Origin of the sequence: Chryseobacterium antibioticum (genome assembly GCF_012927325.1) — a bacterium.
GTDB classification, from domain to species: Bacteria; Bacteroidota; Bacteroidia; order Flavobacteriales; family Weeksellaceae; genus Chryseobacterium; species Chryseobacterium antibioticum.
Genome location: NZ_JABBGI010000022.1, coordinates 1 through 57671, shown reverse-complemented (window position 1 = coordinate 57671; position 57671 = coordinate 1). Strand labels below are relative to the sequence as shown.

General features: G+C 37.0%; 50 protein-coding genes (1 of these 50 running past the window's edge). 32 read left to right on the top strand and 18 right to left on the bottom strand.

The window, feature by feature from the left end; genetic code table 11:
- The 4 genes from HHL23_RS16470 to HHL23_RS16455 all read right to left on the bottom strand — a co-directional run.
- Positions 1-1204 carry the 5' portion of an MFS transporter gene (locus HHL23_RS16470; RefSeq protein ID WP_169235882.1) on the bottom strand. It extends 83 nt beyond the left edge of the window, so 1204 of the gene's 1287 nt are visible here — the first part of the coding sequence; it begins with the start codon at positions 1202-1204; its stop codon lies off the left edge, out of view.
- Positions 1205-1389: 185 nt separating this feature from the next.
- On the bottom strand, positions 1390-3018 hold the full coding sequence (locus tag HHL23_RS16465; RefSeq protein WP_169235881.1) for a SusD/RagB family nutrient-binding outer membrane lipoprotein: 1629 nt from the start codon (positions 3016-3018) through the stop codon (positions 1390-1392).
- A 12-nt stretch (positions 3019-3030) separates the two neighbouring features.
- On the bottom strand, positions 3031-5928 hold the full coding sequence (locus HHL23_RS16460; RefSeq protein WP_185194885.1) for a SusC/RagA family TonB-linked outer membrane protein: 2898 nt from the start codon (positions 5926-5928) through the stop codon (positions 3031-3033).
- Between the two features lie 418 nt (positions 5929-6346).
- Positions 6347-7225 (bottom strand): AraC family transcriptional regulator, encoded by an 879-nt coding sequence (locus tag HHL23_RS16455; protein WP_169235880.1) that lies wholly within the window; start codon positions 7223-7225, stop codon positions 6347-6349.
- Positions 7226-7481: 256 nt separating this feature from the next.
- Between HHL23_RS16455 and HHL23_RS16450 the strand changes: the two genes are divergently transcribed.
- The 6 genes from HHL23_RS16450 to fabF all read left to right on the top strand — a co-directional run bounded on the left by HHL23_RS16450 (position 7482) and on the right by fabF (position 12679).
- Positions 7482-8348, top strand: coding sequence for a helix-turn-helix domain-containing protein (locus tag HHL23_RS16450; RefSeq protein ID WP_169235879.1), 867 nt, complete (start codon positions 7482-7484; stop codon positions 8346-8348).
- 87 nt (positions 8349-8435) lie between these two features.
- The gene (locus tag HHL23_RS16445) at positions 8436-8852 is read left to right on the top strand and encodes an OsmC family protein (protein WP_169235878.1); all 417 of its coding nucleotides are present in this window, start codon (positions 8436-8438) and stop codon (positions 8850-8852) included.
- 262 nt (positions 8853-9114) lie between these two features.
- Positions 9115-9720, top strand: a complete 606-nt coding sequence (locus HHL23_RS16440; RefSeq protein WP_169235877.1) for a TetR/AcrR family transcriptional regulator — start codon at positions 9115-9117, stop codon at positions 9718-9720.
- A 10-nt stretch (positions 9721-9730) separates the two neighbouring features.
- Positions 9731-10999 (top strand): acetyl-CoA C-acetyltransferase, encoded by a 1269-nt coding sequence (locus HHL23_RS16435; RefSeq protein ID WP_169235876.1) that lies wholly within the window; start codon positions 9731-9733, stop codon positions 10997-10999.
- A 10-nt stretch (positions 11000-11009) separates the two neighbouring features.
- Positions 11010-11435: a PaaI family thioesterase gene (locus HHL23_RS16430; RefSeq protein WP_169235875.1), complete on the top strand. Its 426-nt coding sequence runs from the start codon at positions 11010-11012 to the stop codon at positions 11433-11435.
- Between the two features lie 2 nt (positions 11436-11437).
- Entirely contained in the window at positions 11438-12679 is a 1242-nt protein-coding gene (gene fabF / locus HHL23_RS16425; RefSeq protein WP_169235874.1) for a beta-ketoacyl-ACP synthase II, read from the top strand.
- 226 nt (positions 12680-12905) lie between these two features.
- Here the strand turns inward: fabF and HHL23_RS16420 are convergent, their stop codons facing one another.
- The 3 genes from HHL23_RS16420 to msrB form a co-directional block, all read right to left on the bottom strand.
- Positions 12906-13286, bottom strand: coding sequence for a cupin domain-containing protein (locus tag HHL23_RS16420; protein ID WP_169235873.1), 381 nt, complete (start codon positions 13284-13286; stop codon positions 12906-12908).
- A gap of 35 nt (positions 13287-13321) precedes the next feature.
- Positions 13322-14077, bottom strand: coding sequence for a murein L,D-transpeptidase catalytic domain family protein (locus HHL23_RS16415; protein WP_169235872.1), 756 nt, complete (start codon positions 14075-14077; stop codon positions 13322-13324).
- 128 nt (positions 14078-14205) lie between these two features.
- The gene (gene msrB / locus HHL23_RS16410) at positions 14206-14652 is read right to left on the bottom strand and encodes a peptide-methionine (R)-S-oxide reductase MsrB (RefSeq protein ID WP_169235871.1); all 447 of its coding nucleotides are present in this window, start codon (positions 14650-14652) and stop codon (positions 14206-14208) included.
- Positions 14653-14967: 315 nt separating this feature from the next.
- Here msrB and HHL23_RS16405 point away from each other — a divergent pair, with 315 nt between their 5' ends.
- Together HHL23_RS16405 and HHL23_RS16400 are read left to right on the top strand one after the other, a co-directional pair.
- Positions 14968-16212: a DUF445 domain-containing protein gene (locus tag HHL23_RS16405; RefSeq protein ID WP_169235895.1), complete on the top strand. Its 1245-nt coding sequence runs from the start codon at positions 14968-14970 to the stop codon at positions 16210-16212.
- Between the two features lie 19 nt (positions 16213-16231).
- On the top strand, positions 16232-17119 hold the full coding sequence (locus HHL23_RS16400; protein WP_169235870.1) for a hypothetical protein: 888 nt from the start codon (positions 16232-16234) through the stop codon (positions 17117-17119).
- 30 nt (positions 17120-17149) lie between these two features.
- Here the strand turns inward: HHL23_RS16400 and HHL23_RS16395 are convergent, their stop codons facing one another.
- Both HHL23_RS16395 and HHL23_RS16390 read right to left on the bottom strand, forming a co-directional pair.
- Positions 17150-18187 (bottom strand): quinone-dependent dihydroorotate dehydrogenase, encoded by a 1038-nt coding sequence (locus HHL23_RS16395; protein ID WP_169235869.1) that lies wholly within the window; start codon positions 18185-18187, stop codon positions 17150-17152.
- A 226-nt stretch (positions 18188-18413) separates the two neighbouring features.
- A complete protein-coding gene (locus HHL23_RS16390; RefSeq protein ID WP_169235868.1) occupies positions 18414-19109 on the bottom strand; it encodes a pseudouridine synthase in 696 nt (231 codons plus the stop codon).
- A 229-nt stretch (positions 19110-19338) separates the two neighbouring features.
- Here HHL23_RS16390 and HHL23_RS16385 point away from each other — a divergent pair, with 229 nt between their 5' ends.
- The 3 genes from HHL23_RS16385 (at position 19339) to HHL23_RS16375 (ending at position 24124) form a co-directional block, all read left to right on the top strand.
- Positions 19339-20880 (top strand): glycine--tRNA ligase, encoded by a 1542-nt coding sequence (locus HHL23_RS16385; protein WP_169235867.1) that lies wholly within the window; start codon positions 19339-19341, stop codon positions 20878-20880.
- A gap of 170 nt (positions 20881-21050) precedes the next feature.
- Positions 21051-22547 carry a hypothetical protein gene (locus HHL23_RS16380; RefSeq protein WP_169235866.1) on the top strand — a complete coding sequence of 499 codons (1497 nt, stop codon included), beginning with the start codon at positions 21051-21053 and terminating at the stop codon, positions 22545-22547.
- 44 nt (positions 22548-22591) lie between these two features.
- Positions 22592-24124 (top strand): hypothetical protein, encoded by a 1533-nt coding sequence (locus tag HHL23_RS16375; RefSeq protein ID WP_169235865.1) that lies wholly within the window; start codon positions 22592-22594, stop codon positions 24122-24124.
- A gap of 24 nt (positions 24125-24148) precedes the next feature.
- Here HHL23_RS16375 and HHL23_RS16370 read toward each other — a convergent pair whose 3' ends face one another.
- Positions 24149-25474 (bottom strand): M48 family metalloprotease, encoded by a 1326-nt coding sequence (locus tag HHL23_RS16370; protein WP_228464809.1) that lies wholly within the window; start codon positions 25472-25474, stop codon positions 24149-24151.
- Positions 25475-25575: 101 nt separating this feature from the next.
- Here HHL23_RS16370 and HHL23_RS16365 point away from each other — a divergent pair, with 101 nt between their 5' ends.
- Genes HHL23_RS16365 through HHL23_RS16355 form a run of 3 tightly spaced genes read left to right on the top strand, consistent with a single transcriptional unit; the run spans position 25576 to position 28892 of the window.
- Positions 25576-26709 (top strand): serine hydrolase domain-containing protein, encoded by a 1134-nt coding sequence (locus HHL23_RS16365; protein WP_169235863.1) that lies wholly within the window; start codon positions 25576-25578, stop codon positions 26707-26709.
- Positions 26710-26714: 5 nt separating this feature from the next.
- Positions 26715-27326: a YdeI/OmpD-associated family protein gene (locus HHL23_RS16360; protein WP_169235862.1), complete on the top strand. Its 612-nt coding sequence runs from the start codon at positions 26715-26717 to the stop codon at positions 27324-27326.
- A 15-nt stretch (positions 27327-27341) separates the two neighbouring features.
- Positions 27342-28892 carry a tetratricopeptide repeat protein gene (locus HHL23_RS16355; protein ID WP_169235861.1) on the top strand — a complete coding sequence of 517 codons (1551 nt, stop codon included), beginning with the start codon at positions 27342-27344 and terminating at the stop codon, positions 28890-28892.
- Between the two features lie 214 nt (positions 28893-29106).
- Here HHL23_RS16355 and HHL23_RS16350 read toward each other — a convergent pair whose 3' ends face one another.
- The 4 genes from HHL23_RS16350 to HHL23_RS16335 form a co-directional block, all read right to left on the bottom strand.
- Entirely contained in the window at positions 29107-30015 is a 909-nt protein-coding gene (locus HHL23_RS16350; RefSeq protein ID WP_169235860.1) for a hypothetical protein, read from the bottom strand.
- A gap of 11 nt (positions 30016-30026) precedes the next feature.
- Positions 30027-30839: a hypothetical protein gene (locus HHL23_RS16345; RefSeq protein ID WP_169235859.1), complete on the bottom strand. Its 813-nt coding sequence runs from the start codon at positions 30837-30839 to the stop codon at positions 30027-30029.
- A gap of 10 nt (positions 30840-30849) precedes the next feature.
- Positions 30850-31710 carry a complement C1q domain-containing protein gene (locus tag HHL23_RS16340; protein WP_169235858.1) on the bottom strand — a complete coding sequence of 287 codons (861 nt, stop codon included), beginning with the start codon at positions 31708-31710 and terminating at the stop codon, positions 30850-30852.
- Positions 31711-32372: 662 nt separating this feature from the next.
- Positions 32373-33956, bottom strand: a complete 1584-nt coding sequence (locus tag HHL23_RS16335) for a Na+/H+ antiporter (protein ID WP_169235857.1) — start codon at positions 33954-33956, stop codon at positions 32373-32375.
- 344 nt (positions 33957-34300) lie between these two features.
- On the opposite strand from HHL23_RS16335, the gene HHL23_RS16330 reads away from it, so the two are divergent.
- The 15 genes from HHL23_RS16330 (at position 34301) to HHL23_RS16260 (ending at position 51048) form a co-directional block, all read left to right on the top strand.
- A complete protein-coding gene (locus HHL23_RS16330; RefSeq protein ID WP_169235856.1) occupies positions 34301-34801 on the top strand; it encodes a M15 family metallopeptidase in 501 nt (166 codons plus the stop codon).
- A gap of 190 nt (positions 34802-34991) precedes the next feature.
- A complete protein-coding gene (locus tag HHL23_RS16325; RefSeq protein ID WP_169235855.1) occupies positions 34992-36029 on the top strand; it encodes a patatin-like phospholipase family protein in 1038 nt (345 codons plus the stop codon).
- Positions 36030-36261: 232 nt separating this feature from the next.
- Positions 36262-36432: a hypothetical protein gene (locus HHL23_RS16320; protein ID WP_169235854.1), complete on the top strand. Its 171-nt coding sequence runs from the start codon at positions 36262-36264 to the stop codon at positions 36430-36432.
- Positions 36433-36727: 295 nt separating this feature from the next.
- Positions 36728-37360, top strand: a complete 633-nt coding sequence (locus tag HHL23_RS16315; RefSeq protein ID WP_169235853.1) for a leucine-rich repeat domain-containing protein — start codon at positions 36728-36730, stop codon at positions 37358-37360.
- A gap of 12 nt (positions 37361-37372) precedes the next feature.
- The gene (locus HHL23_RS16310; protein WP_169235852.1) at positions 37373-38014 is read left to right on the top strand and encodes a leucine-rich repeat domain-containing protein; all 642 of its coding nucleotides are present in this window, start codon (positions 37373-37375) and stop codon (positions 38012-38014) included.
- Between the two features lie 12 nt (positions 38015-38026).
- A complete protein-coding gene (locus HHL23_RS16305) occupies positions 38027-40210 on the top strand; it encodes a hypothetical protein (protein ID WP_169235851.1) in 2184 nt (727 codons plus the stop codon).
- Between the two features lie 22 nt (positions 40211-40232).
- Entirely contained in the window at positions 40233-44048 is a 3816-nt protein-coding gene (locus tag HHL23_RS16300; protein ID WP_169235850.1) for a hypothetical protein, read from the top strand.
- A 70-nt stretch (positions 44049-44118) separates the two neighbouring features.
- Complete coding sequence (locus HHL23_RS16295; protein WP_169235849.1) at positions 44119-46140, top strand: hypothetical protein; 2022 nt, start codon at positions 44119-44121, stop codon at positions 46138-46140.
- A 5-nt stretch (positions 46141-46145) separates the two neighbouring features.
- Positions 46146-47051: a hypothetical protein gene (locus HHL23_RS16290; RefSeq protein ID WP_169235848.1), complete on the top strand. Its 906-nt coding sequence runs from the start codon at positions 46146-46148 to the stop codon at positions 47049-47051.
- Between the two features lie 151 nt (positions 47052-47202).
- Positions 47203-47358, top strand: a complete 156-nt coding sequence (locus HHL23_RS16285) for a hypothetical protein (RefSeq protein WP_228426612.1) — start codon at positions 47203-47205, stop codon at positions 47356-47358.
- A gap of 151 nt (positions 47359-47509) precedes the next feature.
- Complete coding sequence (locus tag HHL23_RS16280; RefSeq protein ID WP_169235847.1) at positions 47510-48367, top strand: hypothetical protein; 858 nt, start codon at positions 47510-47512, stop codon at positions 48365-48367.
- Between the two features lie 240 nt (positions 48368-48607).
- On the top strand, positions 48608-48898 hold the full coding sequence (locus HHL23_RS16275; protein ID WP_169235846.1) for a toxin-antitoxin system YwqK family antitoxin: 291 nt from the start codon (positions 48608-48610) through the stop codon (positions 48896-48898).
- Positions 48899-49015: 117 nt separating this feature from the next.
- A complete protein-coding gene (locus HHL23_RS16270) occupies positions 49016-49936 on the top strand; it encodes a helix-turn-helix transcriptional regulator (protein ID WP_169235845.1) in 921 nt (306 codons plus the stop codon).
- Positions 49937-49989: 53 nt separating this feature from the next.
- Positions 49990-50616, top strand: coding sequence for a hypothetical protein (locus HHL23_RS16265; RefSeq protein WP_228464808.1), 627 nt, complete (start codon positions 49990-49992; stop codon positions 50614-50616).
- A complete protein-coding gene (locus HHL23_RS16260; RefSeq protein ID WP_169235844.1) occupies positions 50617-51048 on the top strand; it encodes a nucleoside deaminase in 432 nt (143 codons plus the stop codon).
- 1 nt (position 51049) lies between these two features.
- On the opposite strand, the gene HHL23_RS16255 is transcribed toward HHL23_RS16260, so the two are convergent.
- From HHL23_RS16255 to HHL23_RS16245, 3 genes are read right to left on the bottom strand one after another with little or no spacing between them, the layout of a single operon-like run.
- A complete protein-coding gene (locus tag HHL23_RS16255; RefSeq protein WP_169235843.1) occupies positions 51050-51244 on the bottom strand; it encodes a hypothetical protein in 195 nt (64 codons plus the stop codon).
- A gap of 44 nt (positions 51245-51288) precedes the next feature.
- The gene (locus HHL23_RS16250) at positions 51289-51831 is read right to left on the bottom strand and encodes a GNAT family N-acetyltransferase (RefSeq protein WP_169235842.1); all 543 of its coding nucleotides are present in this window, start codon (positions 51829-51831) and stop codon (positions 51289-51291) included.
- 55 nt (positions 51832-51886) lie between these two features.
- Entirely contained in the window at positions 51887-52645 is a 759-nt protein-coding gene (locus HHL23_RS16245; protein WP_169235841.1) for a type III pantothenate kinase, read from the bottom strand.
- A gap of 307 nt (positions 52646-52952) precedes the next feature.
- Here HHL23_RS16245 and HHL23_RS16240 point away from each other — a divergent pair, with 307 nt between their 5' ends.
- The 3 genes from HHL23_RS16240 to HHL23_RS16230 all read left to right on the top strand — a co-directional run bounded on the left by HHL23_RS16240 (position 52953) and on the right by HHL23_RS16230 (position 55078).
- Positions 52953-53384 (top strand): hypothetical protein, encoded by a 432-nt coding sequence (locus tag HHL23_RS16240; RefSeq protein ID WP_169235840.1) that lies wholly within the window; start codon positions 52953-52955, stop codon positions 53382-53384.
- A 125-nt stretch (positions 53385-53509) separates the two neighbouring features.
- Complete coding sequence (locus HHL23_RS22855) at positions 53510-54343, top strand: M23 family metallopeptidase (protein WP_169235839.1); 834 nt, start codon at positions 53510-53512, stop codon at positions 54341-54343.
- A gap of 132 nt (positions 54344-54475) precedes the next feature.
- Positions 54476-55078: a hypothetical protein gene (locus HHL23_RS16230; protein ID WP_169235838.1), complete on the top strand. Its 603-nt coding sequence runs from the start codon at positions 54476-54478 to the stop codon at positions 55076-55078.
- A gap of 212 nt (positions 55079-55290) precedes the next feature.
- Here the strand turns inward: HHL23_RS16230 and HHL23_RS16225 are convergent, their stop codons facing one another.
- Positions 55291-57132, bottom strand: coding sequence for a M1 family metallopeptidase (locus HHL23_RS16225; protein WP_169235837.1), 1842 nt, complete (start codon positions 57130-57132; stop codon positions 55291-55293).
- Positions 57133-57671 lie beyond the last annotated feature (539 nt).

Genomic DNA, 57671 nt, shown 5'->3' with positions numbered 1-57671 from the left:
AGATAAAGAACATTTTGTATCCTATCCAGTCGCTGATCATTCCACTGAACATTCCCGGAATCATTACTCCAAGATTCATTATACCTGTTGCAAAAGCATAATGAGCGGTTTTATGTTCACCCGGTGCAATCTGCTGCATGATGTAAAGCATCAACCCTACAAAACCGAATCCGTAGCCAAAATACTCTACGACCACGGCAACGCCTACCGGAAGCAGTTCTGTTGGTTGAAAATAAGCCAATAATGCATACACTATAAATGGAATATTAAAGGCTGAGCAAAGCCAGATCAGAGATTTTTTAAGTCCTCTGCCCGCAATGAAATATCCTGCCAGTACAGATCCTAAAATAAATGCTGCTGAACCGTAGGTCCCATAAATAAGTCCAATATCAGAGGTAGATAACCCTAATCCTCCTGAAGTTCGTGGAGCTTTGAAAAACAGGGGCGCAATCTTTATGGCAAATCCTTCTGCAAAACGGTACAGAATAATGAACAGTACCGCCCACATGATGTTTTTCTTTTTGAAGAAAGAAGTGATGACTTCCAGTAATTCTTTACGGACATTTCCTGCTTTTCTTGTCTCTTTTTTCTGTTTGTTTTCTTTCGGTAAAATCGCATAATGATAGATCGCTAAAGCAAAAAACAGAAGGCCATAAATTCCCATGATAATCATCCAGGCATTCACTACTCCTTTTGTTTTTTCCAAAACTCCGGCAAAATACACCAGAACTCCGCTGCTGATGATCTTGGCCAGATTATAGAAAGCTCCCTGCCAGCCAATGTATTTCGCCTGCTCTTTGTTCGTTAAAAAATTGATATACGTTCCGTCTGCAGCAATGTCGTGCGTTGCTCCACAAAATGCAACGACAGCAAAAAGGGCAATGCTGTATTTAAAAAAATCCGGCAGAGGCAGTATCAATGCAATGAGAGCGAACAAAATCCCTATCGAAAACTGAGTCGCAACAACAAAGAATTTTTTTGTTTTGTAAATCTCCAGAAAAGGGCTCCAAAGAGGTTTTAAGGTCCAGGAAAACATAATAAGCGCCGTCCAGAAGGTAATCTTGGAATCTGAAATACCCATATCCTTGTACATAATCCCCGAGACCGCATTAATGGTCACAAAGGGTATTCCCATTGCGAAATATAATGTGGAGATCCAGAGGATCGGTTTTACTGAACGGGTTTCAGAGCTGTTGTTTTCCATATTCAAATTAAAATAGTAAAGAAAAGAGGGCCTCTCAAAAGTGTCATTCCGGATTGAAACGAAACTAAAATTGAAGAATTATGAAACTAACGGTGTAAGATTTCTCCTTCCGGAATAAAAAAACCAAATTAAATCTGACTTTTGAGATGGCCTCTATATCTTTATCTTTGATCTGCTTAAAATTATTACTTTTTATCCCACCATAGTTTGGTTCCTCCGGTATCGGTTCCTCCAATATACTGTAAGGCCTGGGCATAATTCAGTGTATTATTTCGATATTTGGTTGGAATCGGGATTCTTCTGATCATGGCATCGGTACTGATCGTTCCCTGGCTGTCATTCAACACATTTTTAAATATGATAGGATAACCGGTTCTTCTCTGTTCTGCCCATGCTTCGGATCCGTCAGGATAAATAGCAATCCATTTTTGAGTCATGATCCTTTCTAATTTTCTTTCAAAAGAATCACCTTCATTCCATTTGATGGTAATGGTGCTAAGCATCGGGCTCCCTGTGAGAATACTGTTTGAAGCATTTTTAGTGTCAATATAGGGAGCTTCTTTGGAGACTGCATCAGCCACATAAGTTGCATAGGCTGAACTTTTGCCCCATTCTGCAAATGATATCTCTATTCCTTTGTTATAATTGGTTCCTGCATCTCCTGCTCCGGCATAGCCTCTGATGGCAGCTTCTGCTTTAAGAAACCATATTTCTGCGGCTGTAAAGACTTTATTTTTCCCATTGCTTACGGAGAAATAATCTCCACCTGCTGCAGCAGCTATAGGTTGGGAAAAGTCTCCATAACGATCCTTACTTCCACCCATATCAACACCCTGTCTCACTCCGATATACTGTCCTGCTACAGAAGCGTCAGTGGCAGGTTTAGCATAAGCGGATCTTCTCGGGTCATTAAAACCATTCATAAATGTCATTAATGGTGCACCTATCTTACAATCCCCCCAGGAATAGATAATATCGCTAAGAGGAGAGGCTCCTCCATAATTAATCAATGCATTTGTTGAGTTTTCATCAATAAACCCGACAGGAGAAGCTAAAGCCTGTTCCGCATAAAGTCTTGATTTAGCAGGATCAGCATAGCTAATTCTCATGGCAAATCTTAATTTTAAAGAATTAGCAAGCTTTGCCCAATTAGCCAGACTTCCACCATATATAAGATCTGATTTACTGATGACCGCTTTATCTTCTACACTAGGTGTTTGTTGCAGATCTGAAATAGCAGAAGTAAGATCTGTGATGAAATTGTTATAAGCTTCTTGCTGGGAATCAAAATCTGTTATCCCCGTTGCAGGATCTGGTGTTTCAAATTTGCTGTAAATAATGGGTCCGTGTGCATCTGAAACTTTGCTTGCCGAAATTACTCTCAGAATTTTTGCAAGAGCAAGTGATGCCTTAAAATTGATCCCCGGATAATTTTTTTGGATTACTATATTCATCGTTTTTGATTTATCAAAAACGTCTTCCAACTGCGTCATCATGATTCTTTCATTCCAGTTGTCCATGATGAAATAAGTGGTATTATTTCTTCCCCCATTGTAAGGAGTAGCCGTACTGAACAAACCACTGTACATGTCTGCGTTAAGATTGGTCTGCAGCTGATAAATCCAGTTGGTAGAACTCTGCTGATTTCTCTGCATCAATTTTAATGGGTTTACAATCTGGGTAAAATCTGCGTTGAAATTTTCAGGTCCGCCAATGTATTCCTGATTATAATTATCAAATTCATCCGTGCAACTTAGAGCAGAAAACAGCATAAATGCGCTGAATGATATCGTTTTAATAGATGATATTTTCATTGTTCTTAAAAATTAGAAGTTAGCTTTTAATGATAAACCGATAGATCTGGTAATTGGCATTCCAAACATATCAATTCCTACACCTCCGGGATTCACTCCGGACACCTGTTCCGGATCAAATGGAGCATTTTTATATAAGAAGAATAGATTGCTTCCTATTAAACTTACGGTAGCATTTTCCATATATTTTGACTTTATATCAAAGGTATATGAAATCGAAGCCTGCCTTAGACGTACTGCTGTTGCTTTATACATATATGGCTCATCAATAGATCCCGACACTTTTGAATAATATTTTTCCGCGTCGGTTAGTCCGTTATATGGAGTTCCATTTTCATACACTGCATTTGGAATGGATACTCCTCCATTATCACGGGCATCTGCACTAGCCTTACTTACACCATATTGGTCGTTCTTAGCCTGAGTATAGCCCAATACTTTTCCTCCGAATTTACCATCAATAAGGAAACTGATTCCTAATTTTCCAATATTGAATGAGTTGTTGAAACCAATAATAAATTTAGGATTCGGATTCCCGAGATATTGCACCTGGTTTTCATCTCTTAATGGAACGCCATCAGCATCCACAATAATTCTACCTTCGCCGTCTCTCTTGAATACTGATCCGTAGATATCTCCAAATGACCCTCCTACTTTTAATCTGTTGTATCCTCCGCCTGTAAGTACGAAAGTTTTATCACTTGACAGCTTTAAACTGGAAGGAAATAACTCTTTAATTATATTTTTATTTGCCGATGCATTGACAGTCGTTGTCCATCCAAATTTCTCTCCACCGAATACTTTATAGGATAAACTGGATTCGAAACCTTTGTTCTGAATCTTGCCCGCATTAATATCAAATCTTCCTGTTCCAAATCCTAAATTAGAAGAGATTTCAATGGCCTGCAATAGCTGGTTGGATACGATCGAGTTATAATAGGTAATATCAAAACTTAAACGATTATCGAAAAGCCTTAACTCTGTTCCTGCTTCAAAAGTTTCATTCAGTTCAGGTTTAGGGAAAAGTTCTGGAAAGGCTGGATTAGTAACAGGAGACGAAGCAGGATTGATAACAGTCCCTGCATTGACCTGATAGATTTGTGAGCCCGTCAGAAAAGCAGGAGGTAAACCCATACCCACTTTAGCATAGGAACCTCTTATTTTCCAGAAATTGATAGGCTTTGGAAGATTAAAAATTTCTGACAGGATGGCATTTACTCCAACGGATTCATAATCAAAAGAGTTCTGGCTTGCACTGGACAAACTGGAGTCCCAGTCATTTCTAAAGGTAAAATCAAGGTATAAGAGTTTTTTATATCCAATATTAGCACTTGCAAAAAAAGACTGAACCTGTTTTTTTGTACTGTACTGCAGATAGCTTATACCATTCCCGTTCTGCCCCGGCCACTGTAAATTATTCTGTGTAAATAGATTAGGCACTACTAAAAGATTATTTTCAATGCTGCTTGATGTGTATCTTTGTGTATTAATACTTCCCCCCACAGTAAAATCCAAAGAAATATCATCCGTAATTTTCGGACTTCCAATCAATAAGGCATCACCGTAAGTGGATGAGCTCTCTACAACATCTTTATAAAGCTTACCATTATCATTTCCACCCAGTAGTACAGGTAAAGAATAAACGGCAACATTACGTTGGCTATCTGATGTTGTATAGCTGTAATTACCTCTTACTCTTGCAGATAACCATGGATTGATCTGATAACTCAATGTTGCTGCACTGTAAAGGTTTTTATTCTTTGTTGTAACAGGGTTTTGATTAAGGATCCAATACGGGTTTTGAGATTCTACACTAAAACTTCCGTCCGGTTTTATGGCCCACCAGTTTTGAGCAGGAAGCAATCTGTTACTATTTAAATAAGAATAATTGGAACCACTGAATTGATCAAAATCAATCCCTCTTGGCAACCAGTATAAATTGACCAATGGTGAGTAGTAAGAACCCGGAGTCAGTCTGTTTTTACTGTTTTGTAAAGAGCCCATGAAGTTGGCATCTAAAGTCAGTTTATCATCCAGAAATTTACTTGAATTCCTGAAATTAATATTATACTGATCAAATACTGATGTCGGGATAATTCCCTTATTGGTTGTATTTCCTATAGAGATGAAATTGTTGGATTTTTCATTTCCTGACTGAAATGAAACGTTGTTAACCCATGTGGTTCCTGTCTGTAAGAAATCTTTAAGATAATCTTTTGAAGCTCCTTTTGTTCCCCAGCTCTGCTGAGAACCCGTTTGTCCTGCAGCCGGGTCATAAGGAATACTCTGCAGATAACTGTATTGCAGTTTAGGAAGACTATATGCCTTATCAAGAGTTAAACTGGTAGTATATGATAATTTACTTTTTCCTGCTTTTCCTTTTTTCGTCACAATCAAAACGGCTCCGTTTCCTCCTGCTGAACCATACAATGCTGCAGCTGAAGCACCTTTCAGAAAATTGATGCTTTCAATATCTTCCGGATTAATGGTACTCAACACATCACCTGTATCAGGCATCGATGCATAAAAGTCAACATTGGGCCCTTTCGTATTATTAATGATAGGAATACCGTCAATCACATATAATGGCTGGCTGTTCCTCGTTGATTTATCACCTCTCATAACAACCCTTACCGATCCTCCAACACCTCCATTGGTCTTATTGATCTGTACGTTGGAAACCTTTCCGTTGATTGAATTCAAAAGATTGGGGGTTTTTACTTCTGTAAGCTCATCCCCGCCGATCTGTTGGCTGGAAAATGTCAAAGATCGTACCTGCCTTTTTATTCCCAAGGAAGTAACAACCACCTCTTCTATTTTGGTTGTTTTAGCAGTATCTGCCTTTTTAGTCTCCTGTGCGTAGACAGATAAAGAAATAGCTAATAAAACCGGTATAACAGTTTTTCTCATAAGGTTTAGTTTTATTAAGATTTATTTGAGAATCATGCACATCACTCTAAATGATATTTACCCTATAAAACATTATTTATCTTCTTTTTTCTTCAACATTATGTTCTAATTGTGCTAAATAATTAAAGTTTTGTTAAGATTTAATTCATATTAGCAAATCTAAATTTTGTTTATAGCCAGATATAATGCTATTTTATCATAAAACGATATTATTTTTTCAGGCGTTTTTCAAGAACAGCATTTACACGCTGATTTGCAGCACTGTACCTCGATTTCAAACTTTAAGTTTTTCATTAATTCAGGTAACATTTTTTTAACACTTTTTGACGAAAACATATCGAATTTCATCAAAAAAAGATCCGGATAAAGCTATCCGGATCTTGAGAATATAAAATGTATTTCCTTAATTTAAAATGGGTTACTCTATTTTTTTTACCCCTTTAAAAAGTTCTTTAAATTCAGTAGGTGTAGTTTTTTTGATGGATTTAAAAACTTTGTTGAAATTGGCGATATTGTTAAATCCAGCTTCAAAAGCAGTCTCAAAAACGGTCAGATTTTTTTCCATCAACCACCGGGCAGCATAGCTGATCCTTATTTCATTCAGATAATTCACAAAAGTTTTACCCGTTCTTTTCTTGATGAATCTGTTGAAGGTCACACTGCTCATATTGATAAGCGAAGCCGCGTCATGGAGTGTTATTTTGTTTTCAAAATTCTTATGGACAAAATCATGGACGATCTTCATTCTGTCATTATCTGCAAAGGTTTCAAGCTCTATACTGTAGGATGATAAAAGCGTTTTATTTTCGGCAATGGCCAATTCATTAAGAATCTTCATGATCTCGATGAAAGATTCAAAGCTGTTCATTTTTGATAGGTTGAGAAAGGAGTCTTTCACTTTTTCAGCGGTTTCCTGCGAAAATAAAATGCCCCGAATCGAGTCCTTCATCAGGTTGCTAATGGGTTTCAGAATATTTTTATCCATCATAGACTGGTTAAAAAAATCCTGATTGAACTGCACCGTTATCTCATGGGTCTTTCGGTTTTTGCATTTATAATTTGCCCAGCAGTGTGGCAAATTCGGACCTACCAACACCAATTCGATGTCACCTATCTCTCCTGTGTGGTCGCCGATCATGCGCCGGTATCCCTTTCCCTTAATGATAAAATTGATCTCGATCTCCGGATGATAATGATAGGGGAAATCGAAGGATGCTTTTATCCTGTCAAATACAAGAAAACTGTCCTCGGGAGATAATGGAGTTATTTCTCTCAAAATATTTTCTAGCTTGCTCATTTAATCTTTGAAGAAGTTAAAGTTATCATTCAATACGGTACTTTTTGCAAAATTGATAAAAAACCAATCAACTAATATATAATTTTTATTTTTTCTCTGTTTTCAATTAAAAAAGTGAAACGAAAATTGAAAATCACCCCTACAATGGATAATAGAAACCTTATGGATCCTCTAAAATCATATGTATAAGAAACAGGTTTTATTTATTAATACTCCCCAAACCTTCTTTTTTGTATCTTTAGACTAAAGTAATTGTATGCAGAAGCAGCTTATTTTTGAAGATCACTATAAAAAACTTGGCCTTGAAATGTTCTCCGAAGACAATCTGGGGGTAATCAACGGAAATCAATTCAGATATGACATTAAAATCCTTTTCATTCCGGAAGGCTATGCACTTACCGTAGATTTTAATCATTATAAAGTCTCAAAACCCTCCCTGTTCTTTCTTACCAGCCAGCACCTAAAGATAGAAAAAGCAAAAGAGGAAGCTACACTGCTCTATTATAACCGTGATTTCTACTGCATCCAGATTCATGATAAAGAAGTTGCATGCGACGGACTTCTTTTTCACAATGTTTTTGAAATTCCTTTTGTAGAACTTAATGATACAGAAAGTGCTGACATTAAAAATTTATTTCAACATATAAAAAATGAACTGGAATGGAAAGATTCTTCTGCTGAAGAAATGATCAGAACCTATGTAAAACAGATCATCATCCGCGCTACCAGAAACTGGAAAAAGCAGCATCTGAATAATGACACCATCAAAATTCCCGGCAGCGAGCTGGATGTTTTCAGGGACTTCAGCAGGTATCTGGAAATTCATTTCAGAGAAAAACACAATGTGGCAGATTATGCGGAGCTTCTTCATATCGCCCCGAAAACACTAACACATAAGTTTAAAAGTCTAAATATAGACTCTCCGAATCAGTTGATTATAAACAGAATTCTGCTTGAAGCCAAAAGACTGCTTTTTTATACAGATAAACCCGTTAAAGAAATCGCCTACGATCTTGGCTATGAAGATCCTGCCTATTTCAATCGGCTTTTCACCAACAAAACAGGAAACACACCATCAAATTTTAAGAAAAACTACTCGTCGGGAAAAAAGTACAATATTTAAGTCTTTTTATCTATTGAATCCGGCAGACAACCACTATATCTTTGTATCATCAAAATCAATATATTAAAACAACAAAAAGCAAACATTATGAGACGTAACGCAACAGCCGTTTGGAACGGTAACATCAAAGAAGGTAACGGACATTTAACAACACAAAGTACTACTTTAAACGAAACTCAGTATTCTTTCAACAGCCGATTTGCTGATGGAGTGGGAACCAACCCAGAAGAATTGCTGGCAGCAGCACACGCAGGATGCTTCACCATGAAACTAAGCGCAGAACTTTCCCAGGCAGGGTTCACTCCTGAAGAATTAAAAACAACATCTGTGATCACCCTTGATCCAAGTATTGGAAAAATCACAAAATCTGAACTGACTTTAACCGCAAAAGTTCCGGGACTTTCAGAAGAAGAATTCCAGAAATTTGCTAAAATAGCTGAAGAAGGGTGCCCTGTAAGCGCAGCTTTCAATTTTGAAATTACTTTGAATGCTACTTTAGCTTAATGATATTCAAATTTATTTACTGAACCATTAAGGCTTTTTAAAGAATTAAGGAAAGTTAAGAGAATATCAAATGATATTTTAAAGCAGAATGTCTTATGACCGCCTGCAGATTCTTAATTATTCTTCTCCACTAAAAAACCTTAATGGTTTAATATTTTATACCAGGCAGATTTCCACTGTGAAATGAGGAAAGTGAATGTCCTTAAAATAAAATATACCAATCGGTATATTTTTGTATATTTGTATTGAAATTAACCCATACATGTCAAAAGCAGAAAAGACCAAACAATTCATTATTGAGAAGACGGCTTCTTTGTTTAATACCAAAGGGTATATGTCTACCTCTTTATCTGATATCACAGAGGCAACAGGCCTTACCAAAGGCAGCATCTACGGAAATTTCGAAAACAAAGATGAAGTGGCGCTTGAGGTATACAAATACAACTCCAGCCTATTATCTAAAAACATGGCCCGGTCTTTAGGTGAAGAATTCCCCACTACGATAGATAAATTAAACGCTTTTGTCAATTTTTACCGGAAAAACTGGAAAGCCGTGTTTAAAAACGGAGGATGTCCCCTAATGAATGCAGCTACTGAATCTGATGATACGTTCCCCAGTCTAAAAAAACAGGTTACCCAATCTTTTGAAGGTTGGATCAAAAAGATAGCATCGGTAATTACAGATGGACAGGAAAACGGAGAAATACACTCCAATATAGATGCTGATGAATATGGATCTCTGTTCATTATGCTTATTGAAGGCGGAATACTACTTTCCAAAACAACGGAGGACGAAAAGTATCTACACCTGGCCCTAGACAGAATAATATTCATGATCGATAAAGAATTAAACATACTTTCCTCATAAATTTTTCAATATGGAAACAAAAAAAGTGGCTATTGTAGGATACAGCAGAATTCCTTTCGCAAGAATCAATACAGCTTATGCAGACCTAGATAATCAGGAACTTTTGGAAGCTGCACTCAACGGATTGATCAGCAAATACCGTTTACAGGGGAAACTTCTGGGTGAAGTAGCCGGCGGGGCTGTTATCAAACACATTTCTGAGAGCAACCTCATCAGGGAATCTGTGATGAACACCTCTCTTGACCCGGCTACGCCTGCATGCGATCTTCAGCAGGCTTGTGATACCGGAATTGAAGCAGCGGTTTATATTGGAAATAAAATTGCCCTGGGACAAATTGAAAGTGGCATTGCCTGTGGGGTGGAAGCTATGAGTAATATCCCTTTTGAATCTGCGCCAAGATTAAGAAAAGCGCTACTAAAAGCCAATAAAGAAAAATCAGCCTTCGGAAAACTGAAACAGCTCTTAACCCCAAAACTGAAAGACTGGATGCCGATTCCTTATAAAGGACAGGAGCCGAAAACAGGCTTGGTGATGGGCGGACATACAGAAATTACCGCAAAATACTACGAAATCTCCCGTGAGGAACAGGATGAATTAACCTTAAAAAGCCACCAGAATATGGCCAAAGCTTATGATGAAGGATTTTTTGATGATATGATCATTCCAGCTTTCGGCTTAGATAAAGACAATAATCTACGAAGAGATACCAGCATTGAAAAGCTTTCCCAGCTGAAACCTGCTTTTGATAAAGAGAACGGAACTTTGACAGCCGGAAATTCAACACCTTTTACAGACGGCGCCTCAGCGGTCTTAATGGGAAGTGAAGAATGGGCGAATGCTAATGGGCTTCCTATTTTAGCCTATGTTACCTTTTCAGAAGTAGCAGGAATCGAGTATGTAGAAAATAAGCACAATTTACTTCTTGCACCCGTTTTCGCAGCAGACAGAATGCTTAGAAAAGCAGGCATGAGCCTGGAAGACTTTGATTATTATGAAATTCATGAAGCGTTTGCCGCCCAAGTTCTTGCTACCATCAAAATCTGGGAAAATGATGATCTGGCGAAAAAATTCGGTCTGGAAAAAGCATTGGGCAAAATTGACAGAGATAAACTGAATGTAAAAGGCGGAAGTCTCGCAGTAGCCCACCCTTTTGCCGCAACAGGTGGTAGAATTATTGGTACACTGGCAAAACTGCTCCATGAAAAAAGAAGCGGAAAAGGTTTCATCTCTATTTGTGCCGCACGCGGACAGGGTGTAACGATGATTTTAGAAAAATAAAACAGAAAATATGAACAGATTAGCACAACTTCAGCAATTCATCGGAAAGGAATTTGACCAGTCACCATCACCTTTTATGAAATGGCTCAACCCTATTGTTCTTTCTGTAGAAGAAGGACATCTGGAGTTTCAGTATACCGTAAGACCGGAATGGCTTAATCCCATTGGAAATCTTCATGGCGGTGTAACAGCAGCCATTGTTGACGACATCATTGGGGCCACTATGTTCTCTCTGAACGAAAATTCTTTCATAACTACCATTAATAATGTGATCGATTATTTTTCAACTGCAAAAGAAAATGATAATATTGTAGCCGAAACGAAAATTTTAAAAAGAGGGCGGCAGTTTGTCAATGCGCAATGCGAAATATGGAACGCAGACAAAACAAGACTGATTGCCAGGGGAACCTCCAATCTATTCAAAATTAATAACTAGATATGAAAAGAGTTGTCATTACAGGACTGGGCGCGGTGACGCCTTTGGGGAACAATGTCGAAGATTTTTGGCAAAATTGTATTAACGGTGTCAGCGGAGCAGATTTAATTACCCATTTTGATTCAGAAAAATTTAAAGTACACTTCGCCTGTGAAGTGAAAAATTTTGATCCGAAAGTTCATCTGACCCACAATGAAATAAAAAGAAGCGATCTGTTTTCACAATATGCAATGTATGCTTCCACCGAAGCAATTCAGGATTCAGGACTGGAATTTGAAAAAATGGATCCGTTTGATACCGGCGTGATCTGGGGAACCGGACAGGGCGGCATGATCACATTTGAAACTGAGGTCATGAATTTTTCAGAAGGTGACGGAACACCGAAATTCAACCCTTTTTTTGTTCCTAAGTTTATTGCCAATATGGCGTCAGGAATGATCTCTATGAAGTTTGGCCTTAAGGGCATCAATTATACAACCATTTCGGCGTGTGCAACAGGAAATACCGCTTTGATGGACGCCTTTAATTATATCCGTCTTGGAAAAGCAAAGGTAATTATCAGCGGAGGTTCTGAAGCAGCAATCACACCCGCTTCTGTCGGTGGTTTCTCCATTATGAAAGCCATGTCTACCAGAAATGATGATTTCGCCACAGCAAGCCGTCCTTATGACGCAGACAGAGACGGTTTTGTGATGGGTGAAGGGGCAGGCGCTTTGGTTCTTGAAGAATATGAGCACGCCAAAGCAAGAGGGGCAAAAATTTATGCTGAACTTGGAGGCGCTGCAATGACTGCTGATGCCTACCACATGACTGCACCACATCCGGACGGAATCAGTGCCATTAAAGCCATGCAGCTGGCCATGAAAGAAGCAGGAGCTAATATGGAAGACATTGATTATCTAAATCCACACGCTACTTCTACTCCGCTTGGAGATCTGGTAGAATTAAAAGCCATCAGTAATATCTTTAGGGGAAGTAAAAACCTTGACATCAGTGCTACAAAGTCTATGACCGGGCATTTATTGGGTGCTGCAGGAGCTGCTGAAGCCATCCTTTCTATCAAAGCGATAGAAAAAGGAATTATTCCTCCCACGATCAATCTTCACAGTATAGATGAAAATATTCCGAAAGATGTGAATATCATTTTTGGAGAAGCTAAAGAAAAGGAAATCAACTTTGCGTTAAGCAATGCTTTCGGGTTCGGAGGCCATAATGCGACTTTGGTTTTCAAGAAGTTTAAATAATCTTCAATGATTCAATCCCTGTGGCTGTCTGGTGCAGGGATTTTCTATTTTTCTCTTGCAGATTGCACTAATCCGGCAGTCTTTGATGTTATTTTTTAATCTATAGGAATAAAATCAATGATGATTCATGTTTTTTGTGGTTAAAAAAAAGCAGCCAAAAATTGACTGCTTTCATATTGTAACCTCTTTGTAAGACGCTTTTTACTTTCTTTACAATAGCAATTCTCTATTCTGAATCCTGTATAAAAAAATCATCAGCACCATCTGCAATTGGAATATATAACCTTTCCCATTCCTGGCCTTTTATAATTTCCCAGGAATGTCCCTCTCCTTCCACATCTTCTGCCAAAAGAATGATTCCCGGTTCGATCTGAAATGTAGAGCCATTGCTTACTTTAAACAGGATATTCCCTTTTAAGGTTACCACATATTGTCTTCGCGGCGCAGTGTGCTTCTTTTTCTCCCATTCTTCAGTGACCGTACTTGCCCAAAAAGTTGTTGTATTCATAGGCTTCAAAGTCGGGATTTTTCCCGTCTCGAAGGTACTTGTCCCATCAGGGTGACTGAACAATCTTATGGCAGAAATAAACGCACTCGTATTTTTCAAACTAGCATTATTTTTTTATACAATTATTAATCAAATTAAGATCTTAACCATTCTGAGGAAGAAAGATACTTCTGATCGGGATAATAGATGAAAAGGCAGTTTCGTCCTTTTATGGTATTAATGATCGGCTGTGTCAATGCTTTCGGTACTGCGGGACATCCCCAGCTTCTTCCGATTCTTTTGTGCATTGATGCAAATTCATCGCTTACATAATCTGCTCCGTGCATCACGATCGCTCTTCTGTACGCTGCATCATTAAAACCTTTATCCATACCCAACAATTTCAAAGAATATCCGTTGTCTCCCTGGTAAGTGGCATCCGTGATATAAAATCCCAAACTGCTCTGCAGCGAACTTTCCGTGTTAGAAAAATTCGCAGCAAATTCTTCGCCTGTATTTTTTCCGTGTGCTACCAGTGAATTGAACAGTACCTTTTTCTCATTGGTATCAATCACCCAAAGTCTTTTGGTGTTTGAGGACATAGAAAAATCGCAGATAGTTAATAAATGCGAATCTTGGTTCAGCAATCCTGCTTTTTTTAAATTTTCAAATCCTGTCAATGCTTTTGAGAAAACCTCATAATTCAATTCATGTTCAGGATCAAAGGGAATTGATTTGTACAATTCTTCTGATGAAGATGCTTTTCCAGCGGTCTTCTCAGATTTCGTGTCTGCTACTTTTTCAATTTTTGATGTGTTGACATTCTCACTCTTTACTGCCTTTGCCGGCGAAAGATAGAATGAAGTCGTGACCATGTAAACCAGGCCTAATACACTATAAATTCCTCTCATTCAATAATATTAAATTCCAAATTAGTGAGGCAAAATTATAAAAACATAACTGTCAGACAGTTATAACTCTACAAAGTTTAACGCTATTTAAGAAACTTTAACGTCTTGATTATGTGAATTAAAGAGGCTTATTTTTCAGAATCTCCAACAAATTCCAGGCTCACGGAATTCATACAATAGCGTAGTCCGGTAGGCTTTGGACCGTCATCAAAAACATGCCCCAGATGAGAATCACATCGTTTACAGAGCACTTCTACTCTTTCCATTCCATACGCAGTATCTTTTTTGTAATAAACCCCTTCTTTATCTGCTTCAAAAAAGCTTGGCCATCCGCAACTACTGGAAAATTTTGAGGTAGATCGAAATAAGTGATTACCACAAACGGCACAGTAATAGTCCCCGATTTCATCAAATTCATTATATTTTCCTGTAAACGCTCTTTCTGTAGCCGCTTCTCTGGATATAGCATATAAGTCGGGAGCCAGGATCTTTTTCCACTCATCATTGGAGATGTCAAGTTTTGTGGTGTCGGTTCTTGAATAGTATGGATTGTTTTTTGCTTCTTTATTTTCCATAGGAACAGTTTTAATAGGCTACAACTTCTGCGGACGGGCCTGCAGAATGATTAATAATAATGAAAGTTAAAAATTTCATGATGAGTTTTACTTTTAATTAAACCACAAAAGGAGCAAAAATTTTTAAACACTTCAGTTGATATAAAGTTTAAAATCATAATGTTGAAAAAGACCACATTAGTTAGCTGAAAATCTTCGATTTACGTTGTAATAATCTTTTAAAAGTATTTTTTGAACTAAACCTTAATCTCCCTTCTCTTTTGTTGTTTAATTTTTAAAACAAATCTCATGATCAAATTTAGTAAATTTGAGAATATGAATGATGAAGCAAAAAGAAAACAGCTGAGAAAATATAAAGCATTTGCCACGGGATTATTTGTCCTGATGGCCATTATCTTTATAGCCACCACCTTACTTCAAAAATCTAATCCCTCCCATTGGGTCGGATATGTACGGGCTTTTTCCGAGGCAGCCATGATAGGTGCTTTGGCAGACTGGTTCGCGGTAACGGCCCTGTTCCGGCATCCGCTTGGACTTCCGATTCCGCATACCAATCTGATTGAAAACAGTAAACAGAGGCTGGGAGACAATCTTGGTAGTTTTGTGGTAAGTAATTTTCTTTCTCCACAAAATATCCGTCCTTACATCCAAAAGATTAAAATTTCAAACTTCGTTGGAGAATGGCTCGCCAAAGAAAAGAGCCAGGAAATTCTGATCAGAAACCTGTCAGACATTGTTCTCGACATTCTCAATAAGCTGGATGACACTTCTGTAAGCCAGTTTATCAGCAAAAAAGTGTCTGAAATGACAGATGACATCAAGCTCAATAAAGTCGTTGGAAACGGCATCAGTTATATCCTTGAAAAAAATGATCATCAGAGGATTGTTACCAATCTTTCCAAACAGATCAAAGAATATATCATCGAAAATGATGAAATGATCAAAGAGCGGGTAGAAAAAGGAAGCTATTCTTTTATTCCTTCTTTTGTTGACCATAAGATTGCCAATAAAATTACCAGCGGACTTGCCGACTTTTTTAAAGAAATTGAGGAAGATTCGCAGCATGAAATCCGAAACCTCATTACCCAAAAGATCTATGAATTTTCTACGGACCTGAAAGAAGATCCGAAATGGGATGATGAATTTAAAACCATTAAAAACGGCCTTCTTAAAAATGATAAACTGGATGAGTATTCCAGCGATATCTGGACCTCCATCAAGAAAACATTGATGAAAGAACTTCAGGATGACCAGTCTTCTTTAAAAGGCTATCTTACTAAAAACCTGAATGAATTTTCACAAAATTTAAAAACAGACGAAAACCTTCAGAATAAGATCGATCACTGGGTAAGAGTGACCGCTTACAAATATATCCTTAAAAACACCCACCAGTTTGGAAACCTCATCAGTTCTACCGTAGGAAACTGGCAGGGTAAAGAGCTGAGCGAAAAAATGGAACTGGAAGTAGGGAAAGATCTTCAGTTTATCCGGGTGAACGGAACCCTGGTAGGTGGACTCGTCGGGCTGATTATCTACACCATCGCCAATTTCTTCCTCTAAAAGCTACTCACAACCAACCATGAAAAAACTATTAATTGTCTTATTTCTCTCTCTTTTTACGTTCTGTTATTGTCAGAAAGTTGACCTAAAAGAAGTGACAGATTCCTCGCAAATCTTCAAGGGTGAAATTGCAGGAATACCGATCACCATGCAACTGTATTATGCAGGAATTGCCGACTGTAGCTTGTATCAATATTTTGTAGACGGGTGGTATTATTACGATAAATATCAGAAAAAAATACCATTGACCGGCATTTATGATTACGGAAAACTGTCTCTATATTATTTTGGAAACAAACAGAAGCAAAGCTCTAAACTGTTTAAAACCCAGATTACTTCACCTCAACAAGTAGAAAAAACTGCTGAAATTGCGGAAGCATTGGCGCCCAAAGAATATATCATTTTTGAACCGAGTGATCTTAAAGGAAATTCTATTACAGGAAATTTTTACTTAAATAAAAAAGCTCAACCTGCTCAGCTGTTTACCGGCAATGATATGATTTATCGTTTTAATAATTATCTTACATTACCCAACAATAAAAAGATCAATACTTTTGATTTCATTAATAAACATGGAGGGAACCAACTAATTTCTTACGCTTCAGGAGAAAATGGGAACCGCATTCTGTTATATTTTGAACATTCATCCAACTTTAATGCCTGTGGCAGATGTGGTGCCAGTGAAGGGGAAAAGGGCTATAGGGTCTTATATTTTACCAAAGACTGGAATTATAAAAATTACGAAGAATTTCTCACGGAAAGCTGTCTTGAAAACATTTACGATACTGTAGAGTCAAAATCTAAAGACCGAAAAACATTACAATTTAAAGTGGGTAAGACAGCATCTTCCCCAGCTTACACTTTTACCGTTGACACTAAAAATGCCTCTGTTGTGAAATCCAAATAAAAAAGAGAGCCTTACGCTCTCTTTCATTTTTTATCTTGGAAGCCTGCTGGCTCTCTTTAACAGTTCTTTATTGATCTCATTGATCAGTTCCGGACCTTCATAGATAAATCCGGTGTAAAGCTGTACCAGACTTGCTCCTGCATCCAGTTTCTCGATAGCATCTTTTGCAGAATGTATTCCGCCCACCCCAATAATCGGGAAAGCTCTGTTGCTTTTATCGGATAGGTATTTGATCATTTTTGTACTTCTTTCGCGGATAGGTTTTCCACTCAACCCGCCATTTCCTATCTGTTCTAAAACTTCAGGAGAGGTTTTCAGTCCTTTCCGGTTGACAGAGGTATTAGAAACAATTACTCCGTCAATTTTTGTCTCTGCAATCAGTTCAACAATTTCGTCTAACTGACTGTTGTTAAGATCCGGAGCAATTTTGAGTAATATGGGTTTCTGTACAGATTTTAATTGGTTGATTTTCTTTACTTCTGTAATCAGCTCACGCAGATAGTCTACATCTTCCAGCTTGGCGTGGCTTCCCACATTCGGGCAGCTGACATTCAGTACAAAGTAATCTACATGAGGATGAAGACCTTCAAAACAATCCAGATAATCCTGAGTATAATTTTCCGGGGTTGTATCGGTGTTTTTTCCGATGTTTCCTCCAATGATTATTTTTCCTTTATTGCCCTTCAGTTTTTCTATGGCAGCTTCAAGACCATCGTTGTTGAAGCCCATTCTGTTGATGATTCCTCCATCTTCAATTAAACGGAACAGTCTTTTCTTAGGATTTCCGACCTGTGCTTTTGGAGTTACAGTTCCAATTTCTACAAATCCGAAACCAAGATCTCCCAACTCGTTGAACAAGACGGCATTTTTATCAAAACCGGCAGCCAACCCTACAGGATTTTTAAATTTCAATCCGAAAACTTCTCTTTCCAGACGTTTATCTTCAATAGGTTTAGGGAAAAATAATTGAGTAAGAAATCCAAAATTCTTTAGCACCGAAAAAGTAAAGTGATGAACATCTTCGGGATCAAATTTGAAAAGAATAGGTCGAATGATACTTTTGTACATTGAAAAAAAGTTTTACAAAAATACTTAATTTAAAATTAATGGTCGGTTAACCTATGATATATTATTAAAAAATGTTTTATAAACACTATCTATAAAACACAACGATATGTAAAATCAGAGATATTTTTTAACGCAAAAGATTTATCTGAGTGCGGGTATATACTACTCATATCCTTGTCAAGGTTTGAAACCTTGACAAGGATATTTCTTAGACTTTGCGTTTAAATTAAGAATACAATTTCAAATCGAAATTCAGAATATCTCCTACTCTTTTGAACTCGTCATCTATAGTAGCATTTACCGTAATTCTTTCGTTAGAAATAGGATGATTAAAAATCAATTGATGGGCGTGAAGCGTCATTTTGTTGATGCCAAATGTTTGAAGCCACAATTTATTCTGTTTATTGCAACCGTGCTTACGACAGCCTAAAATCGGATGTAAAATATGCTTAAAATGCTTTCTCAACTGATGAAATCTACCTGTTTCAGGAATGGCTTCTACTAAACAATATCTTGAAGTCTGATGTTTTAAAAATGGTAAATCTATTTCCGAAGTCTGCAAACGACGATAGTAAGTAACTGCATTTTGCTTGACTTCATTTTCATTAATCAAGTCGTAATCGATTGTTTCTTCTTCCTTTGTCCAACCACGAAGAATGGCTATGTATTTCTTTTCGACTTCTCGTGATGCAAAACGGTCGCTCATAATTCTAAGCGTTTCTTTATCTAGAGTGAACAACAAAACACCAGAAGTTTTTCGGTCTAACCGATGTACAGGATAAACTTTTCGCCCAATTTGGTTTCTTAATTCCTGAATAGCATAAGTATCTGCTTCTCCTGCATAAAAAGATTTATGAACCAGTAATCCGCTGGGTTTGTTGATGGCAATAAGATGCTCGTCACGATAAAGAATTTCTAACATGGGGCAAAAGTAGAAATTTTCCGATGATTTAGCCCTGATTGAACGGCATGTTTGAGCTCATTTTATTGGATTAGGCGCGGCGGCTCCGCCGCCGCGCCTAATCCAATAAAATAGCGAGTAGAGAAAGCAGGTTCCTGGCTTCTAATTTTCTACATTATAAAAACTTCCATCTTCCCGCTTCCATCTTCCTACATTTTCACTATTTTTGCACATCAGACGTAAAAAAATTATGGCAAAGCAAGAAGATGTTTTCAAGAAAGTGATTTCTCACGCTAAAGAATATGGTTTTATTTTTCCTTCCAGTGAGATCTATGACGGTTTATCCGCTGTTTATGATTATGGACAGAATGGTGCCGAATTAAAAAACAATATCAAACAGTATTGGTGGAAAGCCATGGTACAGCTTAACGAAAATATTGTGGGTATTGACTCGGCGATCCTTATGCACCCTACCACATGGAAGGCATCAGGCCACGTAGACGCTTTCAACGATCCATTGATTGACAATAAAGATTCTAAAAAACGTTTCAGAGCAGATGTTTTAGTGGAAGATTACTGTTTGAAAATTGAAGATAAAGAGAATAAAGAAATCGAAAAGGCAGCGAAAAGATTTGGTGATTCTTTTGACAAAGCTCAATTTGTAGCGACGAATCCAAAAATTCTGGAATACCGTGCCAAAAGAGAGGCTATTCTTTCAAGACTGGCAAAATCTCTGGAAAATGAGGATCTTGCTGATGTAAAAGCATTAATCGAAGAATTAGAAATTGCTGATCCTGATACAGGTTCTAAAAACTGGACGGAGGTAAGACAGTTCAACCTGATGTTCGGAACTAAGCTTGGAGCTTCTGCAGACAGTGCGATGGATCTTTATTTAAGACCAGAAACGGCTCAGGGTATCTTTGTTAACTTCCTGAATGTTCAGAAAACGTCACGTCACAGACTTCCTTTCGGTATTGCACAAATCGGTAAGGCATTCAGAAATGAGATCGTTGCAAGACAGTTTATCTTCAGAATGCGTGAATTTGAACAAATGGAAATGCAGTTTTTTGTAGCTCCGGGAACTGAACTTGAGTTCTACGAGCAGTGGAAAACAAAACGTCTGAACTGGCACCTTGCTTTAGGTTTAGGGAATGACAACTACAGATTCCATGATCATGAGAAATTAGCTCACTATGCGAATGCAGCGGCTGATATTGAATTTAACTTCCCATTTGGTTTCAAAGAACTGGAAGGAATTCACTCGAGAACGGATTTCGATTTAAAAGCTCATGAAGAATTCTCAGGAAGAAAACTTCAGTTCTTCGATCCGGAAAGAAACGAAAACTACGTACCTTATGTAGTGGAAACTTCTGTAGGTTTAGACAGATTGTTCCTTTCGATCTTCTCACACTGTCTTAAAGACGAAGTACTGGAAGACGGTTCAGAAAGAACAGTTTTATCTCTACCACCAGCATTGGCGCCAATTAAAGCTGCTATTCTTCCTTTAATGAAAAAAGACGGTCTGGCTGAATACGCAGAAAAGATCTTCAACGACCTGAAATATGATTTCAACTTATTCTACGAAGAAAAAGATGCCATCGGAAAACGTTACAGAAGACAGGATGCCATCGGTACGCCTTACTGTATCACGATCGACCACGATTCTCTAACGGATCATACGGTAACGATAAGAGACAGAGATACAATGCAGCAGGAAAGAGTTCCTGTTTCTGAATTAAGAAGAATCATCGACGAGAAAACGAACTTCAGAAATTTACTTTCTAAACTATAGATTAAAGCCCCAATATTGGGGCTTTTTTATTCCTTACCTACAGCATAAACATCTACATTATCTGTTAAATCTATGGGAAATTTTAAAGTTCGCTGATTTAGCGGATACTCTTTTTTTTGAAACTTTTCCGACGTATTCTCTAATTCATTATTTTTGCTCAAATACACATAATGAAAAAATTATCCTTATTACTGTTTGGGCTATTCCAAACTTTACTCTTTTCCCAAACCCAGGATCTTGCTGCTTTAGCTGCCGGAAAATATTTAGGTCTTAAATCTATATCTGACAGCAATAAAAATCTTTTTGGTTATTTTGCACTTTATAATTTAGGAAAAACAGAAAGCAATAAAAAAAAGAACAAATTAGAATACATCATTTTTGATAAGAACCTCAATTCCCTTTCCACCGGAAATTTTGAAAGTGATGAAACAGCCATTGAGTACTACCCTTATATCAATTCAGAAAAAGATTTAATTATAACTCCTTCTTATAGCGCATACGATTTTGCTTATGATGCATCATTTTATACTCCAGCAGATTTCATTATTAATCTCACTGATTACAAGATTAAAAAGAAAGACAGTTTTGAATATGATGGCACCGATCTCACCCCTACATCTGCTTACAAAACTAATGGGGAACTTAAAGATGATAACAGAAATTTAAAGAAAACTGCCGGATATAAATTAACGTCTCAAATTGTTGAACTTAACAACAATCAAACACTTATTTTTGAATATAAACATGAGAGGCCTTTTCATAAGGATATTTCTTTGAAGCTTTTCAATGAAAAATATCAAAAAATTTGGGATTATAAGTTTTTTAACGGAGATCATAAAAACAATTTCGTTCATTTTAAAATTGTAAACTACGATAATGATATCCTGATTACCAAAGTAATAAAATACCAAAAGGATTCACCAGAATACAATTTTATGGTATTTGATCTGAAAACAGGAAAGGTCCTTTCTATAGTACCTTTTCCTTATGAAAGAAACCTTTATATCACTTTAAATTCTGTAGACGGAGCCATAAACAACAAATATAATACAGATGATAAATTAACATCCCTAATAAGGTATTCCGGAAATCCGCTCAATTTTTATAATGAAGGGTTTGTCAAGCTTATTTATGATAAAAACAACAATCAGCTTTCATTTAATGATGTCCATCTTTTTGATGATGTCTACAGTAATCATAAAGACATAGAAGAGCTTAAGGATCCTTTCGACTCTAAAGATCTTGATATAAAATCAGTAAGTTTCTTGAAAAACAAAGACATTGTTGCCGTTTTTCAGAAAATAAGCAGGAGAAACAATACAGTTTCAGATATTATAATGATGAACCTAGATCCAACGATGAAACTGAAAAATATCAAAGTTTATCCCACTCAAAAAAACAGCACCTATCTTTTTTCACAGTATCTGAATGATAAAAACGATATGGTATTTTTCTATGCCAATACCGAAAGAAAAAATAAAGAGAAAAAATGGAACCTCTTTATCAATACATTTATCAACGAACAGTGGAAACAGGAAGTATTACCAATGTCTTCGGAAAGTAATATTACAATTCCTTACATGGCAAAAGAGGGGTATATTCTCCTTCAGGAATTCAATGAAAAGGAAAAATTCAACAAAATACGTTTAGAAAGGTTGAATTATTAACATTATTCGAATTAATTTATTATTTTCAGAAAAAAAATTAATTCATGAAAAAAATATATTTTGTGCTCTTTGGACTATTCCAAACCTTTTCCTATTCCCAGACCCAAGACCTTACAACACTTACCGCCGGCGACCATGTGGGAATGAATGCCCTGTTTGATGATAAAGATAATCTTTATGGCTATGTCTCTCTTTATTCTTACGGAAAGGCAGGCGACAAGACCAAAAAATTCGAATATGTAATCCTGGATAAAAACCTTAACCCTGTTGCCAATAAAGAGTTTGAAGGAGATATTACTGCCGGTTCTTACCGTGGTTATGTTGACTTTAAAGGGCAGATCATCTTAAGGCCTTCCATGATGGATTATTCTCTGGTCAAAACAAGAGAGATCTTTACCCCGGTTTCTATGGTAATTGATCCGAAAACCAATACCATCAAAAGAAAGGTTTACTACGATTATCTCGAGGATGGTACTTTCAAGGAGATCAATGAGCCTAAAAACTGGAAAGCTCAACGTAAGGAAAACCGCGAAGAGAAAAAGGAAAAAGGCTACAACTATGTTTCTGCCGTAGGAGAAGTAAAGGAAGGTGGCTATTTTGCCGTAGAGTATAAAGACTACGGAAAGTATGTGAACAACAACAGCATCATTAAATTTGACGATAATAAAAAGGAACTTTGGCGCTATAAATATAATACTGACGGTTCTAAAAAAGTCTTCTCCACCCTATCTGTTCTGGAAAGGGATGAGAAATACATGTACTGTATCATGAAAAAGGCGGATGACGACAAAAAGTCTTTCAGCTTGGTTGTAATCGACATGAAAACCGGAAAAGAAGCCGCCAACAAACCTATCACAGGCCTTTCCGATACTACTATCGACCTCATAGACAGTTTTTCTTTAGGCTATGACAGCAGCCTTGATAATGATAAAACATTTGACGACAAAATCGTTCTGCTGGGAAGAAATTTCGCAAAGTATGATTTCATAGGTTACGCCAGAATGATGGTGAACAAATCTGATTTTACGGTAGATACCAAAGAGATCAATTTCAAACCGGATTTTGCATCCTATCTTCCAAAGATCAATGCCAACGGCATGGTAGAAAGCGGGTATATGCTTCAAACCAAAGATATGTTCTTTATGAATGACGGAAGTGTGGGAATCCTTTCTGAAAAGTACAAACCGGCCGGTCAATACAATGCCCCTAAAACCACCGACCTTGTGTATGTATATACGGATAAAGATTTCAAAATCAAAAATGTTAAGGTTTTTGAGAAAGAAAAAACAAAATGGGTGAACAGTGATTATCTTTTCTCCCAATACCTCAACGGAGGAAAAGATGTTGTTTTCTTCTATCGCGACTATCAGAAAGATGAAGTAACGAAGCAGAAAAAATGGAACCTTTTCATCAATACGGTTATCGATGGAAAATTCAAGCAGGAAATCATTCCTATCTCTGAAAAAGACAATTATGCCGTAACGCCATACGTTGGAAAAGAAGGGTATATTCTTCTCCGCGAGTACAACGAAAAAGAAAAATTCAATAAGATTCGTTTAGAAAAACTGAACTATTAGAAAGAGAAGAATCCTGATGTATTATCAGGATTCTTTTATTTGGTAACTGCTTTGGTAAAAGTCTGCTATATTTTTAATATCGTCCAGACTCAGATTCCACATGAAATTCAGGAACTGCTGGTAACTTTCACTCTGATTTTTAGGCTCTATTCTATCGAGATAACGGTTTAGATTGTAGTTTTTACGGGCTTCATATATTTTCAAAAAACATTTTCCCAGCCAGCCTTTGTAGTACTTCTCCTCTTCCCCATCCTGCAAAAACTGCATTGATGCATAAATGCCCAGTCCATAATCTTCGGAGTGAAAATAATTGGGAAGAATCTCCATTCGGGCCATTTTCTTTAATGTGGTAAATGGATCAGAAGGTTTTTCAGATTCCACCGAAGTTTTAAGTTCCGGGAATGTTTTTTTCAATTTTTCAATTCTTCTGGACATCTCAGGATGTGAGGCAAGGGAATCTTTATCCAGCTTTTCCTTGTAAAAATTATAATTGTACAGCGAAAAATCTTCTTTTTTCATCCACTTTTCATTGAAGGCCTGTTTGGGAAGATCAAAAAGTTTTTTATAAGTTTCCATCTTCAGTTCGCGGGGTGAGATCGTATCAAAATCCTGCAGCCGCTGAAGTGCGTTTATATATTCATTTTTCTTGAAATCACTGTTCTTAAAGATCATATAGCCTAGTGAATCGGCCTTCATTTCCTGCTGTCTTCTTTCAACTCCTTTTTTATAAGCACGGTTTTTAAGAATGTCGAATGCTTTCTTATTTTGAGTCTGGCTACGGCTCGCAGTCGTTTCCTTCAGATTCTGAACAGCAATTTTATCCAGCTGATTCTGTTCGATAATACTTAAAAATGTTTTCAGTGAATGTTCATCGATTTTATGTCCCAATTCGTGAGTGATGACTGCGGCAATCTGATCTTCACTGTTAAACCAGTTGTATAATCCCATATTGATCACGAAAGTACCGTCAGCAAGACAGTATGCATTGGGCGTATTATCTCTTGCTACCAAAATTTTCAGGTCCTGTGGGACTTTAGGATTGTTTTTTCTAAGACGCTGGATGAGTGTTTTTATTTCGGTTTCAAATTCAGATTTAAAAATAAAATCTTTGTTTTTTACCTGTTTTTCAAAATCAGTTCCGAATTCCTTATAAATTTTAGACAGTTCTGAACCTGTCTTCCCGGAATACTGCGATCTTAATTTTTTTATAAAACCTTCGTTATTTCCGGCAAAACTTTTTAAAAATTCTTTTCTCTGCAAATAGTCTGCGGTGTCTATCATTTTATAGGTCTGGGCGGTTCCCATCACTGAAAAAATGAAAAACACGAATACAATGAGTTTTCTGGTCATATTTTTCATCAATAATCACAAAAATAGTTTATTTACTGTTGCTTTCTCCTTTTCTTATCAAAATTACTTTAAATTTGTTTGAGACTGATACTCATGATCATATGAAGGCATTAAAATACGTAATAGGCGGAGCAGCCATAGGAGTAGCCGCTGTTTATCTTTTGGGATACGACTATTTATTCAGTGGGATTTCCAAAACCTATCTCAAAGGAAAGTCAAGCGCTTATATCGACGATGGGAAGCTCTTTCCCGGAAACCTCATCGCTACCGAGGAACCTGAACTGTGGGCGGAAGATTCCGACTACAACAAAAAGGAACTGCCTGAAAATGTGATTGAAGATTTAAAACATTCCAAAACAGCAGCTTTTGTCGTTATAAAAAACAGGAAAATTCTTCATGAGCAGTATTGGGATAGCTATAATCAGCTTTCACAAAGCAATTCTTTTTCTATGGCTAAAGCTGTAACGGTAATGCTTTTGGGGAAAGCTTTGGAAGAAGGTATCATTAACAATATTGATGAAAAGCTCTCCGACTTTTACCCTGAATTTAAAGAAAAACAATTCGGAAATGAGGTGACGCTCAAAAATTTAGCCCAAATGGAAGGCGGACTGGACTGGGATGAAGATTACAATAATCCTTTTCTTCCGAATGCGAAAGCCTATTACGGCAGAAATCTCATAAAAGTCGTGTTTTCAAGAAGATTTAAAGAAGAACCCGGCACCCGGTATGAATACCAGAGCGGATCTACACAGCTTCTCGGATTTGCTTTAAAAAAGGCTTTGAACCAAACATTAGCAAGCTATTTATCCGAAAAATTCTGGATTCCAATGGGCATGGAACAGAACGCCTCATGGAGCACCGACAATCATGGAATGGAGAAAACGTATTGCTGCATCCACTCCAATGCGAGAGATTATGCGAAACTTGGACAGCTGTTTCTAGATGACGGAAAGATGGGAGAACAGCAAATTCTCAATCTTGATTTTATTGAACAGATGAGAACACCTACTGAAAAATCTAAAGAGATTTACGGAATGGGCCTTTGGATTAATCATGACAATCCCATCAAACATTATTATTTCCTCGGATTACAGGGTCAGTACATCATTATGGTTCCTGAGCATCAGATGGTGATTGTAAGAACAGGAAGCTACAGCAATAATCCTAAAAACGACCGAGGAAGACCGGATCAGGTAAAATTCCTTGTTAACGAAACCGTTAAATTATTCCAGTAAAACGTATGGAAAAATACAGCCCGAAAATAGACACCTATATTGAGAAATCGCAGGATTTTGCCAAGCCTGTTTTACATTATATCCGTGAAATTATCCACGAATTCTGTCCGGATGCTGAGGAAACCATGAAGTGGAGTTTTCCACACTTTATGTACCAGGGAAAAATCCTCTGTGCGATGGCTTCCTTCAAACAGCACTGTACCTTCGGATTCTGGCTGGAAAAGGAAATGAAGACGATGCAGGAAATCACCAGTGGCATTGAAAAAAACGCTATGTTCAGCTTAGGAAAGATTACAAAAATTGAAGATCTTCCACCCAGGATTCAACTAAAAAAAGCAATTAAAGAAGCGATGGAACTTATTGATATGGGAGTTACCATGAAAAAAGCTCCGCCAACTAAGACAGAAACCGAGATTCCGGATTACTTTCAAAATGCTTTGAATAAAAATAAAAAAGCTTTGGAAATTTTTGGCAAAGGATCACCGTCTTTCAGGAAAGAGTATATTAACTGGATCACTGAAGCTAAAACCGAAGCGACCAGAAATAAAAGAATGGAACAATCTTTGGAATGGATAGCCGAAGGAAAATCCAGAAACTGGAAGTACGAAAAAAAATAAACACAATACACACAAATGGAGAAAAAAATCTCATTCTTTCTCTTCCTTATCTTCTCAGGTCTTATATTCTCTCAAAACTATGATTTTGAGGGGCAATACAAATATGCGCGGTCACTGGCTTCCAAAAATCCGGATAGTTCGGAAATTGTCCTGAACAGCATTATAGATTCTGCTCAGAGAAAGAATCAGCCCAATTATCTGGCGAAAGCCTATTATCTGAAATCATTCAACAGCTATTTGAAATCAGATGCTAAAGGCACCCTCGATTTTGCAGAAAAGGCACTGAAGATTTCTACGGATAACCATTACGCACCGGGAAAAGCACTGGCTTACAGAATGCAGGGAACGCAATATGCAAAACTGGGACTTTTAAAGGAAGCTTCGGAAAGCCTGAACAAAGGTTTATCTGAAATAAAAAATGAAAATACCGATGAAGGACATGAGTTGAAAGGAATGATCTACAACTCTTTTTTAATTCTTTTCAATCAGAATGAATATAAAAAAAAGGAATCCTATTCTAAAAATGCAGTCCGGGAATTTCAACAGATCAAAAATATTTCGAGACGGAATGAGCTGTTGGTTTCTGCATACACCAACCTGGGCTATAATTTGTCTGAATTAAAGAAATTTGATGAAGCCAAGTCTTTTTTTGTGAAAGCACTTGCACTAGTTGGGAATGATAATCATTATCTGAGATCCAATATTCTTCATGATATAGGCTTCTCGTATTCGCAGCAGAATAAACCGGACAGTGCGGTCTTATATTATCAGAAATCTTTAAAAATCGCAGATCAATATGGTTTTAATGAAAAGAAAATAGAAATTACCAAAAGCCTTGAGGAAGCTTATAAAAAATTGGGAGACCCTACAAATGTCCGGAAATACAAACTGGAAAACCTTGAATTAAAGGACAGTATCGCCTATAATCAGAAAATGGCTGTTAATAAAACCCTTAACCAAAAAGAGGAAAATTTTGACCAGCAACTCATCAAAAGCCATAGCCTTTCAAAAGGACTGATTGCCACCTGTATGATTCTGCTTCTTGTTTTGGGAGTAGTTGTATATAACATCATCAACCTAAGAAAAAAACATAAAAAAACGGTAGCCCAGATTTACCAGCAAGGGATCACTCCGGCTGCCTATGAAGAAGATCCACAGGAAACTGAGGCCCCATCTGGGAACAACATTCCTGCAGATATTAAAATTTCCCCTGAAGCAGAAGAACATATTTTGACAGGCTTAAAAGCTTTTGAAGAACATCTCGAGTTTAATAATAAAAATATTTCACGGTACAATTTATCCAACACATTGAATGTGAATACCAAGTACCTATCTGCGGTAATCAGGAAGCATAAAAATTTCAATTTCAACCAATACATCAATCATCTGAGAATCAACCACATCGTTGATCAACTGAAAAAAGAGCCCCAATACCGTAAATACAAGATCAATCACCTTGCAGAAATCACAGGATACTCTTCCCACAGCGCTTTCTCCCTTGAATTTAAAAAAATTACAGGAATGCATCCTTCTGCTTTCATCAAAGCACTTGAGGAAATTTCTTAATTAATTTAAGTTCAGGTTAAGAAAATTGAGGGCCTGAAAGCTGGAAGAGAGAAGTTATTATTGGATTTATTGTAAAGTTTGATGGTGTTGTATTAAAAAAATCAATAAAATGATTTATAGTTGTCTTTAGCGTCTCAATAACTTCTCTCTTCCAGCCTCAAGCTTCCTTACCTATTAAAAAAACTGAAATATCTTATCCCAAACTCAGCTTACTTTATTGTTCTGCTATCGTCAGGTTATTATATCCTCCGGTATTGTTTAGTGAAAACCCTGCTGTATTTAAACCATTCAGATTGAACCAGATATAAGGCATTAAACGCTGCCCGGTCGTCATATAAAAAGAAGCTGTACAGTTGCTTCCGGCATCAATATTTCCGTTGCTGTTTGAAGACATGGTATTCACACATTTTACGGTGTTGACAATATTAGTGGCAAAAACGCCTGTTGTGTTGTCATATAGCTGCCAGATCGCTTCTATCTGAATCGGATTTAATGGATCTACCGTATAATTGATGGCAAGAGGAGCCAGGTCTGTCGTGAAAGAGGCCACGTACACTCCATTTCGAGGGGCTGTAAAAATTCCTGTCGAAGCATTAAAGGTATTTCCCGAATTGCTTTCAAAAGCTTTTGTCCAACCTACCAGATAATTACTCGCCCTGTTTTGTAATCCTGTAGTGACCAATGCAGAAGGATTCAACAGTTTTACGGTGTTGTCTGTTTTGGCAGCGATGACAATGACTTTATTGACGGTTGGCTGGGCAGTAAGAAGGGGAAGCCACTCATTTCCATTAGAATATTCCATCCCGGTATTGTAGCGGACCGCACCTTCATCGGCTGTTGAAGCTGTCAGGGAAGAAGTTCCAAAACCTATGGCTCCGTTTCCGGAATTTCTGGCATCTACTTTTACTGCAGGATTAATAGTTCCTACTCCTATTCTTCCGGTACTGGTTATCAGAACGTCATTCATCTGCTGGGCCGGAGTAAATGAAGATCCTGATGTGGGATTATCTTTTTGCCCGTCCGTGTGAAGAATTCCTCTTGGATTCGGGGTATTGATTCCGACTTGCGAAAATGCAACGTTGAAACTTAAGGCTAAGATAATTAATACAAAATTTTTTTTCATCATTGCTGTTTTTATAATCCGAAAATACTTAAAGAAGTCAGTGTGGCATCCGCATCCAGTGTTTTTGATGTACCTAAAGCCTGATTCAGGTTTACGGTAATATTATCACCCTGAGTCAGGTTAAAAATTCCGGAACAGTTTCCGGCAACACGATTGGAAAGTCCATTCGTTCCCGGGTAACTTCCTACACATTTGAAAACCTTATTGGTTGCTGAGGATGCGGAATTGGTTTGGATCAGGGTTTCGTAACGAGAATCGTTGGCAATAGTACCTGAAGCCAAAGAAAATGTGAAAGAAACGATATAGACACCGGTTTTTGATGCCACAAAAATTCCCGTTGCAGCATTAAAGCTTCCATTAACGTCTGTTTTTTTCGTCCAGTTTGTCACTATAGTCTGTGTTCCGCTGGTGAAGCTCTGTTTCGAAGGGTTTTCAGCATCCACAAAATCGTTGGGCGCTTTGTGTGCCAGTGCAGTCCATACAGTCCCGTTGGAGTAGCTCAGGTCCTGAGTTCCTGAGTTGTACCTCAACGCCCCGGCTTTTGCTGCAGAGGCCGTCTGCGCTGTTCCACCGATACCTATAGCATTCTGACGGTCATCAGACCTCATATCCAGTCTTGTTTTGGGTGATTTTGTCCCAACCCCCATATTTCCTAAAGAAGTCACAACCACGTCATCATAATAGCTGGCAGGAACTGCTGGAGCTGTGTTTTTCTGTCCATCTACATGGAGAATTGCTTGAGGAGCGGACATATTGATTCCGACCTGTGCTTTAATCAACAGACCTGCGCCGATCATTAAAGCAATTGCTAATCTTTTTTTCATATCAAGTGTGTTATTGTTCTACAATGGAAAGATTCACAAAACCGTACTCATTACTTGCAGGTGTTGTATCGGTACGGAGACTTAAGCTTCCGTTGTATACCGACTGGTAAATATGGGGCTGAAAAGTATCTCCTTTATTGAGCTGAACTCCTGCAACGCATGAACCCGCAACCTGTGCCTGTTTTGAGGTATTCGAAAAAGATTTTACGCATTTTTTAACAATGCTGCTTCCATTCACAACGTATCTGGCTTCGGAAAAATATCCTGAAACAATAGGAATTCTAACAAAATCGTAGGTAAAGGAAACTAAGTAAACACCGGTTCTAGGGGCTGTAAAGATTCCTGTTCCGGGGGTAAAGTTGGCGGTAGGATCAGAAATTTCCGTCCATCCAGCGATTCCGGTAGAGACCTGATAAGGGATTTTAACGGCAAAATTAGCAGCCTGGATATTAGCGACTACGACCGCTTTTGTGGGGGAAGAAATCAGATCCTGCCATACAACGCCGTCTGAATACTGCATTTTTCCTCCATTCAGCGGATTGTACCTCATCGCTCCTGATCCCGCTACAGCTGCCGTCTGAGTAGTCTCACCTACTCCAATAGAATTGTCTGAATTATTAGCAGAGCGTGCGTCTATTTTTACTGCGGGGGTAAGCGTTCCCACTCCTATTTCTCCGTTAGCGGTGAACACTGCATCATTGGCTGCCTGAGCGGCAGTTGGAATTCCGGCGGCGGGATTATCCTTAGCACCATCGGCATGCAGGACAGCTTGAGGATTTGATGTATTAATGCCAACTTGTGCGTTTGCGAAATTCATCAAAAAGCATCCTCCAGCCACTACACTCTTCATCAATGTGTTTATTTTTTTCATTTCATTTGTGGTTTTTAGAACTTAAAATTCTCCCACAAAGATAGACTGAAGTGAATCACCTGTACAATACACAAAAAGACGAAATAATGCTAAATCCCTGAAAATGTTTGCTTTATAATAATTTAAACCATATCAAAATTCGGAATTTTAATAAATACTGACCACAAACTGCAAAAAACAATGCATTTTTTTAACCAAAAAACAGATTTATCAGAAATATTTAAATACTAAGAAATCTAAATCTGGCTTCAGCTTAAGTCATATTTTCTAAGAAAGCTTCCTATTCAGAAGATAACTCTGCTTAACTGAACTTTTTCCTACTCATTTTCTATATTCAACTTTACCTTTCCATTATTTTTTGTTTCAGTATTTGACAGCCATTTCCCATACCGGTTTATCATAACTCCTGAAGGAATCTATGCCTGCCGTTTTAGATACTGTTCTTGAAAAGGTAAAAAAATGAACAATTTGATTGTAACAGTTAAAGAAATATTCATTGTTATATAGTACTCCTATTCCGTCAAAGCTCTTTTAAGGAGTCAAAACAAAAACAAGACTATAAATAAAATTATCCCTGAAATTTCATCATTTTTTCTACCCAAAAGGTATAACGGTCAACATTCTTTCAATTGATTATCGACAGGCCCTGAATTCAAATTAAGTTAGATCATTTTCAGACGCTCTTCCTCCAGATCGATCTGGTATAACTGCTGGCGAATGACTTCTTCATTAATCGTAATATCTTTATTGAGCTCTGAAAGGTATTGTCTCTGGCTTTCGAGGATTTCAACAAAAATAATTTTGTTTTTTTCATTCATCCAGTCGTCATCATTGGCTTTTGTTTTTTCCTCCCAATGTTTTAACATCATTTCTATTCCGACATGGCCCTGAAGTTCGTTTTCATGTTTTGCCTTAAGGAAATGATAGACATGCTGCTTCAGTTCGTGCTTTATTTTCAGCCTTGTTGCCTCCTCTTCTTCTTCATTCATAAAATCCTGGAATGCACGTCCTTTATTGATAATATAGGGCAGCGTAAGTCCCTGAACCAGCAATGTAAGGAGAATGACAACAAAAGTAATAAACAGGATCAGATTTCTGTTAGGGAAAGGCTCACCGTTTTCAAGGGTTATCGGAATAGCCAATGCTGCGGCAAGAGATACTACGCCTCTCATGCCTGTCCATCCCAAAAAAAGAGGTATAAGCATCTGCCTTTTTCTGGAAGACGCCCTGGGAGCAACGCTTGGCCGAAAGACATAAGTAGCCAGCATAGCGGCATATGAACTTATGATCCTGGCTAAAATAAGGATAACGGTTACCAGTATTCCATATTGAACAGCTGTGCCCAAAGGAATTCCTTCGGAACGAAGACCGCCTACAATTTCAGGAAGTTCGAGACCTATCAGTAAAAAAACGATACCGTTCAGGATAAATACAAAACTTTCCCACACACTGTGTCCTTTTATTCTGCTCGCACTATTCAAAAATATTAAGCGTCTTGTCGACATAAACAGGCCTCCGCATACTACGGCAAGCACTCCGGAGCTGTGAAACTGTTCTGCGACCCAGTACATGATATAGGGCTCTATTAGGGTCAAAGCAATATCCGAAGATGCATCTGTGGGCAAACGTTTGTGGGCCTGTACAAAGATCCATGCGAGCAGCAGACCTATTCCAGCTCCGCCAATAACCATCCATAAAAAGCTAAGAGAGGCTTCCTGCCATACAAATTGTCCGGTACCCACGGCTATGAGTGCGAAGCGGAAAATAATAAGGGAAGAGGCGTCATTGAGCAAACTTTCTCCTTCGAGAACTGCAGAAGTAGTTTTAGGGATTTTTACAAATTTCATGATAGCTCCGGTACTTACAGCATCAGGTGGTGAGACAATTCCTCCCAGCAAAAATCCTAAAGCGATCGTAAATCCGGGAATAAAATAGTTAGCAGCCACAGCTACAGACAACGCCGTAAAAAATACAACCAAAAAGGCGAAACTCCCAATAATACGCCACCATCTCCTCATCTCCTTAAATGAAATCGCCCAGGAGGCTTCAAATAGCAGTGGCGGCAAAAATATAAAGAAAATAAGATCAGGATCTACCTTTACAACCGGAAGTCCGGGTATAAAACTTACGAGCAGGCCGAATACAACCAATAGAATCGGGTAAGCGATTTTCAGTTTAGTCGCCCACATATTCAGCAATACGATGGCGGCTATCATAGCCAGGAAAAAAGGTAAAATAGTATGCATTGGAATATTGTGTTTTTTGATCAGTACTCATTCAATTTTCCAATCATAATGAGCGAGTTTTTTACAAATATACAGTCAATTGTCTTTTGTTGCATTCAATTTTCTGATCCTATATGAACTTAAACTGAAATAACCATTAAAGCCTATAAATCAATACATTTAATATTTTCCAATCGATATATTATGTTAAATCGCGTGTCCTTTTTTATCTCTCATTAAGCATTTCCATAAAGAGCATGAACAGTAATACCTTTACAAAAAAGGTCTTTTTTATTTAAAAATTTAATTAAACACGTCAAGTTTCGTCGCTATTAACCTATACTTTTGTTCTATAACAATACATCATGGATAAAGTAACGAAACAAAGAATAGACAAACTTCACCCTTCTGTAAGAGATGAAGTAAGGCAGATTATCAAAGAATGTGATGAAGCCCTCACCGGGAGAGCAAAAGTCAGAATTACCCAGGGATTGAGATCTTTTGAGGAACAGGAAAAGCTGTATGCCATCGGAAGAATCACTTCAGGAAAAAAGGTAACGAATGCCAAGGCTGGACAGAGTATTCACAATTACGGCCTTGCTGTGGACATCTGCCTGATGATCGATGGAAAGATCGCAAGCTGGGATACAGTAAAAGACTGGGATAACGATAAGATAGCTGATTGGTATGAATGTGTGAAAATTTTCGCAAGACACGGCTGGGACTGGGGCGGAAACTGGAAGACTTTCAAGGATCTCCCCCACTTTGAAAAAAAGAATATGCAGACTAAAAAAGGTCTGGTGAAAACGAGTTGGCGAACGCTGTCCAAGATGCCAAGGGATAAGGATAATTATATTCTGTTTTAATTCCCTTTCATTTGAAAATAATTATAATACGACAAGTTCTGTCGCTTCCCAGTCCTACCTTTGTTTTGTAAGAAAATGTTAGTTAACTGAGATCTCAATACTAAAACCAGCATCCGCTTTCAAGAGCAGAACGTTGGTTTTAGTTGTCTCAGGACCTATTTTTATCTTTTAAAAACCAACAAAACATCACATGAAAAAGACAACCATTCTTTCTTTGGACGGGGGCGGAATAAGAGGTATTATTACCTGTATTATTCTCCGCTACATAGAAGAACAGCTTCAGTATCATGATAATCCGGGGGCCAAACTCGGTGATTATTTTGATCTGGTAGCCGGAAGCAGCACAGGAGGACTGATCGCTTCTATTATTCTATGTCCCGATGAACACCGAAAAGCTAAATATTCTATCCAGAAAGGATTGGAATTATATGCTGAAAAGGGCGGCGACATATTCCAGGTTTCTTTCTGGGAAAAACTGGTCAATCCGTTTGGCCTGCTTAATGAAAAAATTTCTCAGGAATCACTTGAAAAAAATTTGAATGACTTTTTTGGACACTTAGAACTTAAAGAATTTATAAAACCCTGTTTAATTACCAGTTATGATATTGAAAACAGAAGAGCTAAGCTTTTTAATTCCTGGGAGGCCAATCTGAGTACTGATAATTTTTATGTAAAAGACATTTGCAGAGCCACATCAGCGGCGCCTACTTATTTCAGTCCCGTACAGATCAAGTCAATGTACGGACAGATCTTCAGCCTGATTGACGGCGGTATGTTTGCCAATAATCCTGCTCTTTGTGCCTATGCGGAAGCAAGAAAAATTCCTTTTGCCGAAGTATTGAAGAATCATCAGAAAGCCAATCATCCGGGTGTGAATGATATGATCATCGTTTCTATCGGAACAGGTATCGAGGCAAGACCTTATTCTTTTAAAAAGCTTCAAAAGTCAGGAAAAATAGGCTGGGTAAACCCCATTATTGATATATTGATGTCTGCCAACGCAGAAACCGTAGATTATCAGCTTTGTCAAATGTTTCAGACTTTGGGCCAGCGGAATCAGAAAAATTATTACCGCCTGAATCCATCATTAAAAAATGCATCTCCAGGGATGGACAATGTCAGAAGATCAAATATTGAAAATCTGATCCAGGCAGGGCTAAGCTATATTGATGATAACAGGGAAACACTGAATCAGATTGTACAGAAACTGATCAGAAATAAAATATAAGCCTTTTACCTTATAACGACTCAATATAAGCTTAAAAGATAATATTTAAAATTTATCAAAAGTTTTTAAAACACGTCAAGTTTTGTCGTCTTCCCTCACTACTTTTGAAGTATAAACAAAGACACAAAAAAGCAATCCTTAAAATTTTAAAAAGCCTTTGAATTCAACATTTATCAATGCTGGACAGCCAGAAATATGTTTAAAACATAACCTCAACTTTAAAACACAAAACATGGAAACACCAGATCACAACCCAGATGTACTTTTTGATGAAGATCTCTATACTATTGAATGGAGTGACATTGAACATGCAGAGATGGATTATGAGAATTACCTCAATGACATTGAAAATTTTTTCAGGGAAGATTTCGAAGATGGTAGTCCTGAAGAAAATATATACTAAATACATTATAACACGACGAGTTCTGACGCTGTCCGGAACTACCTTTGAAATACCAAATCAAGAGACCAGACATCATCCTATAATCATTCAAAAACACCTTTGAATCCATCATTCACAAAATGCCGGACAGCCAGAACTATGTCTAAAATCTATAAAAAATATGGAAATGTATCCGTAAGGTGGAAATACAGTCAGTAACCACTATAAAAATTAGACTAAAACCTGAAGAGGTTTGAATAAAAGACTCTTCAATCATAACCTATTAATTAATCAACAAAATCACACACAATTTATTATGAAAACAAAAGAAGAATTAAGGCTCTTATTCGAAAACGGAGACAAACCTACACAGGAAGATTTCTGGGCTCTACTGGACTCTTACTGGCATAAGAGTGAAAAGCTAGGCAACAATGCCCTGGATCTAATTACTTACGAAGAGTTCATTTACTCCCCAACAGATAATATGGAAATCATTGGCATTGATTCCGTTACAGTTTTCCCTGAAGGCATAAAAATCATTGGAGGTCTAAAGTTTGCAATAGCCGCAAAAAATCGTATTTCGAAAATTCAGTTTCCTAGCTCTCTGGAAAGGATTAGAGCATATGCCTTTACCGGTCAGTATCTGACTGGGGCATTAAAAATTCCGGGATCATGCAAAGTTATTGAATCAACAGCCTTCTCCAGTGCTGTTGCTAACATATCAGAATTAATATTGGAAAATGGTGTAGAAACAATTGCCGACGGGGCATTTCAGATCTCTGGAAGTAAAAATTTGACTGAATTATACATTCCGAAATCAGTTAAATCAGTAGGACAAAATGCATTCAATATTCCATCTCTTAAAAAAGTATCTGCACTTAGCGGGTTAGATTTAAGTAGTGCAGGAATTCCAGAAACAGCAACAATAATGCGCTATTTCGATTTATAACAACAATTCAATATGAAAACAAAACAAGAACTAAGGCTCAAATTCGAGAACGGAGACCAGCCTACACAGGAACATTTTTGGGAATGGCAAGACTCTTACTGGCACAAAGATGAGAAGATTGATATGACTAAAATTGCAGGTTTGGAAAATGGCTTTCCCCGATGGAATGATTTTCATGCGGAAATGGATGAAAACGGAAATGCCACATTAGCGCCTCTCCGGGTTATGAATATATTTATAAAGCAAGGTACCCTGCACATTCCTGCACGATTTGCGTCAGGAAGCGGAATATCAAATTTATTCCTTGCTGACAGTGTTCTAACCATCGGGGAAGAAGCGTTCAGCAATAATCAACTACAATCTCTGAATATTCCAGAAAGTGTTACTATCATCAATGACCGAGCTTTTTCATCTAATCTACTGGAAACAGTAACGATTCCAGCTAATGTAAAAGAAATTAAAGATTATGCTTTTGCCTACAACAAGCTTAGCTCAATATACATTGTGGCTGGCGTTTCAAAGATCGGAGCCAATGCCTTCAATTACAATCCTGCTGTAAATACTGTAATACTTGATAGTAATACACAATACTACTCCAATTCATTTGACCCTAATACCAAGGTCATTGGAGGAACTCTTATCAACAAATCTTAAATAAATCACAATATGAAAACAAAACAAGAACTAAAAAAATACTTCGAAAACGGAGATATCCCAGTACAGGAAGAATTTTGGGAGTGGCAAAACTCTTATTGGCACAAGGATGAAAAACTTCCTTTGGACAATATAGATTATGATTTTTCTCAAAAAGCAGATGTAAATGCTTCCAATCTAAGCGCACAAAATGCTCGGCTTTGGAAAGAAAAAATAGAAACACAGACCTCTATTCAGAACCCGGCATTGAACGGAAATATTTTAACGGTATTTTATACCGGAGAGAATGGCGTTCAGCAAAGTAAGTCAGTAGATTTAAGCGGCTTAATAACTAATGATATCAGCATTGAGAATGCAGAATATGATGCTTCTCAGAATACGATTACGATTACCCAGAATGATGGGTCAGCCTTTCAAGTTAATCTTTCAGAATTCAGTATTATTCCAACGACCAATGCAGACGGAAGTGTGACATTCACCCAGGAAGGCCAGGATAAAGTAGTCTTAAAAAAGGTTGCTGTTTCCGGAAGTTACAATGATTTAACAGATAAGCCATCTTTCGCAGGTACTGATGCTTTACAGAATATTGTTGACCGAGGTAATACTACCACAAAACCAATTGTATTTAATACCGGTCAGGGAAGAGCAGCTGAATTGGGTTTTAACAACACTACATACTCACACTATTGGGGAAACATAAATACCTCACATACTGGTGTTTACAGTTTAGGAATTGGTTACAATACATTATCAAAATTAACCACAGGAGCAAATAATGTAGCACTGGGTTCTTACGCTTTAACCGAAGTCACCACAGGAAGATGGAATACAGCAACCGGTATTTCAAGTGGAGCCAAGCTAACAACCGGAGATTTCAATGCCTTCTTTGGAACCCAGGCCGGAACCGAAACAACAACTGGAACTGGAAATACTTATATCGGAGATGAGGCAGGAAACAAAAACACCGCGGGAACCAATAATACCGCCCTTGGTATTGGAGCAGGTTATGCTTTAACAAATGGAGCTAAAAACACTTTTTTAGGCGCTTTCTCTGGAACGAACCATGGGAAAACAACGGGCTCCGGAGCATGGGGTAGTAATACTTTCATAGGCTATAATGCTGCATCAACGACCCATGCTATGGGGGTTTGGGGTGATAATAATGTAGTTATTGGTTGTAATGCTCCATTGGGAGGTTCAACATCTAATAAGCTGGTTATTGATTCTTATACAAATCCTCAAAGACATGATTTGGTAACCCCTTTTATATTTGGTGACTTCGCTGCAAGAACTTTGAGTTTTGACGCCACAATTACTGCAAAAAGAACGCCTTTGGCTGACAGCACTTATTCAAAGGTAGCAGTAATGAATGCTAATAATACAATTGGTTATAAAAACCTTTCTGACTTTCAGAATTACCTTCCTATTTCAGGAACAGAGATAAATAAGCCTGTTTCAGGACATATACAATTTGAGAGTGGCGACGGACCAGAATATGAAACTCTTTTGTATAAAACAAATGTTATAGATGGGGTCCAAAACCAGGTAGGCTTTTTCCCAAATGGAGTCTTAATTACTTCAAGCGATTTTAACTATGCTCAGATGTCAAAAGTAGATGTCAGCAAAGAAGATGGCGTTTTGGCAGCGGCTTATGGTGCAAAAATGACTTTAAGCAGTACAGGAGCATCTTTAATGAATTTTTCTGATCCGGCAAAAGGAAAAGGAATTCTTATCAGTAATAGTGATGACGAGCCTGTTTTAGTTGAACATCAAGCAACAAATCCAAGAGGTTTAAGTTCTAAAACTTATTTTGGAGATTACGCCCAAAAGAATGATTACATCCAAAAACAGTATGCAGACAAACAGCATTCCTACACAACCAAAGAAGAATTAACTGGTGGAACCTGGATCAATGGCAAACCTATTTACAAAAAAACCGTGGTTTTCAGTCAGATTCCAAGAACAGGTTTGGTTGAGTTCAAAACCGAGTTTCCGGATATTGACACCATTATTTCCAACGAGATGTTTACAGAATGGCAGGCAATAGATGCTGCATTCGCAGGTAATCAATGGCGAAACAAAGCCTACATCACCATAGAAAGAAAGCTGGCGACCATTGAACTAATGGGTGATCCTGACTATGATTACTCCGTCATTAACTCATTTACCCTGACTCTCGAATACACAAAAAAATAAATCATTAAAACAAAATATTAAAATGGCAACAAACAATGCACCAACAATGTCCGCATTTACTGTGGGAGAATCCTTAGTAGGCGAAGGCATTATTAACTATAAAGCAACAAATAATATGAGTACGGCAAACAATGCGTCCCAAACGCTTTTCAGATTCGTGAGTTTAAGAAACCCACAATTAACAGAAACTAAAGATAAAAATTTAGGATTTATCCACAGACCCAAAGGGGCAACAGGTATTTTTGATACTGCAGTTGCCGGAAGACCTGCCAAATCATCCAAATTCGGAGAGATGAAAAGGGCAGCTGTTGGATTTAATAATGCAGGATTTGAAACTGAAAAGAAAATTGAAGAAGGAGTATATAAAGACCTTCTGGCTATCGGTCGAAAACTTTCTAAAAGAGAAACACTGGACAGTAATGACTGGACTTACGTTACAGATTATTACAAAAGTCTTATTGACGCCAATAAAAATCTTAATCCTGAAGGAATTAAAACCTTCACTCTTCTTTGGAATAACTTTATTTATCAGATCGTTACTCAGGGAGACTTCTATATTAAAGAAGCAATCAGCCATATTTTGATGGCAATCCAGCTTGGTTTTGCAAACATCCAGGATCTTACTGATCCGGAAATCATCAGGGTAAATGGCGAAAAACCATTAGAAAAAGCGTTGAATGGTCAGGTTATATTACCAACATCTCTATTTTCAGAGGATAATTCAGAAACAGTTTCAGCAGTTTCGGCAAGGGGAACAGAAGGTGAAGTAAGACCTCTTCTAGGTGCAAAAACCATTCAAAGATTAGAAGCTGAGGCAAGAGCCTCTCTGGTTGCAAACAAAGCAATTCACAGAAGAGACGCTTTGAACAAGCTGAACACAGAATTGGAAAAAATTCAGAAAAAATATCATAAATCCCGTCATCAGGCATACCAGGAAGGCTATTCAAGGTATATGGACGCAAACAGAGAACGTATAGAAATCTATGATAGAAAACTGGCCGAGGTCGAAAGCAAAATCACTCCTGAAACTTCAGAAGAAGAGAAAAAGCGTCTTTATGACAGCTTAAAGGAATATGAAGTTCCATCTTTTGAATTTTCTTTCAGAAATGAAATCGATTTGGAAGATTTAAAGGCAAAACTTTCTCCCGAATCCTTTGACCTTTTTGTTGATCTTTTCGGAGAATTCAATGCAGAAGAGATGTCTAAAATGGCAGATACAGAAACTGTTCAGATTCTTTCATCCGATACAATGAAAATCGGAAATCAGACGATTATCCTTGATGATGAAATACAAAGCTATTCTGATGCCTTGATTGTTGTACAAAACAATATTTCTTCATCCATGCAGACCGCATTACTGAATAGCCCTCTTCAACAGCAGCAGTATGTGAACGTCGGAGGAGCTTCTATTCCGGTTAATCAGAATACAGCCAGAACTCCAATGGCCTACAGTCTCTATGCACACAATTCTTTCAGAATGTCGGGTACAGGAGGATTTGTTAATTTTTCTTTTGAGGTTGAAGATGTTTCATGGAGTGTTGCCAATGCCAAGGTCATTGCCACTACAGACCTTGCAGGATCTTTTGAAGAAAACTACAGCAATATCCATGTCGTAGATAATAAAATCACGTTACCGACATGTTTAGTGGACAAGCTCCGAAACACTTTTACCTTCAAAATTGAAATTATTTTTGATAACGGAAGTCTGGCCTATGGAGATATTAGCGAGCAATATATCAAGGAGGACATAAGTCTTACGGGAATGCTTACCCTGAAACGTGCCGCTATTGAAAACCCAGGTGAACGTGAACCGGTAACGATTCAGAAACGTAAAAATTTCGGAATCAAAAGACTTGGAGTTGCAGATTATCTGAAAGTTGTACAAAGTGTTCATGCCTATGTTCCTGGAGAAGTTTCCAATATTGAGAACGTTATGGCCAGCGAACTGAGACATAAGTCTTCTGTTTCAAGAGATTATTCTGAAATTACGGATACAACTTCCAAATCTCAGGAAACCGAGAAAATTTCCGACACTTCAAAAACATCCAGAACGGATATGCAGACCGAAGTAGCCAAAGAAGTGGAAAAGCAGCAAAGTATTTCTGCCTATACAAGATTTAGCTATGGGAATGACAATGCTATGAAATTTGAAATTGGTGCAGACTATGCCAATAATACAGCACAGCATGACAGTACAAGACAGGCCGTAATGAAGTCTCAGGAAATTACGGAAAGAGCCATGGAAAGAGTTCTTACCAAAATTTCAGAAGAAAGGGTGCAGAAAATCATCAAAGAATATACAGAAACCAATGTGCATGAGTTTGACAACAGAGGAAAAGCTCTTACAACCAATCAACCACCACAGCACATCACAGGAGTTTACAGATGGATCGATAAGAAGATGAAAAATCAGATCTATAACTATGGTAAACGTACGATGTTTGAATTTATGGTTCCTGAGCCTTCAAGATTACACCGTCTGGCGCTTACCGTTGCCAAAGCTCAGGTACTTACCGCTCCTGTAGACCCAAGAAAAGCTCCTGAACCATGGTATATGCCGGATCCTAAATCTGCAAATATTGAACAGATACAGCATTGGGCACAGATTTACGGAGTACAGCTGGATGCTTTCCCAGCACCTACTAAACAGGTTATCCATACTGCGGCAAGTGTTCCTCAAACCAATGACGATTTTGGAATAGATTATACTCAGTTTGCAATTCCTGATAACTATGCCGGGAAAAATGCAAGCTTCCATTGTGAGGCAGGTCGAAACAGAGGTGGTGGACTCCAGGGATCCCGTTATGCGGAAGTATACTGTTCCAATTTTAATGGAGATTTCGTTGGCCTCAATGATCGTGGAGATATTATTTTTGACAGAGCATCGTCCGGTTTCAATATAACCGGTAATGTAAGTTTCCAGGTGAAAGGACATAATATCAGACATTATACCGTTAAAGCAACAATAAACTGCGAACTGAGTGATGAATTCATCAGCAAATGGAAAACAGAGAGTTTCAATGCGATCATTAAAGCGTATGAAGATGCTTATACACAATTCCAGGAAGAGCAGACAAGATTAGATGCAGAGCAGAAAGAAAAAGAGGCACAGCTTAAAGAAAGACAGGATAAATTCTACCGTTTTATGGAGCATGATGTCTTAAAGCACAACTGTATTGCATACCTGCTACAGGATTATCTTAATACAAATACATTAGGACTGGAAACAACAAACGGAGCTGCAGAAAAAACAACGATGGATAACTTCCAGGTATATCTGAGTGACAATCTGGATAGGTATACCGCCCTTGCCAAGTTTATGGAACAGGCCTTCGAATGGGAAATTATGGATTATACGTTCTATCCTTACTACTGGGCAAACCGTAAGAGCTGGCAGGAGTTTTACCTGAGTGAGAGCATGGATCCATTATTCAGAAGCTTCCTACAGGCAGGTATGGCAAGAATTATCGTTACCGTAAAACCAGGCTTTGAAAATGCTGTACAGTTCTTCATGGAAACAGGAATTATCTGGAATGGCGGCGCTGTTCCGGTCATCGGAGACCCAATGTACATGAGTATCGTGGATGAAATGAGACAGCCTACAGGAGTAGCACAGGGCAAATACTGGATTACCAAAGTGCCTACTACGCTTACTATTCTTCAGGATAAGTCTACAGGATTACCAGTTGAGGAACCTCTTCCAATCTTCCCGGAAACTGATCCGAAAAATTGTGAGAATCCTTCGGAACTGGAGTTTGAAACGAGTTTTGAACAGAGAGACGTACAATTAAGCCATAGTACGGATCCTACAACATTGCCTACAACAATCGTGGGATAACAAATAACCTTAATAGCGGTGTGAAATATCACCGCTGTTTTTTTACAATTTTAATCTCAAAAACTTAAAAATGAAAAATATAGATATTAGGAATCTCGCGAAGATTGGAGTGGCTAATGTAGATGTTTATAAAACAGACAGAAGAAAATATTCAAAATATAAACTTGAAGGAGATGTTACTTTTTATCGTTCAAAAACAAATATTGATGATAAACTAGGTAATGAAGACTCACAATACTTTGGAAAATTTGGTTATGACAGATATAGTTTAACCACCTCTCCACAAAAAAGCTTTATTTACTATTTTGATAAAAATGGCAAATCATTAAAAGATGCAAAAGAAATTTCTATAAACGACTATGTTTGCCCATACTTAAGTATTTGGCCCAAGACTGAAATCTCTTTATATGTAAAAGCAAAAGGTACTTCTGGAGGCGAAGAAATGCTAGAGTATGAATGTAAAGAATGGGATAAAAATACTCAGACATTTTCAAAAACAACTTCCAAACTAAATATCACAAAAAAGGATCCCGAAGTGACTAATAATACAAGGTATTTCAAAATCAATATTGAATGTAAAGATGCTTTTGAAAATGATATAAGTATTGTTGCTAAATACAATAACCAAATTGTTGGAAGGTTAATCGTAAAAGCAAATTCAAAATTGTATCGAACTACTATTCAACCTGTATTAATCAATTTTGGACAAACAGCAAGCACAGAATTAACATCTTTGTCCAAGCATGATGATTTCATTGAGAACAAACTTTTACCATATTTCAATAATAAATCTTTTAATCAAGCATATATCCAAGCCTCTCTAGCTCCAACAACAAAAACGGTTACCTTTTCTTTAGATGAATTTATGAGCAAAAAACTTTTTTTTACCGATGAAGGTAAACTAAGGCTTGATAGAAGTCAAAAACTCGCATATAATAACTTAATAGAATCAAGATTTGCTGCCTATAATTCTGATGCACAAGAAAAACAGACTATTAATGAAGAGCTAATGACTCTTGCTTATGAAATGATTCAAGGATTCAAGGACAAATTTAATTTTGGAAAAACTTCAGATTTAAAAAAAGCCGCTAAATTCTACGAAGAAAAAAGGGCAACAAACGCATGGAAAAGTGATAAGGTTAACAAAGCCTATCTAAAATATAAAGAACTGAAAAAGAAATACAAAGGAGATAATTCTATAGATAAGAATAATATTACTTATCTGTTTTATAGTAATAATCTCGAATCTGCAAGAACCAAAGGAGAAAAGGATAATGTCCGCGCATTCTCTGCAACTGGTTTTGGTACCGTTCATATTTTCAATCATGCTTTAGAAGCCAATAAAAGAGCGGAAAAAGAAAAAAAACAAGACGACAGAACAGAAGCCTTAATTATTCATGAATTAGGACATGCCTTTGGGTTGAACCATACTATGGACGATGTGGCTAAACGCAGTGCCGAAAGAATTCAGGGAGAAATTGATGCAAAAGAAAAAGAGATCCAAAACTTCTTATCATTAAAGCAAAAAAGTTCTGAATATGAAAAATATATTCGCCTGGATTGGATATATAGCGGTCTGTACGATATCCTTTCGAAAAAAAAGGAAGAACTTTCAGTTGAGAGCTTTGAAAGCAGCTTTTTAGTTTATTTTATCAAAGACATAGAAGATAAGTGCTGGTATTACGAACATATGAAAGTTAAAAATATTTTTAATAGTGTTATTTTGCATATGGAAGAAAACATTGATGCTAAAGTTGTTGTATTGCATGATCAAACTGAGACCGAGCAAGAGAAACAAGAAAGAATAGAAAGAGAAACTCCTCTTACATTTAATTTAATAATTCAAACGCGTAGGAACGAGATTACAGCCTTACAAGCAAACAAATCCCGCCAAGAAAAACAAATCGGAATTGTTCTTCCCCAAACTGAAACCTTAGAAAACTTCCTAGACTATTCCCAATATGGAGATGCAGATGGAAATGAAGCAGCACCAAGAAACAATAAGTTTGAGTATAAATCTTTTTATCAATGGCAATGGAAAAAAATGATTGATACTGGAGTTAAAAATAATTATCTTCGTTTGATAGAATAATAATTATGAAAAATAAATTGATAATCACTCTATTTGCTAGTATATTGACCGCTATGGGCTTAAAAGCTCAAAATCTTCCAGAAAAATTTGAAGAAAATAGTAAATATGGTCTTCGGATAAACGGTAAAAATGTAGTTCCTGCTATTTATGATGATATCTCCACAGATTTTTTAGTAATAGCTAAAAAGGGTAATGGATTTGATTTGTATAATAACAATTTAATACTTTTAGATCAAAATATTAAAGCATATGAATATTTTATCCCAATGGATATATTTCAAATAATTACTAAAAAAAATGAAATAAAAACGTTCAATAACAAAGGGCAGCAAATTGACACTTCTAAATTGAAGATTGAATCCCAAAAAGATCTATTTATTAAGAATGACAGAGCTTTGGAAAATTACACAATAACTAATAATGGTGTAAAATATGAACGGAAAGAATACTTTGGAAAAGAAAACTATCCTCGAGAGTTTAATTATAAGATCATTAAAAATGGAAAAGATGCCAGATTTGTCAACAACGAAAAAAGCTTAGAGATTTCATCATTTTATAATCCCAACATTACAGATTATTTTGAAAAAACATCGTCTCCCGATTATACTGAAGAAACGCTCTACACCCCTCTAAAACATACTTATATTATATTTAAAGTAAATGAAAAGTATGGCGTTTGGGACTTTAAAGAACAAAAAGAAATTATTACATTTCAATACAAAAGGATTATTCCCTATCAAAATTATTTATCCCTGGAAAAAGATGGATTATCAACCTTCTATCCTAATATAGGCATTGAACCGAAATATAAAAAACTAGAACCCTATACCGGAGCTTTCGCCAGATTTGAAACACCAGACGGTAAAAAAGGTTGGGTAGACAGAAAAGGAAAAGAATATTTTGACCAGTAATTAGTAAGCCACAGAAAACTGTGGCTTATTTTTTCTTTTAAAAAAAATATAAAAAATAAAACACGACACGTTTTGTCGCATTAACCCTATATATTTGTCTTATAAAATTTTACCATGAAACGCGGCAGTGCTGCCCATAAAATACAGACGAATGAAAAAAGATTTTTATCTGACAAGATATGCCTTAATTATCAAAAGATTAGAAAGTTCTCCGGCTACTTATTCCCAGCTGGAGGATTATCTTCTTAACTCTTTCGAATTTCAGGATGCAGGGATCCTATTACAAAAACACAAGCTTATTCCTTAAACTCATCAGGAGTAGTACATGTTTTTAATAGCGCATGTGAAAAACCATTTAATGAAAATTTTCAATATAAGCTATTTTATCAATGGCAATGGAAAGAAATTTTGGAGACAGGAATAGAAAATGAGTGTATTAATAAAGTAAAATAATATCTATGAGAATTTTATCTTTGTTTACAATATTATTTAGCCTTTATCTGTATAGTCAAGAGTCTAAAATAGACATCCGTCAGAGTCTAGATTCAAAGAAATACAACTTAAGCATTGATGATAAATCTATTGCCATAGAAAAATATGACTCTTTACAAGTTGAAGGTAATTTTATAACCGGGAAGATAGGAACTAGCTGGGACGTCTATAATTTAACAGGCAAAATGATAAAATCTAGTCTAAAATCATATTCCCCTTATTCATCAAATACTCTTCAGATTATTGATTCTTTTAATAAGGTGTATTTTATTGACGAAAGTGGCCGAGCAATAACTCCTAAAAAAAGAATACAGGCTCCTTTGCGCCCTAATGATGAACTTGGCAACAGTACTTATGTTTCCTATACTATCATTAATGATCATCTTATCAAAGAAGTTTCTAAATATGATAAAGTAGATACTACTTATAGTTTGAAGTTTGACAAAATCCCACCTCAGAAGGCTATCTTTGAAAAATTTGTAAATAATAAAAAAGAGATTTCTTTTGAAAGAGAATGGTATACAGGAGATATATGGGGCAAACTTGATCCTGATTTTGTGATCTTAAAAGAGGATAAAAAATATGGAGTATGGTCTTTATTAGAGGAAAAATATATACTTTCTCTAGAGTTCGACAAAATCCAAAACTTTACCTCATATCTTTCCTTAGAAAAAAACGGACTATCTACATTCTATCCTAACATAGGCACTGAACCGAAATATCAAAAACTTGAGCCATATATAGAATATTTCGCCAGGTTCGAAACTCCGGATGGTAAAAAAGGCTGGGTTGATAGAAAAGGAAAAGAATATTTTGACCAATAATTTAAAAGTTCTCCACTCCTATTCTTGTCTGGACAATAAATTTCTCTAAAACAACCAATAAAATTTTCGTTATAAATATTCCTCTGACTTAATATTTAAGCGGAGGATTTTTTGTGACAAAGACTCTATATTTAAGCGGATACAGTAGGGAATTTTACAAAGGATCAAGAACTACTCTATTAGCACGGTCTCAATATATTACACACAGTATTAGATGTTTAATACATTAATTAAATTATCATGGCATTAAAAATAAAAGAAAGTGATTTAACATGTGACCGCTTAGATGGTGGAGGAGTCCCTATATATTATCACAATGGCAATCCTTTTACAGGTATTGTTTTAAGGTACTATAATACTGGCGAACTTTTTTGTGAAGAAGAATATAAAGAAGGATATCAGGAAGGATGGTTCAGGTCCTATCATAAAAACGGAAAAAAATATACAGAGTATAAAGCACATAACAATGTAGAATACGATGGGACTTATAAAAAATGGGACGAAAATGGTAATCTAATTACGTCTTTTTAATTATAACATACAGATAAAAAATAAAACACGACACGTTTTGTCGCATTAAGCCTATATATTTGTCTTATAAAATTTCACCATGAAACGCAGCTTTGCTGCCATATAAAATACAGACGAATGAAAAAAGATTTTTATCTGACAAGATATGCCTTAATTATAAAAAGATTAGAAAGTTCTCCGGCTACTTATTCCCAGCTGGAGGACTATCTTTTAAACTCTTTCGAATTTCAGGATGCAGGGATCAAGAGCTACTCGATCCGTACATTGCAAAGAGATATTCGCGAGATCTCTGATCTTTTTAATCTTTCCATTCACAATAAAAAGAAAGGTGACAACAGGTATTATATTGAGAGCCGCCCCATCATGGAAGTGGATGAATACAACCAAAAATTATTGGAATCTTTTCAGGTAAGCAATGCTTTGAATCTTCATCCGGATTTTTCAGATTTTATCTTTTTTGAAAGCAGAAAACCCACTGGGATAGAGCATTTCTATGATCTTTTCTTCGCTATCCGGAATAAGAGAGTCGTAAGTTTTGAACATTACAACTACAAAAATAAAATAATGACTTCCCGCAAAGTACATCCCCTTGCCTTAAAGGAATCCAAGGACAGATGGTACCTCATCGCCATTGACACCAAGGACAAGATCTTGAAGTCATTCGGTTTAGACAGGGTCAATTATCTGGATGTAAGTGATAATAAGTTTCGTGAAAAGTATAATTACAATTTCAGAGAACATTTCAAAAATGCTTTCGGCGTTATGAATCTGGCAGAGCAAAATCCTGAGAAGATCGTCATGAAATGCAGCAGACATCAGGGAGAATACATCAGAAGTTTCCCGCTTCACCAGTCTCAGAAAGAAACCAAAGAAACCCTGGAAGAGATCTATTTCGAGTTCTTCCTTCATCCTACGTATGATTTTATGCAGGAAATTCTTTCCTATGGCAAAGAAGTCACCGTCCTTGAACCTAAAGGTTTAGTTGATGACATCCGCACCCATCTTCAGGAGTCACTGAACCGCTATCTGGAAAGCTGATCATAAGACATAAAGCTCATTTTTTTTGATTATATTTACATAAATATACTTTTTTGAAAGCTCTATTTCTATACCTGTTCTGTCTTATTTCTTCCGTTTGCTTTTCCCAGCAGAAGGAAGAATTCAAGCATGTAAAAAACTATTACAACCAGCACAGAACCATGCTGAATACAGAATTCAAAAAGAAGTTCGATCTGGAATCCGACTCTTTCAGAAAGGCAAGTATAAAGCTTGATTATGTTCTTTTCATGAAAAAGATGGACAGCATTGAAAATGTATCCATGATCGCAGCTTTGTTAAAAGTAAGAAATCTGGAAGACCTTCAATCTCTAAAGAGTCCAAAAGGCATATCAGAAAACAATCCCGATAAACCAGTCGATTTTGAAAAATCCGCGGATTATCCTGGTGGGTTCAATACATTGAGGCAGGAAGTCGCCAATATTTTTTACACAGAAGGAGTTTATACCGAAGTAAAAACCGTCAAAACAGATGTAGCTTTTATTGTTGAAAAAGATGGCAGCATCAGCAATGTTCATGCACAGGGGAATAATTTCACCTTCAACCGGCAGGCTGAAATTGCATTGTATTCTGTTTCAGAGAAATTTTCTCCTGCCATTATCAATGGAGAAACGGCTAGATATCAGCTGAGACTTCCTTTAACCTTAACTATTGAAGAGTAAATGTTTACCGACGAATACTACATGAAAATGGCCCTGCAGGAAGCAGAAGCTGCATTAGAAAAAGATGAGGTTCCTATCGGATGTGTGATCGTTTCCAATAACCGCATCATTGCGAGAGCCCACAATCTCACCGAAACTCTAAACGACGTGACTGCCCATGCAGAAATGCAGGCTATTACCTCAGCTGCCAATTTCCTTGGAGGTAAATATTTGGTCAACTGTACATTGTATGTAACGATGGAGCCTTGTGTGATGTGTTCGGGAGCGCTTTCATGGTCACAGATTTCAAAAGTGGTGATTGGTGCCAGAGATGAACAAAGAGGATTTATCAACAAGCATCTTTCTTTACACCCCAAAACAGAAATAATAACCGGAGTCATGGAACATGAATGTTCATCCATCGTGAAAGAGTTTTTCAAAAGCAAAAGATAACTTACTGTCTGGCATCTCTTACATACCTTTCCGGAACTACACCAAGATTAGATGAATTGGTATCATAAAAATTTTCAGAAACGGCGGCACTAAAGTGTGTAGAATTTCCGCTATGACTTTTAAAAGCGATCAGCTTAGTTTTTGAAAAAAGAAATGTGCTTAAGATTAAGGCTACTAGAAAGTAGGTTGATTTCATGGAAGTATTTTGAGATTTGAAGTCTCCTTCCGTGAAAAGTTAAATCAATATTTATTTTTCAGAACAGAATACATCATGACGTCAAAATATTCACCGTCCTTTTTAAGGTGTTGTTTCAGCCTTGCTTCTTCATCCATTCCTATCTTTTCCAGGATTCTTCCGGAGGCAGGATTATGAAGAAAATAAGTAGCATAAATCTTGTTGAATTCCAGTTCCCGGAAACCAAATTCAATCAACGCAAGAGCTGCTTCTGTAATATACCCTTTGTTCCAGAAAGGTCTTCCCATCCAATAACCAAGTTCGGCTTTATCATCTTCCCTGTCGTGAAGTCCTATCGCTCCTATAATTTGTCCGTCTTTATTACGGATGGCAAATGTGTATCCTGTATTATTGTCAAAAGCTTCCTGAGACATCTTAATCCAAAGTTCCGAATGCTCTCTGGTATAAGGATAGGGAATATTGGAGGTAAGGTCCGAGAAAATTTTGTTCTGAAGATATTCAGTCACAAAAGGAATGTCTTCCTCTTTCAGCTGAGAGAGAATCAATCTTTCTGTTTCTATCTTTGGAAATTTTTCTAATTTTCTCATGGTTTATTTTTATTGAACAACCCTTAAACTCAACCTTGACCTGAATCTTTTATATCTATAAATTTTTACCTAAAAAGTAAAGTCCCTTCAATGTATGTAACCTGTCCATTACATGAATCTTTTCCGTCAGTGGCTTATAAACATGGGAAACACCACCCGTTGCCACCACAAAACAATCATCATTCACCTCATCGTTGATACGGTCTATAAAACCTTCTACCATGCCCAGAAATCCATATACCATTCCGCTTTGCATACACGTTACCGTATCCAGTCCCAGTACAGATTTTGGCTTTTTAAGCTCAATATCAGGAAGCTGAGCAGTCTGATTGATCAAAGAATTTAAAGAGGTTACAATTCCGGGAGCAATAATCACTCCCAGCGTTTCTCCTGTCTCTGTTACACAGCTTGCTGTAAGCGCAGTTCCGAAATCGATGATGATTTTTTTCCGGTCAGGATACAAATTATGGGCAGCTACAAGATTAGCATAAATATCTGTCCCCATCTGCTTAGATTTTGCCTGCACTCCTGAAGGCGTAGACCGGTCAACAATCACAGGCTGAATACCATGGATTTTTTTGATGGCCGAACTAATCACTTTGGTAAGCTGAGGTACTACGGACCCGATAATGATTGTACTGATCTCTTTCGGTTCTATTTTATAGGTTTGGTACAGCATAAGCATCTGTACATACAGCTCATCTACTGTTCTGTAGGGTTTTGTATTGATTACCCATGAAATATCACAGTTATCTCCATTGAAAAGACCAAATCTGATATTGCTGTTCCCTACGTTGATTACGATTGAATTCATTTGATTTTTTAAGCTTGTATGGGTTAAAAAACAGTTGTAAAAATAAGGCTTTATCCTCAAAAATAAGCAATCTCCATGTTATTTAGCTTATTTGAGGGCTCTACATTTGCCCGTCTTCTGATGAAACTCATTAAAGCGTTGAGAATAAAGTCAATATCCTATTTAAATCAAAACAGAGAATAAAGAAAAGATGATGATTGTAACAACCTGTATTGGGAGCTGACTGTGGAATTTAAATATTTTCTTTAAATGTATTGAGGATTTATGGAAATATTCTATTATTGTATTTACTCTTAATACAAATAAAATGATAAAAAATATAACTTTAATAATTATTCTTTTGTCCTTTTATAATTGTAATTCTTTACAAAATAATCTTGTAGGAAATTGGAAACTTTCCAGTATAATTAATAGTGATAATATTTATGTTGCTCGCTCATCATTGACTCCTGAAAAAGTAGAAAGTAAAATGACCATATCGCTTAAAGCTGATGGGACATTTATTTCAAATGGAGATTTATGTACAGGAAATTGGCAAGAAACTAAAGACAATAATTCAAAAGGAAAATTTTATTTGCCAAAATATATGAACTTAGATAAAACATTTCGATTTGAAGCAGATAAATGTCCGGGATTAGGTGGAGACCATCATCTAAAATTAATTAATGAAAAATTGGAATTATACTATCCCTCTGTAACAAGGTATCGGATTCAAATATTTGAAAAAATATCAAAATAGAAGCTATAAAAAAACTGATCAATTTACACAAGCTATGTAGAACAACTTTAAAATTATCTAGCTTAAAGTAGATAACGCTACCTCCTCACAGAATAAAATACTTATCAAAAACTAACCACAATAGAATGAAAAAGATAATTACCCTGATATTATTAGCCCAATTTGCATTGATGTTCACTCAGAAACCGGCAAAAATATATTTTGAGCAAAAGAAAGATTCAGTCACCTACTATGTAGATAATGCTGAAATTTATCCTATTTCAATATCATTTCCTCAGCAACCTGAAGTTGAAAACATGAGGACCCCAGAAGCATTCAAACTCATTCAGGTAATACCTGCAAATTCCACAAAATACAGAATTACTTATTTTGTAGTTAATGATAAGACGAAAGGCTGGAAAATAAAGAAAATGCCCAACTATTATACAATGATCGGAGATGTCACCGTTAAAACCTATGATTCTGACTACCAATACGACCTCCCTTTTCAAAAAGGCAAATCTTTCAATGTCTATCAAGGTTACAACGGAACATTTTCTCACCAGAATGAAAACTCTTTAGATTTTGTAATGCCCGAAGGCACGGAGATTACAGCGGCAAGAGAAGGAAAAGTGATTGAGGCTGTTCAAACCAGCAACAAAGGATGTCCCACAATCAGTTGTGCAAATCTGGCCAATTATATTTCTATTTTACATTCAGACGGAACAATTGCTCAATATTTTCATTTAAAACAAAATGGAGTTAAAGTAAAAATCGGGGATACTGTAAAAAAAGGTGACCTGATAGGATTAAGTGGCAATACAGGTTGGACAAACGGACCTCATCTGCATTTTGTATGCTATTTACCCGACTTCACAAATGCTAAACAAAAGAAAACAATTAAAACTCTTTTCAAAACTGGAAACGGAAGTAAAACTGAATATCTGGCAGAGAAGAAAACTTACGCAAAAGAATATTAAGATTAATTCTTGATTTTTTTAATGAGTGTACTGCTTTCTTTACACATACTAAGCAAAATTTGGATCGAAGATTTAGAAAAGTGGAAACATTTAGTTACCTTTAAAACTGAAAATATTTTAAACCTGTTTTCTATGAAAAAATTGATCTTAGCATTTTTCTTTTGTATTGGTCTGAATGCTTTTGCGCAGAGTGGAGCCCAAGTAAAAGACCTATTCCAAAAAATAAAAGAACAGGCCAAGATTGACAAGAATGACCGCGCTGTCTATGAAGTACTGGATGAGTTTTACAATAAAAACCTGCAGGCAGAAAATGATGAAATGACTCCGGAGACCATTCAGAGAATTGAGAAAATGGCTTCAGATCCCAATACAAAGAACCTTCATATCCTGATGCTTTTTCTGATGTATCAACAGCACATCAGCAGAACTTCAATGGCTGGAAAAGCACCTGATACCGAATTCCAGATCGAAACCATGAACATCCTGGAGAACGAAACCAGGGAGGTTTATGGAAAAGTACCTGCCATCATTTATATCTATAAAGCCGAATCACTGGATGGAGCAGGAAAGAAAAGCGAAGTCAAAACGGTATTAGATCAGGGATTAAAAGAATATCCGGATTCAGTTCCTTTAAAAGTATACACTTACCTTAACACGAAAGATGAGGTTTTAAAGAATGATCTGGTCAAAAATCATCCTAATCACTGGATGGTACAGCAGTTTGGAATAAAATAAGGAATTGCAGATGATAGATTTCAGACATCAGATTTCAGATACGAGGCAAGCTCCGGTAATGATGGGGTTGTGAATGGTGAATTCTGCTTCGCAAATGAATGGTGAATGGGTCAAGATGTGAGACATCAGATTTCAGACCGGAATACTCGAAATTAAATACAAATAAAAATCCCGCAGAAAGCTCTGCGGGATTTTTATTTATCTTATAGGATCTATTGTTTCACTTCTACAATATTATCATCCATATTTACATCTGCCAATCTCTGGCTGAAATCTATTCCTAAAACTGAAAGTTGAGCTTTCGTGTAAGGAATTGTCAACGTATATTCTTTCTGCGTCCATGGCCAGTAAGGCATTGTCTTAAAGTCTCCATATATATCTTTTTCCTTCCATGTATGGGTCATATTTAAAGGGATCTGGTAGGTAACTACCTTTTTATCTGTAGTCAATACACTGAAATCAATAGGCATAGGAACCTGCCCATTATTGACCAAAGTGATTGTAGTAGATTTTGCATCATACTTCACGTCTTTGATCCCGTAATCAATAGTTTTCGTCGTGTTGATCCAGTAGTTATGGAACCATTTCAGATCCATTCCTGACACTTTTTGAGCAATGTGAAGAAAATCTCTTTCAGAAGGGTGTTTCAGGTGCCATTGGTCGTAATACTGCTTTAAAGTCTCAGTAAGTTTCTGCTCACCCATGATGTAACCAAGTTCTACCAGATACAGTTCTCCTTTTACGTAGGATGCATAAGTATATGCATTTCCATTGTCATGGTGGTCTCCCAACCATACCGCAGGTTCTTCAATGCCTTTTTTAATGAAAGCTCTGTATGCATTCACTGTATTGGCAAATGGGTTGGGAAGTTCTTCCGGAAACAGCTGATACATCACAGAACCTTCCGCATAGCTAGTAAATCCTTCATCCATCCACGGGCGTACCGATTCGTTGGTTGCCAACATCTGCTGATACCAGGAGTGTGCGCCTTCGTGGGCCATTAGCCCCATTAAGCCTTTAATATCTTTCGCTTCTCCCAGGATCATAGTACACATTCCGTATTCCATTCCGCCATCGCCTCCCTGAATGAAAGCGTATGTCGGGTACACGTATTTTCCGAAATGACTGTTCATTAACTGGAAATATTTGGTCACATAAGGCTGGGCTTCTTCCCAAACTTTCGTTTTGTCATTCTGCTGATAAACCAGGAATACCTTTGGTCCTTCCGGAACATCAAAAATTTTGATGATATAATCTCTGTCTGCACTCCAGGCAAAGTCCAGGATATTATTGGCTTTCCATTTCCAGACCGCTTTTTTATTTTTATCAGCTGTAATTTTTGCAGCGGCATCATATCCTTTTACTTCCGTCGGATTTTCAAGAATTCCTCCTGCTCCGATGACATAATCTTTGTTGATCTTGATGGTAACGTCAAAGTCCGAGAACGGCGCATGAAATTCTCTTCCTATATAATCAAAGGTTGCCCAACCATCATAATCATATTCTGCAATTTTCGGATACCACTGGGTCATCGTCATATCTACGCCTTCCCTGTTGTTTCTACCGCTTCTTCTGATCTGCTGAGGGATGACAGCATCCCAATCCATTGTAAAGGTGGTCGTAGCATTGGGTCGGATAGGTTCTGCCAGATATACCTTCATGATGGTTTCCTGGATCTCAAATTTCAGATCTTTTCCGTTTTGTTTGATCCAGTGGATATTTTGGGCGCCTTCCTGATCTTTCGGAATAGACGCCAATCTTGAAACTCCGTCTTTCTGCAGTCTGGAATCTCCATTTTTCCCCTGGCCAGCAATTCTCTGGTCCATCATCGAATTAGGCTTAAAAGCATTCCAGTACAGATGAAAATACACAACGTTCAGCTCATCAGGTGAGTTATTCGTGTATTCTAAACTTTGTTTTCCCTGGTAGGTAAATTTTTCAGCATTAACATCAATATCCATTTTATACTTCGCAGCCTGCTGATAATAAGCTCCCTGCTGAGCCTGAAATTGTGAAATGATAAACGCAAAAATGATTGCAGCCGATTTTCTCATTTAAAATTTATTTTTTTTAAAGGTAGGTAATTTATGTAAAACCCTCAAATATGGAGCTATTTTAGGGCTTTTTGACCTGTTATGGGTTTAGATGGATTTTAATTCTGATGGTTAAGTTTCACTCACAAAAATTTGGGGGATGAAGTAGATTTTTTAAACCAAAACTTAATCATTGAGTTCCCACAGAAGACACGGATTTCACAAAGAACGATGCTTAAAATCTGAGAAATCTGTGGGAAATTTAAATAAGCCTATATCTTTTTTAACCACAAATGACACAAATTATTGCACAATTCTAAATACAATCATTCATGTCCCATGAGCCTTGTCAAGGTTTAAAACCTTGACAAGGCTGATTCTAGAATTTGAATGAAGCATAGGTATTTTTTAAAAAGATTAAACAGCCGACTTACCAGGGCAAACGCATGATAGAAGTCACATAAGATAGTATATAATTGTTTGATAATAAATAATTTATCATTAGTTTGTTGAGATAAAATATTGTATATTCATCTGATAATCAATAAATTAATTCATTA

Bases quoted from the DNA above. Each gene is read 5' to 3' on its own strand.
- HHL23_RS16350 (WP_169235860.1), bottom strand. From the start codon at position 30,015: ATGAAAAAAAATTTTGTATTAATTATCTTAGCCTTAAGTTTCAACGTT.
- HHL23_RS16365 (WP_169235863.1), top strand. From the start codon at position 25,576: ATGAAGGCATTAAAATACGTAATAGGCGGAGCAGCCATAGGAGTAGCC.
- HHL23_RS16380 (WP_169235866.1), top strand. From the start codon at position 21,051: ATGAAAAAATTATCCTTATTACTGTTTGGGCTATTCCAAACTTTACTC.
- HHL23_RS16445 (WP_169235878.1), top strand. From the start codon at position 8,436: ATGAGACGTAACGCAACAGCCGTTTGGAACGGTAACATCAAAGAAGGT.
- HHL23_RS16345 (WP_169235859.1), bottom strand. From the start codon at position 30,839: ATGAAAAAAAGATTAGCAATTGCTTTAATGATCGGCGCAGGTCTGTTG.
- fabF (WP_169235874.1), top strand. From the start codon at position 11,438: ATGAAAAGAGTTGTCATTACAGGACTGGGCGCGGTGACGCCTTTGGGG.
- HHL23_RS16435 (WP_169235876.1), top strand. From the start codon at position 9,731: ATGGAAACAAAAAAAGTGGCTATTGTAGGATACAGCAGAATTCCTTTC.
- HHL23_RS16225 (WP_169235837.1), bottom strand. From the start codon at position 57,132: ATGAGAAAATCGGCTGCAATCATTTTTGCGTTTATCATTTCACAATTT.
- HHL23_RS16385 (WP_169235867.1), top strand. From the start codon at position 19,339: ATGGCAAAGCAAGAAGATGTTTTCAAGAAAGTGATTTCTCACGCTAAA.
- HHL23_RS22855 (WP_169235839.1), top strand. From the start codon at position 53,510: ATGAAAAAGATAATTACCCTGATATTATTAGCCCAATTTGCATTGATG.
- HHL23_RS16440 (WP_169235877.1), top strand. From the start codon at position 9,115: ATGTCAAAAGCAGAAAAGACCAAACAATTCATTATTGAGAAGACGGCT.
- HHL23_RS16275 (WP_169235846.1), top strand. From the start codon at position 48,608: ATGGCATTAAAAATAAAAGAAAGTGATTTAACATGTGACCGCTTAGAT.
- HHL23_RS16305 (WP_169235851.1), top strand. From the start codon at position 38,027: ATGAAAACAAAACAAGAACTAAAAAAATACTTCGAAAACGGAGATATC.
- HHL23_RS16315 (WP_169235853.1), top strand. From the start codon at position 36,728: ATGAAAACAAAAGAAGAATTAAGGCTCTTATTCGAAAACGGAGACAAA.
- HHL23_RS16450 (WP_169235879.1), top strand. From the start codon at position 7,482: ATGCAGAAGCAGCTTATTTTTGAAGATCACTATAAAAAACTTGGCCTT.
- HHL23_RS16230 (WP_169235838.1), top strand. From the start codon at position 54,476: ATGAAAAAATTGATCTTAGCATTTTTCTTTTGTATTGGTCTGAATGCT.
- HHL23_RS16455 (WP_169235880.1), bottom strand. From the start codon at position 7,225: ATGAGCAAGCTAGAAAATATTTTGAGAGAAATAACTCCATTATCTCCC.
- HHL23_RS16465 (WP_169235881.1), bottom strand. From the start codon at position 3,018: ATGAAAATATCATCTATTAAAACGATATCATTCAGCGCATTTATGCTG.
- HHL23_RS16325 (WP_169235855.1), top strand. From the start codon at position 34,992: ATGAAAAAGACAACCATTCTTTCTTTGGACGGGGGCGGAATAAGAGGT.
- HHL23_RS16270 (WP_169235845.1), top strand. From the start codon at position 49,016: ATGAAAAAAGATTTTTATCTGACAAGATATGCCTTAATTATAAAAAGA.
- HHL23_RS16295 (WP_169235849.1), top strand. From the start codon at position 44,119: ATGAAAAATATAGATATTAGGAATCTCGCGAAGATTGGAGTGGCTAAT.
- HHL23_RS16355 (WP_169235861.1), top strand. From the start codon at position 27,342: ATGGAGAAAAAAATCTCATTCTTTCTCTTCCTTATCTTCTCAGGTCTT.
- HHL23_RS16320 (WP_169235854.1), top strand. From the start codon at position 36,262: ATGGAAACACCAGATCACAACCCAGATGTACTTTTTGATGAAGATCTC.
- HHL23_RS16430 (WP_169235875.1), top strand. From the start codon at position 11,010: ATGAACAGATTAGCACAACTTCAGCAATTCATCGGAAAGGAATTTGAC.
- HHL23_RS16260 (WP_169235844.1), top strand. From the start codon at position 50,617: ATGTTTACCGACGAATACTACATGAAAATGGCCCTGCAGGAAGCAGAA.
- HHL23_RS16370 (WP_228464809.1), bottom strand. From the start codon at position 25,474: ATGACCAGAAAACTCATTGTATTCGTGTTTTTCATTTTTTCAGTGATG.
- msrB (WP_169235871.1), bottom strand. From the start codon at position 14,652: ATGGAAAATAAAGAAGCAAAAAACAATCCATACTATTCAAGAACCGAC.
- HHL23_RS16250 (WP_169235842.1), bottom strand. From the start codon at position 51,831: ATGAGAAAATTAGAAAAATTTCCAAAGATAGAAACAGAAAGATTGATT.
- HHL23_RS16375 (WP_169235865.1), top strand. From the start codon at position 22,592: ATGAAAAAAATATATTTTGTGCTCTTTGGACTATTCCAAACCTTTTCC.
- HHL23_RS16395 (WP_169235869.1), bottom strand. From the start codon at position 18,187: ATGTACAAAAGTATCATTCGACCTATTCTTTTCAAATTTGATCCCGAA.
- HHL23_RS16280 (WP_169235847.1), top strand. From the start codon at position 47,510: ATGAGAATTTTATCTTTGTTTACAATATTATTTAGCCTTTATCTGTAT.
- HHL23_RS16360 (WP_169235862.1), top strand. From the start codon at position 26,715: ATGGAAAAATACAGCCCGAAAATAGACACCTATATTGAGAAATCGCAG.
- HHL23_RS16400 (WP_169235870.1), top strand. From the start codon at position 16,232: ATGAAAAAACTATTAATTGTCTTATTTCTCTCTCTTTTTACGTTCTGT.
- HHL23_RS16255 (WP_169235843.1), bottom strand. From the start codon at position 51,244: ATGAAATCAACCTACTTTCTAGTAGCCTTAATCTTAAGCACATTTCTT.
- HHL23_RS16300 (WP_169235850.1), top strand. From the start codon at position 40,233: ATGGCAACAAACAATGCACCAACAATGTCCGCATTTACTGTGGGAGAA.
- HHL23_RS16335 (WP_169235857.1), bottom strand. From the start codon at position 33,956: ATGCATACTATTTTACCTTTTTTCCTGGCTATGATAGCCGCCATCGTA.
- HHL23_RS16340 (WP_169235858.1), bottom strand. From the start codon at position 31,710: ATGAAAAAAATAAACACATTGATGAAGAGTGTAGTGGCTGGAGGATGC.
- HHL23_RS16240 (WP_169235840.1), top strand. From the start codon at position 52,953: ATGATAAAAAATATAACTTTAATAATTATTCTTTTGTCCTTTTATAAT.
- HHL23_RS16310 (WP_169235852.1), top strand. From the start codon at position 37,373: ATGAAAACAAAACAAGAACTAAGGCTCAAATTCGAGAACGGAGACCAG.
- HHL23_RS16285 (WP_228426612.1), top strand. From the start codon at position 47,203: ATGAAAAAAGATTTTTATCTGACAAGATATGCCTTAATTATCAAAAGA.
- HHL23_RS16330 (WP_169235856.1), top strand. From the start codon at position 34,301: ATGGATAAAGTAACGAAACAAAGAATAGACAAACTTCACCCTTCTGTA.
- HHL23_RS16405 (WP_169235895.1), top strand. From the start codon at position 14,968: ATGAATGATGAAGCAAAAAGAAAACAGCTGAGAAAATATAAAGCATTT.
- HHL23_RS16245 (WP_169235841.1), bottom strand. From the start codon at position 52,645: ATGAATTCAATCGTAATCAACGTAGGGAACAGCAATATCAGATTTGGT.
- HHL23_RS16415 (WP_169235872.1), bottom strand. From the start codon at position 14,077: ATGAGAGGAATTTATAGTGTATTAGGCCTGGTTTACATGGTCACGACT.
- HHL23_RS16290 (WP_169235848.1), top strand. From the start codon at position 46,146: ATGAAAAATAAATTGATAATCACTCTATTTGCTAGTATATTGACCGCT.
- HHL23_RS16460 (WP_185194885.1), bottom strand. From the start codon at position 5,928: ATGAGAAAAACTGTTATACCGGTTTTATTAGCTATTTCTTTATCTGTC.
- HHL23_RS16390 (WP_169235868.1), bottom strand. From the start codon at position 19,109: ATGTTAGAAATTCTTTATCGTGACGAGCATCTTATTGCCATCAACAAA.